Origin of the sequence: Sphingomonas sp. RB1R13, assembly GCF_036663775.1 — a bacterium.
In the GTDB taxonomy this organism is placed as follows: domain Bacteria; phylum Pseudomonadota; class Alphaproteobacteria; order Sphingomonadales; family Sphingomonadaceae; genus Sphingomicrobium.
Window position 1 is genome coordinate 454570 of the sequence record NZ_JAXOJM010000002.1, and the last position, 56552, is coordinate 511121.

The 56552-nt window shown below is 62.5% G+C and carries 60 protein-coding genes and 2 pseudogenes (2 of these 62 only partly in view); 30 read left to right on the forward strand and 32 right to left on the reverse strand.

All coding sequences use genetic code 11. The annotated features are described in order from the left end of the window. On the reverse strand, positions 1-1328 hold the 5' portion of the coding sequence (gene guaB / locus U1700_RS08400) for an IMP dehydrogenase (RefSeq protein ID WP_332751870.1). It extends 148 nt beyond the left edge of the window; 1328 of the gene's 1476 nt are visible here — the first part of the coding sequence; its start codon is at positions 1326-1328; its stop codon lies off the left edge, out of view. A gap of 94 nt (positions 1329-1422) precedes the next feature. Then, entirely contained in the window at positions 1423-2214 is a 792-nt protein-coding gene (locus U1700_RS08405; RefSeq protein WP_443025920.1) for an HpcH/HpaI aldolase/citrate lyase family protein, read from the reverse strand. 87 nt (positions 2215-2301) lie between these two features. Between U1700_RS08405 and U1700_RS08410 the strand changes: the two genes are divergently transcribed. Together U1700_RS08410 and U1700_RS08415 are read left to right on the forward strand one after the other, a co-directional pair. After that, positions 2302-3300 (forward strand): SPFH domain-containing protein, encoded by a 999-nt coding sequence (locus tag U1700_RS08410; protein WP_332751874.1) that lies wholly within the window; start codon positions 2302-2304, stop codon positions 3298-3300. Further along, a complete protein-coding gene (locus U1700_RS08415) occupies positions 3300-3749 on the forward strand; it encodes an NfeD family protein (protein ID WP_332751876.1) in 450 nt (149 codons plus the stop codon). The genes U1700_RS08410 and U1700_RS08415 overlap by 1 nt, the downstream gene beginning before the upstream one ends. A 54-nt stretch (positions 3750-3803) precedes the next feature. Here U1700_RS08415 and U1700_RS08420 read toward each other — a convergent pair whose 3' ends face one another. Beyond that, entirely contained in the window at positions 3804-4370 is a 567-nt protein-coding gene (locus U1700_RS08420; protein WP_332751877.1) for a DUF937 domain-containing protein, read from the reverse strand. A gap of 118 nt (positions 4371-4488) precedes the next feature. Further along, positions 4489-6090 (reverse strand): phosphoenolpyruvate carboxykinase, encoded by a 1602-nt coding sequence (locus tag U1700_RS08425; RefSeq protein WP_332751878.1) that lies wholly within the window; start codon positions 6088-6090, stop codon positions 4489-4491. Between the two features lie 186 nt (positions 6091-6276). Between U1700_RS08425 and U1700_RS08430 the strand changes: the two genes are divergently transcribed. The 8 genes from U1700_RS08430 (at position 6277) to U1700_RS08465 (ending at position 11908) form a co-directional block, all read left to right on the forward strand. After that, the gene (locus U1700_RS08430; protein ID WP_332751879.1) at positions 6277-6996 is read left to right on the forward strand and encodes a response regulator transcription factor; all 720 of its coding nucleotides are present in this window, start codon (positions 6277-6279) and stop codon (positions 6994-6996) included. After that, complete coding sequence (locus tag U1700_RS08435; protein WP_332751881.1) at positions 6968-8542, forward strand: HAMP domain-containing sensor histidine kinase; 1575 nt, start codon at positions 6968-6970, stop codon at positions 8540-8542. The genes U1700_RS08430 and U1700_RS08435 overlap by 29 nt, the downstream gene beginning before the upstream one ends. A 28-nt stretch (positions 8543-8570) precedes the next feature. Continuing rightward, complete coding sequence (locus U1700_RS08440) at positions 8571-9008, forward strand: HPr kinase/phosphorylase (protein WP_332751883.1); 438 nt, start codon at positions 8571-8573, stop codon at positions 9006-9008. Between the two features lie 2 nt (positions 9009-9010). Continuing rightward, the gene (gene rapZ, locus U1700_RS08445; RefSeq protein WP_332751885.1) at positions 9011-9964 is read left to right on the forward strand and encodes an RNase adapter RapZ; all 954 of its coding nucleotides are present in this window, start codon (positions 9011-9013) and stop codon (positions 9962-9964) included. A gap of 4 nt (positions 9965-9968) precedes the next feature. Next, positions 9969-10376 carry a PTS sugar transporter subunit IIA gene (locus U1700_RS08450; protein WP_332751886.1) on the forward strand — a complete coding sequence of 136 codons (408 nt, stop codon included), beginning with the start codon at positions 9969-9971 and terminating at the stop codon, positions 10374-10376. Then, on the forward strand, positions 10376-10642 hold the full coding sequence (locus tag U1700_RS08455; RefSeq protein ID WP_332751887.1) for an HPr family phosphocarrier protein: 267 nt from the start codon (positions 10376-10378) through the stop codon (positions 10640-10642). The genes U1700_RS08450 and U1700_RS08455 overlap by 1 nt, the downstream gene beginning before the upstream one ends. Positions 10643-10733: 91 nt before the next feature. Further along, entirely contained in the window at positions 10734-11531 is a 798-nt protein-coding gene (locus U1700_RS08460) for a TrmH family RNA methyltransferase (protein ID WP_332751889.1), read from the forward strand. Between the two features lie 23 nt (positions 11532-11554). Continuing rightward, positions 11555-11908, forward strand: coding sequence for a COG3650 family protein (locus U1700_RS08465; protein ID WP_332751890.1), 354 nt, complete (start codon positions 11555-11557; stop codon positions 11906-11908). On the opposite strand, the gene U1700_RS08470 is transcribed toward U1700_RS08465, so the two are convergent. Further along, on the reverse strand, positions 11905-13302 hold the full coding sequence (locus U1700_RS08470; RefSeq protein ID WP_443025909.1) for a DNA recombination protein RmuC: 1398 nt from the start codon (positions 13300-13302) through the stop codon (positions 11905-11907). The two genes, U1700_RS08465 and U1700_RS08470, sit on opposite strands and share 4 nt — an antisense overlap. A 163-nt stretch (positions 13303-13465) precedes the next feature. On the opposite strand from U1700_RS08470, the gene U1700_RS08475 reads away from it, so the two are divergent. Beyond that, positions 13466-13849, forward strand: coding sequence for a four-helix bundle copper-binding protein (locus U1700_RS08475; protein ID WP_332751893.1), 384 nt, complete (start codon positions 13466-13468; stop codon positions 13847-13849). Here the strand turns inward: U1700_RS08475 and U1700_RS08480 are convergent. The 9 genes from U1700_RS08480 to U1700_RS08520 form a co-directional block, all read right to left on the reverse strand. Next, positions 13846-16215 (reverse strand): putative bifunctional diguanylate cyclase/phosphodiesterase, encoded by a 2370-nt coding sequence (locus U1700_RS08480; RefSeq protein WP_332751895.1) that lies wholly within the window; start codon positions 16213-16215, stop codon positions 13846-13848. The genes U1700_RS08475 and U1700_RS08480 overlap by 4 nt on opposite strands. Before the next feature lie 121 nt (positions 16216-16336). After that, on the reverse strand, positions 16337-17227 hold the full coding sequence (locus tag U1700_RS08485) for a branched-chain amino acid aminotransferase (protein ID WP_332751896.1): 891 nt from the start codon (positions 17225-17227) through the stop codon (positions 16337-16339). Positions 17228-17275: 48 nt separating this feature from the next. Further along, on the reverse strand, positions 17276-18082 hold the full coding sequence (locus tag U1700_RS08490) for a pyrroline-5-carboxylate reductase family protein (RefSeq protein ID WP_332751897.1): 807 nt from the start codon (positions 18080-18082) through the stop codon (positions 17276-17278). Between the two features lie 4 nt (positions 18083-18086). Then, positions 18087-18590, reverse strand: coding sequence for a YbjN domain-containing protein (locus U1700_RS08495; protein WP_332752286.1), 504 nt, complete (start codon positions 18588-18590; stop codon positions 18087-18089). Continuing rightward, a complete protein-coding gene (locus U1700_RS08500) occupies positions 18587-18880 on the reverse strand; it encodes an accessory factor UbiK family protein (protein WP_332751899.1) in 294 nt (97 codons plus the stop codon). The genes U1700_RS08495 and U1700_RS08500 overlap by 4 nt, the downstream gene beginning before the upstream one ends. Further along, positions 18880-19422, reverse strand: coding sequence for a TspO/MBR family protein (locus tag U1700_RS08505; protein WP_443025910.1), 543 nt, complete (start codon positions 19420-19422; stop codon positions 18880-18882). Before U1700_RS08505 ends, U1700_RS08500 begins: the two co-directional genes overlap by 1 nt. Continuing rightward, a complete protein-coding gene (locus tag U1700_RS08510; RefSeq protein WP_332751900.1) occupies positions 19409-20170 on the reverse strand; it encodes a TlyA family RNA methyltransferase in 762 nt (253 codons plus the stop codon). Before U1700_RS08510 ends, U1700_RS08505 begins: the two co-directional genes overlap by 14 nt. Next, positions 20155-20637 carry a DUF1465 family protein gene (locus tag U1700_RS08515; RefSeq protein WP_332751901.1) on the reverse strand — a complete coding sequence of 161 codons (483 nt, stop codon included), beginning with the start codon at positions 20635-20637 and terminating at the stop codon, positions 20155-20157. The genes U1700_RS08510 and U1700_RS08515 overlap by 16 nt, the downstream gene beginning before the upstream one ends. A 96-nt stretch (positions 20638-20733) precedes the next feature. Continuing rightward, positions 20734-20931, reverse strand: a complete 198-nt coding sequence (locus U1700_RS08520) for a YdcH family protein (RefSeq protein WP_332751903.1) — start codon at positions 20929-20931, stop codon at positions 20734-20736. Positions 20932-21086: 155 nt separating this feature from the next. Between U1700_RS08520 and U1700_RS08525 the strand changes: the two genes are divergently transcribed. Then, positions 21087-21254 (forward strand): YdcH family protein, encoded by a 168-nt coding sequence (locus tag U1700_RS08525; protein WP_332751904.1) that lies wholly within the window; start codon positions 21087-21089, stop codon positions 21252-21254. A gap of 112 nt (positions 21255-21366) precedes the next feature. Here the strand turns inward: U1700_RS08525 and dksA are convergent, their stop codons facing one another. Beyond that, positions 21367-21831, reverse strand: coding sequence for an RNA polymerase-binding protein DksA (gene dksA / locus U1700_RS08530; protein WP_332751906.1), 465 nt, complete (start codon positions 21829-21831; stop codon positions 21367-21369). Between the two features lie 255 nt (positions 21832-22086). On the opposite strand from dksA, the gene surE reads away from it, so the two are divergent. From surE to U1700_RS08550, 4 genes are all read left to right on the forward strand, one after another. Continuing rightward, positions 22087-22857, forward strand: a complete 771-nt coding sequence (surE, locus tag U1700_RS08535) for a 5'/3'-nucleotidase SurE (RefSeq protein ID WP_332751908.1) — start codon at positions 22087-22089, stop codon at positions 22855-22857. 787 nt (positions 22858-23644) lie between these two features. Continuing rightward, entirely contained in the window at positions 23645-24964 is a 1320-nt protein-coding gene (locus U1700_RS08540; protein WP_332751910.1) for a site-specific DNA-methyltransferase, read from the forward strand. Continuing rightward, positions 24961-25680 carry a DUF5681 domain-containing protein gene (locus U1700_RS08545; RefSeq protein WP_332751912.1) on the forward strand — a complete coding sequence of 240 codons (720 nt, stop codon included), beginning with the start codon at positions 24961-24963 and terminating at the stop codon, positions 25678-25680. The genes U1700_RS08540 and U1700_RS08545 overlap by 4 nt, the downstream gene beginning before the upstream one ends. Before the next feature lie 367 nt (positions 25681-26047). Continuing rightward, positions 26048-26473, forward strand: coding sequence for a fasciclin domain-containing protein (locus U1700_RS08550; protein ID WP_332751913.1), 426 nt, complete (start codon positions 26048-26050; stop codon positions 26471-26473). A 101-nt stretch (positions 26474-26574) separates the two neighbouring features. Here the strand turns inward: U1700_RS08550 and U1700_RS08555 are convergent, their stop codons facing one another. Next, positions 26575-27195 carry a PAS domain-containing protein gene (locus U1700_RS08555; protein ID WP_332751914.1) on the reverse strand — a complete coding sequence of 207 codons (621 nt, stop codon included), beginning with the start codon at positions 27193-27195 and terminating at the stop codon, positions 26575-26577. Positions 27196-27350: 155 nt separating this feature from the next. Between U1700_RS08555 and U1700_RS08560 the strand changes: the two genes are divergently transcribed. Then, a complete protein-coding gene (locus tag U1700_RS08560) occupies positions 27351-28604 on the forward strand; it encodes a DUF3422 domain-containing protein (RefSeq protein ID WP_332751916.1) in 1254 nt (417 codons plus the stop codon). Between the two features lie 89 nt (positions 28605-28693). Here the strand turns inward: U1700_RS08560 and U1700_RS08565 are convergent, their stop codons facing one another. The 8 genes from U1700_RS08565 to U1700_RS08600 all read right to left on the reverse strand — a co-directional run bounded on the left by U1700_RS08565 (position 28694) and on the right by U1700_RS08600 (position 36665). Further along, complete coding sequence (locus U1700_RS08565) at positions 28694-29761, reverse strand: lipocalin-like domain-containing protein (protein WP_332751918.1); 1068 nt, start codon at positions 29759-29761, stop codon at positions 28694-28696. Next, positions 29761-32289, reverse strand: a complete 2529-nt coding sequence (locus tag U1700_RS08570; RefSeq protein WP_332751920.1) for an ABC transporter permease — start codon at positions 32287-32289, stop codon at positions 29761-29763. Before U1700_RS08570 ends, U1700_RS08565 begins: the two co-directional genes overlap by 1 nt. Beyond that, on the reverse strand, positions 32279-32965 hold the full coding sequence (locus tag U1700_RS08575) for an ABC transporter ATP-binding protein (protein ID WP_332751922.1): 687 nt from the start codon (positions 32963-32965) through the stop codon (positions 32279-32281). Before U1700_RS08575 ends, U1700_RS08570 begins: the two co-directional genes overlap by 11 nt. A 59-nt stretch (positions 32966-33024) precedes the next feature. Next, positions 33025-33828, reverse strand: coding sequence for a class I SAM-dependent methyltransferase (locus U1700_RS08580; RefSeq protein WP_332751924.1), 804 nt, complete (start codon positions 33826-33828; stop codon positions 33025-33027). 68 nt (positions 33829-33896) lie between these two features. After that, a complete protein-coding gene (locus tag U1700_RS08585; RefSeq protein WP_332751926.1) occupies positions 33897-34367 on the reverse strand; it encodes a DUF3429 domain-containing protein in 471 nt (156 codons plus the stop codon). Positions 34368-34716: 349 nt separating this feature from the next. Beyond that, positions 34717-35043, reverse strand: coding sequence for a DUF968 domain-containing protein (locus U1700_RS08590; RefSeq protein ID WP_332751928.1), 327 nt, complete (start codon positions 35041-35043; stop codon positions 34717-34719). After that, positions 35044-35799: an ERF family protein gene (locus tag U1700_RS08595; protein WP_332751929.1), complete on the reverse strand. Its 756-nt coding sequence runs from the start codon at positions 35797-35799 to the stop codon at positions 35044-35046. Next, positions 35796-36665, reverse strand: a complete 870-nt coding sequence (locus U1700_RS08600) for a YqaJ viral recombinase family protein (RefSeq protein WP_332751931.1) — start codon at positions 36663-36665, stop codon at positions 35796-35798. Before U1700_RS08600 ends, U1700_RS08595 begins: the two co-directional genes overlap by 4 nt. A gap of 607 nt (positions 36666-37272) precedes the next feature. On the opposite strand from U1700_RS08600, the gene U1700_RS08605 reads away from it, so the two are divergent. Beyond that, positions 37273-37770 (forward strand): YkgJ family cysteine cluster protein, encoded by a 498-nt coding sequence (locus U1700_RS08605; protein ID WP_332751933.1) that lies wholly within the window; start codon positions 37273-37275, stop codon positions 37768-37770. A 161-nt stretch (positions 37771-37931) separates the two neighbouring features. After that, positions 37932-38270, forward strand: coding sequence for a hypothetical protein (locus U1700_RS08610; RefSeq protein WP_332751934.1), 339 nt, complete (start codon positions 37932-37934; stop codon positions 38268-38270). Here U1700_RS08610 and U1700_RS08615 read toward each other — a convergent pair. Together U1700_RS08615 and U1700_RS08620 are read right to left on the reverse strand one after the other, a co-directional pair. Further along, positions 38239-39204: a J domain-containing protein gene (locus U1700_RS08615; protein WP_332751935.1), complete on the reverse strand. Its 966-nt coding sequence runs from the start codon at positions 39202-39204 to the stop codon at positions 38239-38241. The two genes, U1700_RS08610 and U1700_RS08615, sit on opposite strands and share 32 nt — an antisense overlap. A gap of 47 nt (positions 39205-39251) precedes the next feature. Continuing rightward, a complete protein-coding gene (locus tag U1700_RS08620; RefSeq protein ID WP_332751937.1) occupies positions 39252-40787 on the reverse strand; it encodes a tetratricopeptide repeat protein in 1536 nt (511 codons plus the stop codon). Positions 40788-41091: 304 nt separating this feature from the next. Between U1700_RS08620 and U1700_RS08625 the strand changes: the two genes are divergently transcribed. Further along, positions 41092-41268, forward strand: coding sequence for a hypothetical protein (locus U1700_RS08625; RefSeq protein ID WP_332751939.1), 177 nt, complete (start codon positions 41092-41094; stop codon positions 41266-41268). A gap of 88 nt (positions 41269-41356) precedes the next feature. Beyond that, positions 41357-42031 carry a hypothetical protein gene (locus U1700_RS08630; protein ID WP_332751941.1) on the forward strand — a complete coding sequence of 225 codons (675 nt, stop codon included), beginning with the start codon at positions 41357-41359 and terminating at the stop codon, positions 42029-42031. Positions 42032-42036: 5 nt separating this feature from the next. Here U1700_RS08630 and U1700_RS15595 read toward each other — a convergent pair. Continuing rightward, positions 42037-42150 (reverse strand): annotated as a pseudogene (locus U1700_RS15595) (hypothetical protein); the annotation flags it as partial. Between the two features lie 598 nt (positions 42151-42748). On the opposite strand from U1700_RS15595, the gene U1700_RS08635 reads away from it, so the two are divergent. After that, positions 42749-43828 (forward strand): hypothetical protein, encoded by a 1080-nt coding sequence (locus U1700_RS08635; RefSeq protein WP_332751943.1) that lies wholly within the window; start codon positions 42749-42751, stop codon positions 43826-43828. Here U1700_RS08635 and U1700_RS15600 read toward each other — a convergent pair. After that, entirely contained in the window at positions 43825-44205 is a 381-nt protein-coding gene (locus U1700_RS15600) for a helix-turn-helix domain-containing protein (protein WP_443025911.1), read from the reverse strand. The two genes, U1700_RS08635 and U1700_RS15600, sit on opposite strands and share 4 nt — an antisense overlap. Before the next feature lie 146 nt (positions 44206-44351). Between U1700_RS15600 and U1700_RS08640 the strand changes: the two genes are divergently transcribed. The 3 genes from U1700_RS08640 (at position 44352) to U1700_RS15605 (ending at position 46616) form a co-directional block, all read left to right on the forward strand. Then, on the forward strand, positions 44352-45335 hold the full coding sequence (locus U1700_RS08640) for a YqaJ viral recombinase family protein (protein ID WP_332751945.1): 984 nt from the start codon (positions 44352-44354) through the stop codon (positions 45333-45335). Continuing rightward, positions 45332-46087 carry an ERF family protein gene (locus tag U1700_RS08645; RefSeq protein WP_332751947.1) on the forward strand — a complete coding sequence of 252 codons (756 nt, stop codon included), beginning with the start codon at positions 45332-45334 and terminating at the stop codon, positions 46085-46087. The genes U1700_RS08640 and U1700_RS08645 overlap by 4 nt, the downstream gene beginning before the upstream one ends. Positions 46088-46304: 217 nt before the next feature. Then, positions 46305-46616 (forward strand): DUF968 domain-containing protein, encoded by a 312-nt coding sequence (locus tag U1700_RS15605; RefSeq protein ID WP_443025912.1) that lies wholly within the window; start codon positions 46305-46307, stop codon positions 46614-46616. Between the two features lie 87 nt (positions 46617-46703). Here U1700_RS15605 and asnB read toward each other — a convergent pair whose 3' ends face one another. Beyond that, entirely contained in the window at positions 46704-48671 is a 1968-nt protein-coding gene (gene asnB, locus U1700_RS08650; RefSeq protein WP_332751949.1) for an asparagine synthase (glutamine-hydrolyzing), read from the reverse strand. Between the two features lie 139 nt (positions 48672-48810). Between asnB and U1700_RS08655 the strand changes: the two genes are divergently transcribed. The 5 genes from U1700_RS08655 to U1700_RS08675 all read left to right on the forward strand — a co-directional run bounded on the left by U1700_RS08655 (position 48811) and on the right by U1700_RS08675 (position 53648). Next, positions 48811-49230: a sugar 3,4-ketoisomerase gene (locus tag U1700_RS08655; RefSeq protein WP_332751951.1), complete on the forward strand. Its 420-nt coding sequence runs from the start codon at positions 48811-48813 to the stop codon at positions 49228-49230. Continuing rightward, a complete protein-coding gene (locus U1700_RS08660; RefSeq protein ID WP_332751953.1) occupies positions 49227-50324 on the forward strand; it encodes a DegT/DnrJ/EryC1/StrS family aminotransferase in 1098 nt (365 codons plus the stop codon). Before U1700_RS08655 ends, U1700_RS08660 begins: the two co-directional genes overlap by 4 nt. Next, positions 50321-50794, forward strand: a complete 474-nt coding sequence (locus tag U1700_RS08665; protein ID WP_332751955.1) for an acyltransferase — start codon at positions 50321-50323, stop codon at positions 50792-50794. Before U1700_RS08660 ends, U1700_RS08665 begins: the two co-directional genes overlap by 4 nt. A 54-nt stretch (positions 50795-50848) precedes the next feature. Beyond that, positions 50849-51586, forward strand: coding sequence for a class I SAM-dependent methyltransferase (locus U1700_RS08670; RefSeq protein ID WP_332751956.1), 738 nt, complete (start codon positions 50849-50851; stop codon positions 51584-51586). Positions 51587-52514: 928 nt separating this feature from the next. Further along, complete coding sequence (locus U1700_RS08675) at positions 52515-53648, forward strand: acyltransferase family protein (RefSeq protein WP_332751958.1); 1134 nt, start codon at positions 52515-52517, stop codon at positions 53646-53648. Positions 53649-53973: 325 nt separating this feature from the next. Here the strand turns inward: U1700_RS08675 and U1700_RS08680 are convergent. From U1700_RS08680 to U1700_RS08690, 3 genes and pseudogenes are all read right to left on the reverse strand, one after another. Next, a pseudogene (locus U1700_RS08680) lies at positions 53974-54730 on the reverse strand (IS5 family transposase). A gap of 334 nt (positions 54731-55064) precedes the next feature. Further along, the gene (locus tag U1700_RS08685) at positions 55065-56060 is read right to left on the reverse strand and encodes a glycosyltransferase family 61 protein (RefSeq protein ID WP_332751960.1); all 996 of its coding nucleotides are present in this window, start codon (positions 56058-56060) and stop codon (positions 55065-55067) included. 137 nt (positions 56061-56197) lie between these two features. Continuing rightward, positions 56198-56552, reverse strand: partial view of an ABC transporter ATP-binding protein gene (locus U1700_RS08690; protein ID WP_332751962.1) — the end only. 1403 nt of this gene lie beyond the right edge of the window; only the last 355 of its 1758 coding nucleotides appear in the window; its start codon lies beyond the right edge, outside the window; the stop codon is at positions 56198-56200.

Genomic DNA, 56552 nt, shown 5'->3' on the forward strand with positions numbered 1-56552 from the left:
TTCACGCCGCCGACAAGCTGGTGGACGATATCGCGCACCGGGCCCTTGAAGGCGACCTGGCCTTCGATGCCCTCGGGAACGAGCTTCAGCTGGTCCTTGATGTCCTGCTGGAAGTAGCGGTCGGCCGATCCGCGGGCCATTGCCCCGACGCTGCCCATGCCGCGATATGCCTTGTAGGCGCGGCCCTGGTAGAGGAAGGTTTCGCCCGGAGCCTCGGCGGTTCCCGCGAGGAGCGAGCCAACCATCGCGGTGGAAGCGCCGGCCGCGAGTGCTTTCGCGATATCGCCCGACGTGCGGATGCCGCCATCGGCGATGACGGGGATGCCCATTTTGGCGGCGGCGTGGGCGGCGTTCATGATCGCCGTCAGCTGGGGAACGCCAACGCCCGCGACGATCCGCGTGGTGCAGATCGACCCCGGGCCGATGCCGACCTTGATCGCGTCGGCGCCGGCGTCGGCCAGCGCCTTGGCAGCGTCGGCGGTGGCGACATTGCCGGCCACGACCTGCGCCGTGTTGGACAGTTTCTTGACCCGCTCGACCGCGCGGGCGACGTCGATATTATGGCCGTGGGCGGTGTCGATGACGATGCAATCGCAGCCTGCATCGATCAGCGCCTCGGAACGGGCGAAGCCGGCGTCGCCGACGGTGGTGGCGGCGGCAACGCGCAGCCGGCCTTCGGCGTCCTTGGTGGCGTTGGGCGAAGCGACGGCCTTCTCGATATCCTTGACGGTGATCAGCCCGACGCAGTGATTGGCGTCGTCGACGACAAGCAGTTTCTCGATCCGGCGCTGATGGAGGATGCGGCGCGCGGCTTCCTGCCCGGTGCCGAGCGGGACGGTGGCGAGGTCGTCGCGGGTCATCAGTTCGGAGACGGGCTGGCGCGGGTTTTCGGCGAAGCGGACGTCGCGGTTGGTGAGGATGCCGACCAGCTTGCCCGATTTCTCGACCACTGGAATGCCCGAGATGCGGTGCATCTTCATCAGCTCCAGCGCGTCGGCCAGCGTCTGGTCGGGGGTCATGGTGATCGGGTTGACGACCATTCCGCTTTCGAACCGCTTGACTGCGCGGACGGCGGCGGCCTGCGCCTCGACGTCGAGGTTGCGGTGGAGGACGCCGATCCCGCCGAGCTGGGCCAGCGCGATCGCCATGTCGGTCTCGGTCACCGTGTCCATCGCCGCCGAGACGAGCGGGATCGCCAGCGGGATCTCGCGGGTCAGGAAGGTGCGCGTGTCGGCGGCGCTGGGCAGCACGCTCGACGCGAGCGGCTGGAGCAGGACATCGTCGAAGGTCAGTCCGAGCGGGATTTCGGGAAAGGGAAAGTCGGCCATGTGGGCCCATGGCAGGGGCGGCGCGATTCGCCAAGGGGGAGACGCTCGGACACGGTATCGACGGCGGCTTGGGCGATCAGATCATTGAAGTATTTCAGAGTCGGGAGAGGAGCAATTTGGCCGATTCCACGTGCATGGTTTCGATCATTTCGTCTTCGAAACGTTCTGCGCCTCCTGAGGCCGCAGCGACGAGGCGTTGGGCGCGGGTGATTTCGGCCTCTGACGGGGCGAAAGCCGCGAAGCACGGGGCGATCTGGTCGGGGTGGATGAGGGTCTTGCCGTCGAACCCAAGGCGGCGCGCCTCGGCGCATTCGGCGGCAAATCCGTCCGGATCGTCGAGCCGGTTGAACACGCCGTCGAACACCGCGATCCTTGCAGCACGCGCCGCGAGGATGACAGACTGGAGCGCGACCATCATCGAAGTGCGGGCAGACCCAGCGGGCAGGCGAAGGTCGGCGGCGAGGTCGTTGAGGCCAAGGAACAGCGCGGCCGAAACTCGCGCGATGGCCGGCGCGGCGAGGACCCCGGCGGCGCTTTCGATCATCGCGATGACGGGCTTGGCGCTATCCTCGCGGATCGCATTGACCTGTGACGGGTTAGTGACCATCGGCGCGACCGCCAGGTCAGCCTTGCTAAGCGCCAGAGCGGCAACATCCTGGGCGAACCAGCGGGTCCCGAGGGCATTGATGCGGATGGCGACCGGCATCGGCCATGGATCGGCCAGTGCGGCGACCGCCGCCTCCCGCGCGGTGTCCTTGTCCGCGTCCTTCACTGCATCCTCAAGGTCGAGGATGACGAGGTCGGCGGCGCTGCCCCGGGCCTTTGCGATGGCGCGCGGATTGGAGGCCGGGAGGAACAGCAGCGCGCGGCGGCCCGACAAGTCGATGGTCATGCCGATTTCCCTTCCGCTTGCGGCCCGCCCGTCGCATCATGGCGCAAACCGGAGGGGCCAGTGGGGCCGGAGGGGATCGTCATGCTGAGTATCTTTCTGATTTTTGTGGCCGTTCTGATGCTGTTCTTCGTGATGTCGAGCATTAAGGTCGTCCATCAGGGCTATAATTACACCATCGAGCATTTCGGGCGGTTCATCGCGATCGCCCAGCCCGGATTTAATTTCTACCCGGCCTTTTTCTATCGCGTCGGGCGCAAGGTCAACGTGATGGAGCAGGTGCTCGACATTCCGGGGCAGGAAATCATCACCAAGGACAATGCGATGGTCGCGGTCGACGGGGTGGTGTTCTTCCAAGTGCTCGACGCGGCCAAGGCGGCTTATGAAGTCAGCGACATGTACCTCGCAATCCTCAACCTCGCGACGACCAACCTGCGCACCGTGATGGGTTCGATGGACCTCGACGAACTATTGTCGCGGCGCGACGAGATCAACGGTCGGTTGCTGGCAGTGGTCGACAATGCGACCGAAAGCTGGGGGATCAAGATCACCCGCGTCGAACTGAAAGACATCCGCCCGCCGGCCGACATCGTCAACGCCATGACCCGGCAGATGAAGGCCGAGCGCGAGAAGCGTGCGACGATCCTGGAATCGGAGGCCGCGCGGCAGAATGAGATCAACCGCGCTGAGGGGCTGAAGCAGGCGCAGATATTGGAGGCCGAGGGGCGCAAGGAAGCCGCCTTCCGGGACGCCGAGGCGCGCGAGCGGTCGGCGCTGGCCGAGGCCAATGCGACCAAGCTGGTGTCGGACGCGATCGAGGGCGGATCGACCCAGGCGATCAATTATTTCATCGCGCAGAAATATGTCGAGGCGATCGGCATGTTCGCGACCTCGCCCAACGCCAAGACGATCCTGTTCCCGGTTGAGGCCACGCAATTGATGGGCACGCTGGGCGGGATTGGCGAGCTGACGCGCGGGATCATGGGTGATCATGGCGGGTTGCCCGCACCGACGCCCCCTGCCCCGCGTCCTGGCCGCCCGACGGCGCAGGCCGGGGTGCCGACGACGCAGGGTGAACGCTGATGGGGATCGACTATGCCGGCGGGTGGGCGCTCGCCATCCTTGGCGTCGGCTTGCTGATCGCCGAGGTGATTGCGCCGGGGTTCTACCTGATCTTCATCGGCGCGGGCGCGGTGCTGGCGGGGCTGGCGGGGGCGCTGTTCGGGCTGTCGATCAACCTGCAGCTGGTGCTGTTCGTGATCCTGTCGGCGGTGATCGTCGCCGCCGGTCGAAAGCTTTATGCACGGCCGGGACGAGCTGGCGAGCACCAGCTCAACCAGCGATCGGCGAAGCTGGTCGGCAAGCAGGTGACCGTGACGCAGGCGGTTACGGCAGACGCAGGCCGGGTGCGGCTGGCCGACGGCGAATGGAGCGCTCGGGGCGGGCCGGCTGCGGTCGGGGCGAGTGTGGTGATTTTGCGGGTCGAGGGGAATTGCTTGATCGTCGAGGCGGTGGCAGCCGTCGCTGGTTAGGAGGCGAGGCGTGGCGGGCGTTTCCGCTCCACCACGCCTCCGACAATAACTGACCTAGCGCCCGCCGAGGATGGAGCCGAGGATTCCACCGCCACCGGCGTCGGCATCAGCGGGAGCTGCGCCGCCCTGGCCGCGGCGAGTCATGTAATGCATCGCCACGGCGCCGGCGACGATCGGCAGCAGCTTCTTGAGCACCGACGTGTCGACCCCGCTTTGCTGCGAAGCCTGCGTGGCGACATCGCGGCTGACGTCTTTCGAGCCGAAGATGTGGCCGAGGATTTCATTGCCGACCCCGCCGCTGACGAGGCTCCCGAGGATGCCGCCTCCACCGCCGCCGCCCGCCGCCGCTCCGCCGCCGCCCATCAGCCCGCCGAGCAGGCCGCCAAGACCACCGCCACCGAGCATGCCGCCGAGCGCATCGCCAAGACCGCTGTCCTGGGGGTCGGGCGCAGACGAGGCTTCGCCTTCGACTGCGCCGGGCAGGCCCTGCTGCTGAATGCCGTTTTCGACGTGGGGAAGCAACGCGCCGACGCCGCTTTCGACGGTAGACTCATCGACGCCGAGCTGGCGCGCGATGGCGCCGACGCCGCCGGCCTGGGCAAGAATCGAACCGATATCCATGTCATGCTCCTCAAGTGAACTGGCGCATCAATGCCTGGCGATGCGGCCGCGTTCCTGTGTCAGCGATATTCCCTCCGGGGCAAGGGCGCCGGGCGGGAAATGCAGGAACGCGATCGGGTCAGGCAGCGACCCGCGGGGCCGCTTCGCGGACGCCCTGATCGACATGATTGGCGAATTGCGCGAAATTGTCGACGAACAGGTCGACCAGCTTGGCCGCGGTGGCATCATAGGCCTGCTTGTCGGGCCAGGTCTGGCGCGGGTCGAGGATATTGGCGTCGACTCCAGCGACCGAGACGGGGACTTCGAAGCCGAAGTTGGGGTCCTTGCGGAATTCCCCGGCCTTGAGGCTGCCGTCGAGCGCGGCGTTGAGCAGGGCGCGGGTCGCCTTGATCGGCATGCGGTGGCCAGTGCCATATTTGCCCCCGGTCCAGCCGGTGTTGACCAGCCAGCAATCGACGCTGCCTTCGGCGATGCGCTGCTTCAGGAGGTTGCCATAGACCGACGGGTGACGCGGCATGAAGGCGGCGCCAAAGCAGGTCGAGAAGGTCGCCTCGGGCTCGGTCACGCCGATCTCGGTGCCAGCGACCTTGGCGGTGTAGCCCGACAGGAAATAATACATCGCCTGATCAGCGGTCAGCCGCGCGATGGGGGGCAGAACGCCGAACGCGTCGGCGGTCAGCATGATGGCGTTCGACGGGGCGGGTCCGAGGTTCTTCTCCGACACGTTCGGGATGAATTCGATCGGATAGGCACCGCGGGTATTTTCAGTCTTGCTGGCGTCGGTGAAATCCAGTTCACGGGTCACCTCGTCCATCGCGACATTCTCGAGGATCGTGCCGAACATTTTGGTGGTGGCGTAGATCTCCGGCTCACCCTCGGCCGACAGGTTGATCATCTTGGCGTAGCAGCCGCCTTCGAAATTGAACACCGCCTGGTCTGACCAGCCATGTTCGTCGTCGCCGATCAGGGTGCGGCTGGCATCGGCCGACAGGGTGGTCTTGCCAGTGCCCGACAGGCCGAAGAAGATCGCGCTCTTGCCGTCGGCGCCGATGTTGGCCGAGCAGTGCATCGGCATCACGCCCTGCGCGGGGAGCAGGAAGTTGAGGAGGCCGAAGACGCCCTTCTTCATCTCGCCGGAATATTCGGTATTTCCGATCAGGATCAGCTTCTCGCTGAAATTGACCGCGATCACCGTGTCGCTGCGGCAACCGTGCCGCACCGGGTCGGCCTTGAAGCTGGGCAGGTTGATGATCGTGTACTCGGGAACGAAGCCGGGCAGTTCATCGGCCGTCGGGCGGACCAGCAGGGTGCGGATGAACAGATTGTGCCACGCCATCTGGTTGATAACCCGGACATTCACGCGATATTCGGGCTGCGAACCGCCGAACAGATCGGCGACAAAGAGCTCGCCCTGCTCGCCCAGCGCGGCCATGAAGTCGGCTTTCAAATGGGTCCAATGCTCGCCGGCCATCGGCTGGTTGATTGGGCCCCAGTTGATCGTGTCTTCGGTGACGGCGTCGCGGACGATAAATTTGTCCTTGACGCTTCGGCCGGTGAATTTGCCGGTATCGACCAGCAGCGCGCCGTGACAGGTCAGCTTGCCTTCACCGCGGGAGATCGCGGTTTCGACCAGCGGCGCGGTGGTCATGTTCCAGTGGAGCGTGGCTCCGGTGCGGATGCCCTGGGCGTCGAGCCCGTGCGAAGGAACGCGGTTGACCACAATATTCTCCTTGAACTTCAAAGCAGCCGCCTACTCCTACGCCGGGACCGCATACGTATTCGCTGGAGCCTATAGTCAGCGCTTCGCCCGAGTCAAAGTGACGAACGGTCACGATTGGCGCCGCGCTTGCCGGGCGGTCGGGGGAGCAGTATCGCCGGGTTGCCCCATCGCGGGGCCGGAGCTGCCATGTCCCCCGTGATCGCGCTCGTCGACGACGACCGCAACATTTTGACCTCGGTGTCGATCGCGCTCCAGGCCGAAGGATTCGTCACGCGGGTCTATACCGATGGCGCTGCGGCGCTGAAGGCGTTCGGCGAATCCGAGCCTGACCTCGGCGTCTTCGACATCAAGATGCCGCAGATGGATGGAATGGAGCTGCTCCGCCGATTGCGCGAGAAGGGCGGCACGCTGGGCGCCATGCCGGTGATCTTCCTGACTTCGAAGGACGACGAGCTAGACGAGGCGCTGGGGCTAGCGATGGGCGCCGACGATTATATCGCCAAGCCCTTCTCGCAGCGGCTGCTGATCGCCCGGATCCGCGCAATCCTTCGCCGCCAGGAATTTGCGAGGGGCGCGATCGCCGATGACGGCGATGCCCCCGAGCCCGAGCGGATCGAGCGCGGCCGGCTGGCGATGGATCCGGCGCGGCACAAGGTCACGTGGGATGCGCAGCCGGTGACGCTGACGGTGACCGAATTCATCATTCTGGAAGCGCTTGCCCAGCGGCCCGGGGTGGTCAAATCGCGCAACCAGCTGCTCGACATCGCCTATGCCGATGACACCTATGTCGATGATCGCACGATCGACAGCCATATCAAGCGCGTGCGGCGCAAGTTCCGCACCGTCGACCCCGCCTTTGATTCAATCGAGACCCTGTATGGCGTCGGTTACCGATTCGAGGGGTGAGTGCGACGAGACGCGCCTGCCGTTCCGCGGCCGGCACACGCTCGCCACGCGGCTCCTCGCGACCAATTTGCTGACACTCGCGCTGGTCGCGTCGGGGATCTTCACCCTCGACCAGTTTCGCGACCTGCTGCTGCGCGAGCGCGCCGACCGGGTCGAAGCTCAAGCGACCTTTGCCGCCGAAGCGCTGATCGACGACTCGCCGGTCGAAAAGATCAAGACGATGGCGCGGATCGGCCATGTGACCGGCAACCGGCTGAGGCTCTATGCCCCCGATGGCCACCTGCAGATCGATAGCTGGACGACGACCGGCCCAACCTATGTACTTCGCGATCCCAAGTCGCAGCCATGGACCAAGGACGTGGCGCGATTGCTCGATCGGGGTTTCAACGCGCTTACCCGCGATGGCTATCAGCCGCCCTATGTCGAACCCGCATCCGATATTCGCGACAATTGGCCTGAGGCGAGCGCGGCTTTTGCCCACATGCCGTCGCAGCCACTGGTTCGCGAAGCGCCCGACCTGACCCCGGTGCTGTCGAGCGCGGCCGTCCTGCCCGACGGATCGGTCGTGACGGTGATGGGCAATGATCGCGCCTTTACCCGGCTGATCCGCGCCGAGCGCAGTTCGCTGGGGATCGTGATGGCGCTGGCGACCTTGCTGTCGATCGGCCTGTCGTTGTTCCTGGCGCGGACCATCGTCAGCCCGCTGCGCCAGATCGCCCGCGCGGCGCACCGCGTCAGGCTGGGCCGCTCTCGCGAAGTAAGGGTCCCCCGCCTGCCCGCCCGGCGCGACGAGATTGGCATGCTGGCGCGAGCGGTCAGCGACATGAGCCAGTCGCTGCGCACCCGGATCGACAATATTGAGGCGTTCGCCGCCGACGTCACCCATGAGCTGAAAAACCCGCTCGCTTCGCTGCGCAGCGCGGTCGACAGTCTCGACCGGGTCGACGATCCGAGGCTTCGTTCGCAATTGCTCGACGTGGTGCGGGACGACGTGCTGCGCCTTGACCGGCTGATCGGCGATATTTCCGAAGCCGCCAGGACCGACGCCGAACTGGCCCGGGCGCGGTTCGAGCGGGTCGACCTGGGCCCGCTGATCGAGCAGCTGATCGCAGCGTGGGAAGAGCGGCGATCGACCGGCGACGTCCGCATTGCCTTCGCTCGCCCGCGCCGCGACAGCAGCGTGGTCATGGGCGACCCGACCCGACTGGCCCGCGCAATCGACAATCTTGTCGACAATGCGATCAGCTTCTCGCCTCCTGGCGGGCTGGTCGAAGTGGTCGCGGCGCGAGTCGGGAATGACGTGCGCATCAGGATCGACGACGAAGGCCCCGGCGTACCGCCCGAGCAGCGCGAAGCGATTTTTAACCGCTTTCATTCAGTAAGGCCTGAGGCGGAGCAATTTGGCCGCCATAGTGGACTTGGCCTTGCGATCGCGCGTGCGATCGTCGAAGGCCATGACGGGGAGATTGATGTGGCTGATCGGGACGACGCGCCATCGGGTGCACGCTTTACCATTCGCCTGCCAGCAGCGGACCGGGTCCTTTGAACGCGCTCCGTCAAGCGGAGCGCTCGCTGTGAGCATCCGCCTCTCCTCCGAGACGCTCCACGCCAGCTGCGTCGCGCTCGACGGCCGTGCGGTGCTGATCACCGGCATCTCGGGATCGGGCAAGTCCGATCTTTCGCTGCGACTGCTCGATCGCGGGTTCGTGCTGGTCGCCGACGACCAGACCATCGTGCGAAAGCAGGGGGAACGGCTGATCGCCACCGCTCCGACCACAATCGCCGGCAAGCTGGAGATTCGCGGAGTCGGGATCGTCGACATGGAGACTGTTGCCGACGTGCCCGTCGCGCTGCTGGTCGAGCTGACCAGCAGTATCCAGCGAATGCCCGACGACTTGCGGTCGCGGCCCGTGCTCGGCGTTTCGCTGCCGCTGATCAGCGTCGATGCGCTGACCGCGTCGGCAGCGTCGAAAGTGTCGCTGGCGCTCGATCGGCTCGGGCTCAAGGTCTGAGCGTGGCGACGCGCGGCCCATCCTCCGCGCGTGTCCCCCACCTGTCGCGCCTGCTGCTAGTCACCGGCATGTCGGGAGCGGGCAAGTCGAGCGTCCTCGACGCGCTGGAGGACATGGGCTGGGACTGTGTCGACAACCTCCCCGCCACTTTGCTCCAGGCGTTCGTCACGGGTGAGCGCGACGCCCGCCAGACGATGCCGATCGCGGTCGGCATGGATGTCCGAAGCCGCGGCTTCGACGTCGCAACGCTGTCGGGCCTGCTCAAGAGCATCGACGGCGTTTTGCCGGAAATCCTCTACCTCGACTGTGGCGGAACCGAGCTCATCCGCCGCTATGGCGAGACCCGCCGCCGCCACCCGCTCGCTCCCGATCGCCCGGCCGAGGACGGCATTGCCCGCGAACGCGAGATGACCGCGCCATTGCGACTCGCCGCCGACGCGGTGATCGACACCACCGACCTGAAGCCCGCCGATCTGCGCGACGAGCTTCGCCGGCGATACGGTAGTGACCGCGACGAGCCGGTGCTGACGATCGCATCGTTCGGCTTTGCCCGCGGCGTGTCGCGCACCGCCGACCTGGTGTTCGACATGCGCTTCATCGACAATCCCCACTGGGTGGAGGCGCTGCGCCCGCTGACCGGGATGGACCAGTCTGTTCAGGACTATGTCAGCGCCGACCCTGCATGGGGGGCGACGATGGATCGACTGGAAGCCCTTCTCGCCGACCTCATTCCCCGCTATTGGGCCGCCGGCAAATCCTATCTGACAGTCGCGTTCGGCTGTACTGGGGGACGCCATCGTTCGGTCGCGGCGGCGGTCGAGATGACGGAGCGGTTGCGGGCGCGCGGCTTTTCGCCGATGGTCCGACACCGAGACCTCGCCACGCCGCCGAGCGACACGATCGAGGAGCCCGGGCCGTCACGCGGACCGGCAATTAGTAAAGTAGCAGGCGGGTGAGGGAATGATTGGTTTGGTGCTGGTGACCCACGGCCGTCTGGCGGCCGAGTTCATCACGGCAATGGAACATGTCGTCGGCCCGCAAGAGGCGATCGCCGGCATTTGCATCGATGCCGACGACGATATGGAAGCACGCCGCAGCGATATCGCCGCCGCGATCACCAAGGTCGACAGCGGCAATGGTGTCATCATCCTGACCGACCTGTTCGGGGGGACGCCGTCCAACCTGGCGATCAGCCTGATGAAAAACGACCAGATCGAGGTCATCGCCGGGGTCAATCTGCCGATGCTGATCCGGCTTGAGGGTGCCCGCAAGGCGATGGGGGTCCGGGCTGCGGTCGCCGCCGCGCGCGAGGCGGGGCGCAAATATATTTCGGTGGCGAGCGAAATTCTCGGCGAGGCCGCAGCCTGATGCCGTCGCGAACCGTCGCCATGGCCAACCGTCGCGGGCTCCACGCCCGTGCATCGGCCAAATTCGTCACGCTGGCGAGCGAACTGACCGCCACCACCGAGGTCGAGAAGGACGGCAACAAGGTTGTCGGCACCTCGATCATGGGGCTGATGATGCTGGGCGCCGCGATAGGCGACGAGATCCTCATCACGACCGAGGGCCCCGGCGCCGACGAGGCACTGGAGCGATTGGTGGCGCTGGTCGAGGGCCGCTTTGGCGAGGATTGAGAGCTTCGGTCGTCATTGCGAGGAGCGTAGCGACGAAGCAACCCAGCGGGCGAGATGTGGGTTGCTTCGCTTCGCTCGCAATGACGCCTGAATGCCCCGCACCATCACCTCCTTCGGCAATGACACGGTCAAGCTGATCCGATCGCTTCGTGACCGCAAGGCGCGGCGCGAAACGGGGCTGTTCCTGGCCGAGGGACTGCGAATCCTGACCGAGGCGCGCGACAGCGGGCTGCTACCCGAAATCATCGCCTTTGCACCGGCCGGGGCGGCGCATCCGCTGGCCGCCGAGATCATCGCCGCGACCGAGGCGGCAGGCGGCGACGCGATCGAGACGACGCCCGACATTCTCGCCAAGATGAGCGGCAAGGACAACCCCGGGCTGATCCTTGGCGCCTACCGCCAGCCCGCGACCGACCTTGCCGCGATCGACCGCAGTGCCGCCCCGCTGTGGATCGTGGCGCAGGCGCTGCGCGATCCCGGCAATCTGGGCACGATCCTGCGCACCGGCGATGCGACCGGGGCGGGCGGATTGATCCTGATCGACGATTGCGCCGATCCTTACTCGGTCGAGGCAGTGCGAGCGTCGATGGGCGCAGTGTTCACGCAAGCGGTGGGGACCGCGACGTGGGACGAGTTTGTCGCGTGGTTGCGCGCCGGGCCCGGGCAGCTGGTGGGGACGAGCTTGCGCACCGACAGCGACTATCTCGACGCGACCTATGAGGCTCCCTGTTTCCTATTGATCGGCAATGAAAGCCGGGGCTTGCCCGCCGACTATGAGAATGAGTGCGATCTGCGGGTCAAGATGCCGATGCTGGGGCGGGCCGACAGCCTGAACGCCGCCGTCGCCGCTGCGGTCATCGCCTTTCAGGTCAGGGCAAGCTGGCGCTGACCAAGCTGCAGGCAAGGAGCATGATGTTAGCCAGATTTGCAACGATCCTGATCGCGAACACGGCGCTTGCCGGCTGCGCGACCGTGCCCCCTGCGGCCGACCGCTCCGCCTATCACGCGCTGGGCACCGAGCCGGGATGGAGCCTGACGATCGGGGCGCGCACGATGCTCTTTTCCGGTCCCTATGGCGTAGGCCCGGTCAGCGAGGCGACGCCGCGCGTGATCCACGGCTTTGCCGGCGAGATTTACCAAGGCAAGCGGATCCGCGTGAACATCGTCCACGGCAAGTGCAGCGACGGGATGAGCGACCGCGTCTATCCCGACAGCGTGCAGCTGGGGGTCGACGGAAAATCCTATCGCGGTTGCGGGGGGATCTAGGCCGCGGCGTCGTCTTCGTTGGCGACGGGGGGCAGCGCGGGGCGTTCGTCGCTGTAGCGGGCGAGGGCCTCGACCGGGGTCACGAGCTCGATGTCGCGCCCGGCGGTGTCGATGTTCAGGTCGCGAAACTTGCGCGCGCTGACCAGTGACCGACTCTCAAATGACGAGACGAAGCTGTTGTAATTATTGACCGCGCTGGTCAGGCCGACCCCGACCTTGCGGAGATCGCCGGCAGCTTTTGCAAGGCGTTCGTAAAGCTCCTTGCCGAGTTCGCCGATGGCGCGGGCTTCCTTGGCGAGCTTTTCCTGCCGCCACACCGCCGCCACGGTGCGGGCGATGGCGATGAGGTTGGTCGGGGTCGCGAGGAGGACGCGCTTGTCGAACGCATAGTCCCACAGCGTGGCATCCTGTTCGAGCGCGGCGGACAGGAAATGCTCGCCGGGAATGAACATCACGACATAGTCGGGGGCGTCGGCGAATTGCGCCCAATAGGCTTTGTTGCCGAGCGCATTGACGTGGGCCTTGATCGCGGTGGCGTGGCTCGCGAGGTGGAGCGCGCGATCGGCCTCATCGATCGCGCCGAACGCGTCCTGATAGGCGTTGAGGCTGACCTTGGCGTCGATGACAAGGCTTTGCCCGCCGGGGATGCGGACGACGACGTCGGGGCGGAGGCGCGCGCCGTCTTCCTGCGCGACGCTGACTTCGGTGGCGAAATCGGCATGTTCGCTGAGGCCGCAGCTTTCGAGCACGTTGCGCAATTGCTGCTCGCCCCAGCGGCCGCGCGCCTTTGGGGCATTGCGAAGCGCGTTGACCAGCTTGGCGGCCTCGGCCGAGACGCGCTCGGTGCCCGACTTCATCGCCTCGATATGGCCCGAGAGCAGCCCGAAGGCATCCTTGCGCTCGCTTTCGACCTTGGTGACGGTCTCCTCATATTTCTGCAACCGGTCGTGAACTGGTTTGAGTAAGGCCTTGAGTTCATTGCCAGAAGTTGCTTCGGATTGCTTGAAGCGCTGATCGGCACGTTCGAGAAATTGTTTCTGGGCATGATCGAGCAGCTTGCCCCCGACCTCGGCAAACTGGGCGCCCAATGCCTCGCGCGCGACGACGAGTTCGGCAAGCTGGCGTTCGAACCCGCGGGTGCGCTCGTCTTGCGCGGCGACGGCGGCGGCGTGGCGCGAGGCGAGATCGCCATGTTCGCGGCTCAGTGCGTCAAAGCGGGTCGAATGATGGTCCCGCTCCTCGCGAACGCCATCGAGCTGGATGCGGAGGGACTCGGCAATCCCCTGCCCCGCCGCGATCCCGCGCGAACCAAGCAGCCACCCGACTAGCGCGCCGACGGCGACCGCGACGAGGATCAGGATGGTCACCAGGGTTGCGCTCAACTTGCCCTCCATTACGCGGAACGAACGGAGAACTTACGCGGGATTAAGTGTCGGCTCAAGGGGGGTAGCGAGTGAATTTGGTGACAAGCAGGGGGATTGCCCTTCCCTCCCCTTTCGTGTTCGTGGCGAGGCAACGCTCAGCCCCGGCGATCGTTCGGGAACAACAGGAGAAACCATGTCCATTCGCAAGATGATTTCGCTCCATCCGACCGCCAAGGACAATGTGACGCTGGCCGATGCCGCGCATCATTTGATGTATTGCGCCAAGATGGCGGCGTCGTGCGCGGACGCCTGCATGGCCGAGCAGATGGACATGACGCAGTGCATCCGCATGTGCCTCGACTGCTCGGACGTGTGCGAGGCGACCGGGCGGCTGGCGGTGCGGCGGACGGGCAATGACCAGCCGATGCTGCGCGAACTGCTCGAGCTGTGTGCCCGCATGTGCGAGGCGTGCGCGGTTGAATGTGAGAAGCATGGCCATGACCATTGCAAGCTGTGCGCGCAGATTTGTCGTGAGTGCGCCGAAGATTGCCGGAATGCCGCAGTCAGTCTCGCCTAGGCTCTCTTAACCCCCAGCGACGGGGCGCTCTCGATCTCGCTCGAGGGGACGGGGCGGCCGAAGTAGAAGCCTTGAAGCTGGCCGCAGCCGAGCTGGTGCATGACCTCGGCCTGAGCCCTGGTTTCGACGCCTTCCGCAGTAGTTTCCACGCCGAGGCCGCGGGCCAGAGCGAGGATGGCAGTGACGATGGCGCGGGCGTCCTGGTCGCCGTCGGCGGCGTCGCGGACGAACTGCTGGTCGATCTTGATCTTGGCGAACTTGGCGCGGCTCAAATAGCCGAAGCTTGAATAGCCCTTGCCGAAATCGTCGAGGACGAGGCGGACGCCGAGCGAGCGGAGGCGGGCAAGCGAACTCAGCGTGGCGGGGTCGTCGCCGATGAACACGCTTTCGGTGACTTCAAGCTCGAGGAGGTTGGGGTGGAGGCCGCTTGAAGCAAGTGCGCCGATGACGGTCTGGGCAAGCCCGGCGCCGCCGAGTTGCGCCGCCGAGACATTGACCGCGACGCGCATCGGTTCGGCCCAGCCAGCCGCCTCGCGGCAGGCTTCGCGGATGACCCAGCCGCCGATCTGGTGGATCAGTCCGGCGTCCTCGATGATCGGGATAAACACGTCGGGCGCGATCGAGCCGCGGGTCGGGTGACGCCAGCGCAGCAGCGCCTCGCGGCCGACGATAGTGCCCGTCCCGGCCTGGACGATCGGCTGATAGGCAAGGGTGAAATTGCCGCCTTCGAGCGCCGAGCGGACGTCGTTTTCGAGCAGGCGATGATCCTCCGCTTCCTCGAACATATGGCGTTCGAAGAAGGCAAAGCCCCCGCGCCCGGCCTGCTTGGCGCGATAGAGGGCAAGGTCGGCCGAGCGCATCAGTGCCTCGGTCCGGGCGCCGTCGCCGGGGCCGCAGGCGATGCCGATGGTCGCGCCGATGTGGACGTTGGCGACGCCCAGCATGTAGCCGCGCGAGACCGCATCGATGATCGACTGGGCGAAATCGCCGAGCCGGTCGCGGCTGCCCCCGTCGCGCCAGATGACGGCAAATTCGTCGCCGCCTAGGCGCCCGACCTTGCCGCTGTCGCCGACCGCCTCCTCAAGCCGGCGTGCAACTTCTATCAGCAGCTGGTCGCCGACGGCATGGCCGAGCGTGTCGTTGACCAGCTTAAAGCGGTCGAGATCCACCAGCAAAAGTGAACAGTCGCCCTGCCCCTGCCACTGGCGAAGCAGCGCCTCCTCGATCATTTCGCGGACGAGCAGGCGGTTGGCGAGGCCGGTCATCGGATCGCGCCGCGCTCCGCGCGTGCTGTCGTCTCCGCGCAGGCGCGTGTCCGTGATGTCCGAGCCGACTCCGCGCCAGCCCACGACATTACCCTTGTCGTCGATCATCCGCTTGGCTGACAGCGACCACCAGCGGGTGCCGCCCATGGTTGGGATCGCCATGTCGCGAAAATCCCGGCCCTCGCGGAAATGATCCATTACCGACTGCATGCCCGACGAGACTTCGGCGATCTTGCGGGTTGGATCGAGCAATGTGAACACGCTCACTCCGAGCAAGCGGTCGAGGGGATAGCCGATGACGTCTGCCATCGCGGTCGACATGTAGCGCAGCTTCAGGGCGGGATCGAGTTCCCACAGCCAGTCGCTGCCGCTCGCCTCGAACTCGCGCAGAAGGCGGACCAGCTGGCCCTGCTCCTCAAGTTCGAGCCGGGCGCGTAAATGGCTGACGAACTGGCGCGCGCTCCACAGCGAGGAAAAGCACAGGGTGCCGGCGAAAACGATGACCAGCAACGAGATCAAAGGCTCGTGCATCTGGGCAGTGGCGCCGAGCGTGGCCAGCGCGAGAACGCCGATGTAGGTAAAGGCGGCAGGGGGAATGCTGGCCATGGTGACACTGCCACCGCTCATCATGCCGGTGATGAGCACCGCCATCAGCAGCCGTTGGGGCTCGTTACCGTGGGGATACCACAGCATCAGCGGGACCGCCCAGAACAGCGCGAGGAGACCGACTCCGGACATGACCGTGCGGACGCTGGTGGGGTGGCGCAGGCTGTAGCCAGGGTCGCTGACGAGACGTCGCGCGCGCAGCCAGCGGGCTGCGCACAATATCGTCATGCCCGAATACCAACCGATAAGGTGAAGGTGCGGGACAAGGTCCCAGAAGGCGATCACGACCAGCGCGGCATTGAACAGATTGACCAGTACGGTGAACGGCACCAGCCGGATCAGCGCGTAGAGCTGGGCCAGGCGGATGGTTACGGTTGCGCTGTCGTTGGGGGGCGAGAAGTGACAGATATCGCGCAGCGAGACCGCTGCCAGCCGGTCCGCGACAAGGCGGGCCGGAAACAGTGGTTCGTCCTGCCCTATCGTCAATCGATCCACTGAACCGCCCGAGCCGCTTAGATGAGGATGCACCCTAGCCCCGGCGCATTGCCAAAGGATGAAAGAAGTGATTGCCGCAGGTTAAAGTCGGTGGATTCCCAGCGCTTGGGGCGGACATGCTTCAGCGGTTGATGGCGCGCCCGTTGACGAGGTTGTCATAGTCGCTCGCCAGCTGGCGCGAGAGGTCGCCGACTTCGAAATTCCATGGGCCGGCCGAGCCGACATGGGTGACTTCGGCGGCCGATCCGGTGAGGAACATCTGCTGGAATGTCTCGAGTTCCTCGGGCCAGATAGTGCGTTGGACGACGTCGATGCCACGCTTCTGGGCAAGGTCAATGACCGTGCGGCGAGTGATGCCATCGAGGAAGCAGTCGGGGGTCGGGGTATGGATAACCCCGTCGCGGATGAAGAAGGCGTTGGCGCCGGTCGCTTCGGCGACTTGCCCACGCCAGTCGAACATCAGCGCGTCGTTGTAGCCGCGGTCCTCGGCGCGATGCTTCGACATGGTCGCGATCATGTAGAGCCCGCTGGCCTTTGACGCGGTCGGCGCGGTGTAGGGCGCAGGACGGCGCCATTCGGCGATGTCGAGGCGGATGCCGCGCGCGGCAAGGTCAGGATCGAAATATTTGCCCCACACCCAGGCGGCGACGGCGAGGTGCGGCTTCGTCTTTTGCGCCGAGACCCCCATCTGCTCGGACCCGCGCCACGCAATCGGGCGGACATAGGCGTCGGTCAGGCCATTGGCGGCGAGAGTCTCGTTGCAGGCAGCGTCGATCTCGGCGACGCTCCATGGCAGGTCGTAGCCGAGGATTGCGGCGCTGTTGCGGAGGCGGGCGCTATGCTCGGACAACTTGAAGATGGTGCCATCGTAGGCGCGCTGGCCTTCGAACACCGCCGAGGCGTAATGCATGGCGTGGGTCAGGATGTGGACGTTGGCCTCGCGCCACGGCACGAGCTTGCCGTCGAACCAGATAAATCCGTCGCGATCGTCGAAAGTGCGCTCGTCAACCATGTCTGCCCCTTTTGCTGCGGCTGCGATTAGGCGAGGAGGCGCGCGGGATCAACCGCGCCTGGCAGCGGCGGCAAGTATGTGGCCGCGGGCGATCGCGGCGGCGAGCATGCGGGCGAGGAGCGGTGCGAGGCCATCGGGAGCGTCGAGCACGGCGAGGCCGGCCTCGGTCGTGCCGTTGGGGCTGGCGACGCGGCGGGCGAGTTCGGTCATGTCGATCGGGTCGGCGGCGATCATCGCGGCAGTGCCGAGCAGGGTTTCGGTGGCGATCAGGCGGGCGAGGTCGGCGTCGAGGCCAATCCCCTCCCCGCCCGCGGCCAGCGCGGCGACGAAGCGCGCGACATAGGCCGGGCCCGATCCGGCGACCGCGCCAATGGCGGAGAAATGGTCTTCAGTGGCGACGCGCGGGGCGACGCCGAGGAGCGTCATGAGGGCTTCGACCTCGGCTAACGCTTTGTCGCCGTCGGCCGAATAGAGCGCAGTCACGCCGCGGCGCTGGGCGACGGGCAGGTTGGGCATGGCGCGGACGATGGCGCGGGCGGTGGGGAAGCGCTGGCGCAGGGTAGCGGCCTCGACCCCGGCGAGGAGCGACACGACCAGCGTGGAGTCGGTGATGCGCGGGGCAAGACTTGGGGCGACCTCGTCAAGTTTCTGGGGCTTGAAGCCGAGCATGACGAACGCCGGCGGCGGGCCGTCGGGGAGCATGGCAACGGTGCGGACGCCCTCGACCGGGGTGGCGCTGGGACGGATCGCGGTTACGGACGACAGGTCGACCCCGGCCTTGTGCCAGCCCGCGACCATGGCGCCGGCCATATTGCCGCAGCCAACGAGCCAAGTGGGGTCAGGAAATGACGTCATGGCGTCACGCCTCGCCGGCCGTATCTATCAGTGCGGCCGAAATCGCCTCGGCGGGGGATTTTCCGCCCCAAAGCACGAACTGGAAGACGGGGTAGAAGCGCTCGCATTCCTCCATCGCGGCCTCGGCGATGGCTTCGGCCTGTTCGAAAGTCAGCCCGTCGCTCTCACTGACCAGCGCGGCGTGGCGGAAGACGATCAGGCCTGACCCCGACCACAGCTCGAAGTGGCCGAGCCACAGCTGCTCGTTAATCAGTCCGAGGGTCTCGTAGATTTCGGCGCGCTTTTCGGGGCCGACCTTGACGTCGGGGAACGCGAGGAACTGAAGCACCTGGTCGTCCTGGCGCCAGACGCCGCGAAGTTCATACTGCGCCCAGCTGCCATTGGCCGAGGCGACGATCTCGCCGTCCCCGGTCCGCTCGCAGGCCCAGCCGCGCGCATCGAAATATTGTTCGAGCACTTCGATCGGCGCGCCATCCTCGCCGTCGTCACTGATTACCGCTTCGGTCAGATCGTGCCTCCGTCGACCGGACCGCCCGATTTGGGGCCGGCCTTTGCCTTGGCCTTGGCTTCGAGCGCGGCGATGCGGGCTTCCAGGGCCTGGTTATGATCGCGCGCGGCGGCGGCCATGGCTTTCACCGCGTCAAACTCGTCACGCGACACGAAGTCGGCGCCGCCCATGGCTTCGCGAAACTTCTCACGCATCGAGGCTTCGGCCTCGCGGCCCATGCCGGCGATCGTCCCGGCGGCGCCGTTCATCATCTTGACGAAATCTTCGAACAGGCGATTTTCCGATTGCATCACATTCCTCCTGTCAGTCCGAGCGGATGGCTGTCCGCTTGCGGGTTGAGGCGGCCGGTCTCATAATTGAGCGCGGTCGCCAGGCACAACCATGCCAGATAGGGAAGCAGGAGCGCCCCCGCCAGTGGGCGAACGCGCCAGAAGCGCATGATCGTGACGATGACCAGCACGGTGGTCGCGGTGATCAGGATCAGCGCGGCGTCGATTGCGTGCGCGCCGAAGAACAGCGGCGACCAAAGGAAATTCCCGAGGAGCTGGATGGCAAACAGGGTCAACGCGGCCGATCGCTGCGCTGATCGAGGCGCGTCGAGCACGACCGCGAGTGCGATCCCCATCATTGTGTAGAGCGTCGTCCACACAACCCCGAAAGCCCAGCCAGGGGGCTGGAAGCTGGGGGTGGCAAGATTGGCGTACCAGCCATTGGCAAAGCCGCTGTTGGAAACGATGCCCATGAGGAAGCCGACGATGACGATTGCTGGGACGGTGATCGCCGCCTTTTTCCACACGCCGCGGTCGTCGCGATTAGCGTCATTCATCTCCATCGCCAGATCCTTTTGTCGCGCCGAGCAGGAATTCGACATTGCCTTCGGGCCCGGTAATCGGGCTCGTCTCGACGCCAACAACCGACCAGCCCTGCGATGTGACCCACGCTGCGGCTTCGTCGCATACTCTTTGATGGATCAGGGGATCGCGCACCACCCCGCCCTTGCCGACCTCGCCGCGCCCCGCCTCGAACTGCGGCTTGACCAGCGCGATCAGTTTTGCGCCTTTTTCAGCGAGTCCGAGTGCCGGGCCCAACACCTTGGAAAGCCCTATAAAACTGGCGTCGCATACGACGATATTGACCGTGTCCGGCACTGTCGCCTTCGACAGCGTCTTGGCATTGGTCTGCTCCATCACGACGACGCGGTCGTCCTGCCGCAGTTTCCACGCCAGCTGGTTGGTGCCGACATCGACCGAGAAGACTTTGGTCGCGCCGCGGCTGAGCAGCACGTCGGTGAAGCCCCCGGTCGACGAGCCGATGTCGAGCCCGGTCGCGCCGGTGACATCAAAGCCGAAATGGTCGAGGCCGTGGGCAAGCTTGATGCCGCCACGCGAGACCCACGGGTGGTCGCGGCCCTTGACCCGAAGCGCGGCCTCTTCGGCGATGAGTTCGCCAGCCTTGGCGACGCGCTTGTCCCCGGCGAAGACATTGCCAGCGAGAATGAGCGCCTGCGCGCGAGTTCGGCTTTCGGCGAGCCCCTGCGCCACCAGCAACTGGTCGGCGCGTATTTTCAGTGCTTGATCCACACCAGGTCGCGCTCGAGCCGGCCCATCAGCGCGCGGGCGGGGCTGGTGGCGGGTTCGTCGGCCAGCTGCTGCTCGTCGATCCGTGCGACGCGGGCGTAAAGATCGCTGCTGGCAGCGATGAGGCGCCGGGCAGCGGCAGGAAGCAGCGCGACGATCGCCTCGTCGCTCGTCCCGGCGTGGCCGAGGCGGCGTTCGGGGCGGCGGCCGTCGGTGCCGGTGATCTCACCGCTTTCGACCGCGCGCTGGGTCAGCAGCCAGGCGACGATGTGCATGATGCGGGTCGTCACTTTGAGCGATTCGCAGGCGAAGCCGACGCGAGCGAAGGGATCAAGCGTCATTCGCTCGTCACGCCCGGCCTCGTCGAAATAGCCCCGCGCCTCGTCGGCGAGCAGCATCGCCTCGGTGTAAAGCGAGTCGATCAGGCGCGGCGTGATGCGGGCGCCAATGCGCGGGTCGGTTGGCTCCATTGGTCCTTCTTGCCATGGACTGGACGGGGAGGAAACGCCCGAACGAGCAATGATGCACCAGAACAGGACGATTTCGTCCCGTCGCGGGATCGTCGATCAGGCCAATATGTCGGGGACGAGGCGGTCGGAGAGCGACTGGATCTCGTCCTTGAGGCCAAGCTTGCGCTTTTTCATCCGCGCCAGTTCGAGCGGGTCGCAATTCCCCGCACCGCGCATGATGTCGATCTCGGCGTCGAGGCGACGATGCTCGGCCTTGAGCATGTTGAGGATCTCGGGAAGGTCGTCGTCGTTCATTGCTGGCTGCCCATAGCGCGTGGCGGGGGCCGCGTCACTCGGCAAGGACGGGGCGCGCGGAGGATGGGACGAGCGGATCGATCTGCGCGCGACAGGTCGCCGAAACTGTGGTTTATTGGGCAACCCAAGCGAACATCGGAAAGGGACCATCACCTATGGACAAGGCCCAAATCGACACGCACATCCAGGCGCTCAACGTGAAGCATGCCGCGATTCAGGCCCGGATCGACGATGAAGAACACCGCCCTCACCCCGATGACACAAGGCTCCACGAGCTGAAAAAGGCCAAGCTTCGCGTGAAGGACGTGATGCTGGGCATTTAGGTTTCTTGCACAAACCCGTCTTTGCGAGCGATGCGAAGCAATCCACCCCTAAGCCGCTGGATTGCTTCGTCGCTGCGCTTCTCGCAAGGACGACTAATCCCAATTGCCAAAGCTAATCGTCGCGGCTGACGCGTTCGATCCGTTCGTGCTTTTCCTGGGCTTCGAGGCTCATCGTCGCGATGGGGCGGGCTTCAAGGCGGGCGAGGCTGATAGGTTCGCCGGTCACTTCGCAATAGCCAAATTCATCGTCGAACAGGCGGCGGACGGCGCTGTCGATCTTGGCGATCAGCTTGCGCTGGCGGTCGCGAGTGCGAAGCTCGATCGACCAGTCGGTCTCGCTCGATGCGCGATCGGCAAGGTCGGGCTCGCGCAGGCTGTCGACCTGGAGCTGCGCCATGGTCGCGCGGGATTCTTCGACGATCGATTCTTTCCAGGCGCGAAGCTTGCGCAGGAAATAGGCTTTCTGGTTTGGGTTCATGAAGTCTTCGCTGTCCGACGGCGCGTAGCCATCGTCCAGCATGAGGGCATCGAACCGGTCCGGGCCAGCTTCGAAAATGTCTACGAGCGCGGTCGCCATGCTTCTCTCCCCACTCAACGCCCACCTTGCCAACGTCGGGCCAACCCGCTCGCTGCAACGTGAATTCACTGGCTTTCTCGAGGTTTACCTCGACGGCCGGTGGTCCCCGCCTGCGCCTATAATATCGCCTTTCAAGCTTAACAAGCGCTGAGCGACATCTGGCCGGGTCATGGCGAGAGAATAACCGAGGTTGTTGCGTTTTGGTCGCAGGCGCAACTTGTTGCGATGTGGCGCCGGGCAGGCCAAAGGCGGTGCATGCGCATCTTGCTTACCAACGACGACGGAGTCGCCGCCCCTGGGCTCATCCTGCTGGCCGAGATCGCCGCGGCGCTGAGCGACGATGTGTGGGTCGTTGCCCCCGCCGAGGACCAGTCGGGGGCGGGTCATTCGCTGACATTGTCGCGTCCGCTGCGGCTGCGCAAGGTCGGCGAGCGGCGCTTTGCCGTGACGGGTACGCCGACCGATGCGGTGCTGATGGCGCTGGGCGAACTGATGAAGGAGCACAAGCCGGACCTGATCCTGTCGGGGATCAACCGCGGCGCCAACCTGGCCGAGGACGTAACCTATTCGGGCACGGTGTCGGCAGCGATGGAGAGCGCGCTGGCGGGAATCCCGGCGATCGCACTGAGCCAGGCGACGAGCCGCGACGATATGGGCAATGCGGTACCGTTCGATACGGCGCGGGCGTGGGCCAGCCGAGTGCTGGCGCCGTTGATCGAGACGCGGATGGCGGCGGGAACGCTGGTCAACGTCAACTTCCCCGCCTGCCCTGCCGATGCGGTCAAGGGCGTGCGAATCTGCCGCCAGGGCCGCCGCGACTATGGCCGCGCCGAAGTGGTCAAGAGGACCGATCCGCGCGGGTTCAACTATTACTGGTTCGGGCTGGGCCCGGCGCAGGCCAGCCCGGCGCACGACAGCGACCTGGAGGCGATCGCCGACGGCTTTGTCAGCGTGACCCCGCTCCACCTCGACATGACCCACGAGGCATCTCTCGCCAATTTACGCCGTCATTTCGACCAAGCTTAGCTCTTAGCGCCCCGCGATGAGCAATCCTCACGCAAGTGGCTGCACATGTAAGTTTGATGATCGGATGATTTTGAGCGTTGCCACTTAGGGATAGCTTCTGAGCTCCTCGGGCGGTTCGACCCAGCTGCGATTCGTCACATATTTCCCTGCGGCCATAGGTTAGCAGGGAATATTTTTGCATACGCAACGCGGGTTCGGCCGTCCCCCGACCAAATCACGCAACCAAAAACGCGGATTTTCGGCTTTCCTGAGGGCGTTGCGCTTAGGATTGCGTATGACCAATGAGCGGGGTCGGAAATCAGCAGGGAATTTTGCGAACGCCAGCAGCGAAATCGCTATGGGCGCCAGGGAATGTTGCAAAGACCGGCAGGGACTGCGCGCGGATTGCCCGAAATCGAGGGCGCTGGGTGAGGCACGATTTTTGACTACGCCAAGTCGCGCCGCTGCATGGTCTAGTCAGAGGTGATCCTGCAGGGCGTCTGGCGCTTGAGTTCAAGCTAAGCCTTCACGCGCGTCCGTCGCGATTTCGAGAGTCTTCTCTTGGGCTACGAAACGCTCTCCTCCTCGTGCGGCAAGGCTTGCCACTACTGAGAAGAGCCCCTGCTCGCCCGATACGACTAGCGATGCTAGCGCCCAAGGCGAGGTCTAAATAGATTTTATAGAAACCACTACGGGTCGGATAGCGGCGGAGTTATGACGTCGCTATTTGCCGATCTGCTCTTGCAAATCGTGGGCTATTATTCATGTTAACCTTTCAGCGCGATCGGGGACCGGGGAGCGTGATCGTATGAAACAGGAATTGATTGAAATCGACGTCGCTGCGCTGAGACCATATGATAACAATGCACGGACACACTCGAAAAAGCAGATCAAGCAGATCGCCGAGAGCATTCGTCGGTTCGGCTTTACCAATCCGGTGCTGGTATCAGACGCCGGCGAGATCATCGCGGGCAATGGGCGGTTTGAGGCCGCAAAGCTACTCGGAATGGCCACGGTCCCAACCCTCGCTTTATCACATCTTTCCAGTGCCGAGCGGCGCGCTTATGTCCTTGCGGACAACAAGCTTGCGCTCAATGCGGGTTGGGACCGGGAGATCCTGGCGATCGAGCTCCAGGGATTGATCGACTTGGACTTCGACCTTGAACTGACCGGGTTCAGTCTAGCCGAAATTGATTTGGTGCTTGACGAGGCTGGCGACAGCGATCCTTCAGGACAGGATGCGCCTGAGGATGCGGTACCGGCTGTGACCGGTCCGGCTGTCACCAGGAGGGGCGACGTCTGGCAGCTAGGGCGTCACAAGCTGATCTGCGGCGATGCCCGCAGTCCGAGCGATTACGCTGCGCTGCTTGGCGACGAGCGCGCCGATCTCGTGTTCACCGATCCCCCGTACAATGTTGCTATCGACGGGCATGTGTCGGGGCTGGGCAAAGTCAGGCATCGCGAGTTCGCGTTTGCCAGCGGCGAAATGAGCCAATCGCAGTTTACCGCATTCTTGATCGAATCGCTGTCGGCGACTTCAGCGGTAATGTGTGATGGCGCGATTGCGTTCGTGTGCATGGACTGGCGCCACATGGGCGAGCTGCTCGAAGCGGGACATACGGCGTTTACCGAGCTCAAGAATCTTGTCGTATGGAACAAGACCAACGGAGGGATGGGATCTTTCTACCGCTCGAAGCACGAACTTATCTTTGTGTTCAAGGCCGGGACCGCGGAGCATACCAATAGCTTCGGGCTTGGCGAGACCGGACGATATCGCACGAATGTCTGGGACTATGCTGGCATATCGAGCATGTCGGCGTCGCGCGACACAGAGCTTGCCATGCATCCGACCGTCAAGCCGGTTGCGATGATTGCTGATGCAATCCGCGACTGCTCGAAGCGCGGCCAGATCGTGCTTGACGGGTTCGGCGGCTCGGGCAGTACGCTCATTGCCGCCGACAAGACCGGGCGGATTGCGCGTCTTATAGAATATGACCCGCTTTATTGTGACACCATCGTGCGGCGATGGGAGACGCTCACCGGCAAGCGAGCCGTTCTTTTATCATCAGGTGCCACGTTCGAGGACGAAGCCGAGGAGCGGTTAGTGGGGCGGGAGGTAGAGATATGAGCGAGGATGGTGACCCTGAGCCCGGCAGCCAAAGCGATGATGAGCCCGCCGGCGAGCGCGTCGGCTACAAGTGTGCGCCGGTCCAGCACCGGTTCGCGCCGGGGCAGTCGGGCAATCCGAAAGGCTCGTCGAGGCGTCGCCGCGATGCGGTTGCCGCGGGACGCTATCTTTCGAACCCTTCGCAGGCCGCCCTCCTTGAGGAGGCCGATCGCGTGGTGACGGTCAGGGAAAATGGGCGTGAAATAAAACTGACCATGCGCGAAGTGCACACACGTCGCTTAATGCTTGATGCTAGCAAGGGCGGAGCTACGGCAATGCGTTTGGTAAGCCAGCTTCTAGGTTCCGCCGAAGCTGCCAAGCGCAAGGAAGTCGAAGAGAGCGTCAAGTTCTTCATGTACTTGAAGATGGATGGAGAGGCGGCATTGAAGCGGGCAAAGGAAGCGGGGAGAGAGCCGCCGCTGCTCATTCCGCACCCTGATGACATCGAGATCGATCCCCCTACGCTCGAAATTTCTATTATTGGTCCAATGGACCAAGAGTCGTATGATCTGTGCAATAATATCGCGAAACGTCGGGACAAAATGCTTGACGAAATTGTTAGTCTGAGGGCTTTGAAGCGCAAAAACGCCGTTCAGAAGCAACGCCTTGCATTTTTACCAGATACTGTGGCGCTACTCGAAGCTAAGCTCCCTCCCAGCATGAAAATGAAGAAGTAAAAGCGGAGCCGAGGATCCGGCAAACCCGGTGTGGTGCAAGTCAACTCAACGTCGGCCTGTACCGCTACAGAACGGGACTAAACACCTAAACACCTGGGTGCCTTACGCACCGCCGGCAGCCTTGCGCTGTTGGACGGAAGTGCCGCGCCGTGTGTGTGTCGATAGTTTTGGGCTACGCCGCTGTACAGGCCTTTCTGCTTGGGGTCGTGTAGGCCTTGTCCAGCACAAGGTAGTCTAAAGCTCGTATTGATCGCCATGCTATCAAGTGCCACCCCGTTGCGGGCGGCTAACGCCGCGGCGGCCCGGCAATTTTGCCGAACCAGAGTGTTTGTAAGCTCCCGAAACGTACCCTGAACAAGGATGAAATATGGCCGTTCCTTTTCATGACATCATCGATACGATCGTTGCTGACGGCTCTTTCACTACACTTGTTGCCGCAGCAACGAAAGCCGGTCTTGTCGAAACGCTGAAAAGCGAGGGTCCTTTTACCGTATTTGCTCCGTCCGACGACGCTTTCGCCGGGCTTCCGCCGGGCACTGTCAATGAGCTAATCAGACCCGAGAACAAGGCGAAGCTGATCGCGATCCTACTGCTTCACGTCATCCCGGGAAAAGTCATGACTGTGGACGTTATCGGCCAAGTGATGGACCCGGCTACGGCTGGCGGCATCACCATTCACGTCGATGGCACCGACGGCATAACGGTCGACGGCGCCAAGGTAGTGACTGGCGATATAGCTTGTTCGAACGGCGTCATTCACGCGATTGACGCGGTGTTGCTACCCAAAGTCTGATACAAGAATAGCGCGGCCGAGGGCAGCAATACCCTCGTCTTTTGCTTCATCTCGGCCAGCAAAAACGCGATGCGAGCGCGCCGAGCTATACGCCGCAGGGCCTAAAATCCGGCATCGACGGCGAGACGAATGAGGTCAGCAGTCGTATGAAGCCCCAGCCGTTTGATGAGTATGGTGCGGTGCATCTTGACAGTCGATTCGGCCAGGCCGAGTTCGGCCGCGATCTGCTTGTTCAGCAGGCCATTGGCGACCAGCTGGAACACTTGCACTTGGCGCTGCGAAAGCGACTTAAGCATTTTTGCGGCGCGGATCCGTCGCATGCTCAACTGAGAGGATGCATTCGCATCGATTTCGACCAGCGTACCCAAGAAATGCAGCAGTTCTTCATGCTCATCGTAAATGGGCGCGACCAAAACTGCGTTTCGAAACGGTTGGCCGTTTCGCTTGTAGTTGAGGATCTCGACGAGCACCGGGCGATGCTCGTGCACCCCCCGACGAATTTTCTCGGTAAGCCACGGTTCAGTCGCCGGGCCCGACAGGAATCGACAGTTTCGCCCGATTACTTCCGCGGTGGAGTATCCCGTCAGATCGCAAAATGCGGCATTGCATGCGACGATCGGATTATCGGGCAACCGCGGATCGCTGATTATCGACGGGACAGGGTTATCAGTCACAAGATTAATGTGGCGATCGTCGCGAGGAAAGAGGTCGGGCCTCGGCATTCGGTCAGCTGCCTGTCCTGTCCATGGTATCCAGCATACCGCCGTTCGCACAATCTTAAACCAGATATTGTGTGTCGTTTCGGATGGCAGGATCGGGCTGATTTGTCTCTCAAGCGTGGCTGGGGCCTTTCCGTCAGGGCGACGGACAGACCCGTATGATCGTTCGCAACCATCCCTTGCGCGCCGCGCTATCGGAGGAAATGCACCTTAGAAGGTTGCCAAGCTTTACCGCGCCCTACCGAATGGTTCAGATTGTCACGGTTCTGGGCGAAGCGGAGATGGTCGACGCGCGGTCCCATATCGACAAGCTTTCTCGATCGGGACGCGAGCTTGTCCCGATTTCGGCGAAATATGGTGTAATCGAGATCGGCAAGTTCGTGCTGGTATGGGAACGGCACACCGAATTTGCAACCTACACGCTGCTTTGTCCGGGCGACGCCGAGGCATCGTTCGATCCCGAACTGTTCGAGCCGGTCATCTCGACCCTACTGGCAGAGATGCCGGGCGAGACCGTTCGCGCTACCCAGGTTGCGCTGGTTCCCGATCCCTCGCCAAATCGAATTCCGGAAGCTCTCGAGCGTTGGTTCGCACCCGACGCAATTGTCGCTTGCGACGTGGCCGATGGACTGGCGCGGATCATTTCCGATTTTCGACTCAATCCCGACGGGTTCGGACGTTTGCTTGTTCTCGATCGCGGTCTCGAGCGCGACGAGCCGGCGCAGCTTGTCTTGCGGCTGCAGGAGCTGGGCAATTATCGCAACATGGCTCTGCTCGGGTTACCGCTCGCGCAGCGTTTGACGCCTTCGGTCACCAAACTCGAATCACGGCTGGCCGGGCTGACTCATGACGTGTCCGAACGGACGTCGGAAGACGATCAACTGCTCGATGAACTTACTTTTCTTTCGGCGGAGCTGGCGCGGCTCGCGGCCGAGACCCGTTATCGGATGAGTGCGACGCGCGCTTACGCGCAGCTGAGCAAGGACCGGCTCGACAGCCTTCGCATCGTCCCGATCCGCGGCTTCCAGAGCCTAGCCGACTTTACCGAGCGACGGCTGATGCCGGCAGTTCGAACCTGCGATTCCTTCTCGGCGCGGATCGAGGATCTGCTGCAGCGGGCGGCGTGGACCAGTGAGCTGCTGCGGACGCGGATCGACATCGCGCTGGCCAAGCAGAACCGCGATCTGCTGACCTCGATGGACGGCCGCACTGACTTGCAGCTGAGGCTGCAACAGACGGTTGAGGGCCTCTCGGTCGTCGCGATTAGCTATTATATGGTCGCGCTTGTCAGCTACGTGCTGGCGGCTGTACCGGGACTCCAACATAATATCGCCGTAGCGGTTTCGGTACCAATCGTGCTGACCATCGTGGGGATGGCGCTGTGGTTTTTGCGTCGCCGCATGCACGATTAGCGTATTCTCCCGCTGCCTTCGAACCCTTCGCAGGCGTGGGTCAAGATCGATTGGTGATATTTAGTTTCAATAAGGGGGCAAGCGTCGGGTTACATCTTAAGTGCCCGGTCGTAGCCTGTCAGTTCAAGATAGCCACGACCGCCGCGCGTGCTGACCGCGCCTTCCCAATAGACTGGTAATCCACTTCGCCGCGAATCGAGTTCCTGCGCGGCAAACAGCGGCTTCAGGGTCCAGCTTGCCAGGCGGCCGTCGATGCGGATGCCGAGTTGCTGCTTGACGGGATAAACCGCACCGGTATCCGGACTTCGCCAATTAGCGAGCGTGCGAAAGCTGACATCGCCGGGTCCGAGCACCGCGACCGTGCCGTCCGGCCGGCGATAGGTGCCGCCAGCCCAGATCGTGCCACCAGTCTTACGGCGGATCCGGAACGCCATCAGCGCCGATCCGTCGTCGAAATTTATCCCGGTCCAGTCCCAGCCCTGGGCGTCGGGGGCAAGGTAGTTGGACGACCACTCCCGGTCGAGCCAGGCCTCGCCGGTCACGGCTTCGAGATGGTTACCGCGACGGACGCGGCCGCTGACCCGCAAATGGGGGATCGAGTAATAATAGCTGGCCTGCTTTGGGTCCGGCCCCTTGCGACTATAGCCGTCTTGGCCCTGAAGCAGCGGTGGCTGAATTGGCTGGAAGTCGAGCGCCAGCCCGAAACCATCAACGTTCACTCGCGTCGCCCAGCGCCCGTCCGGCGAACGCTGCAACCGCCAGTCACGGATCTTGACGTCTGCATCGCCGGTGCGCGCGCCGGCGAGTCCGAAGCCTGCCCGCGCCGCGCGTTGGCCGTGCATTAGCCGGCCGGTGACGGCATCAGACAACGCCGCGTGCGCGAACATCAGCTGCTGCGCGGTGAAGCGACTGGGGTTGCCCTCACTGCCTTGGGGCCGGGTACGGAAGAAGGTGACCTGGAAACCGATATCACGGCCCGACGTGGTGCGCAGCCAACCGGTGACGTACCACCATTCGGTGCGGAATTGCGGGTGCGCGCCGTGATCCGCGGGGAAGCGCAGCACGACGCCGGGCCGCACTACCGGGTAGGGCGTGGCCGCCGGCGCCGCGATGGCGATCGCCGCGAGCCAGCCGACGAGGATCCGCAGACGGTTCATCACCAATCCTCCCGCACCGACTGAATTGCGCTGTTCGCGGTCGCACGCCGCCCGGCTAAGACGGCAGTCGCTGCTGCCGCGCCGGTCAGCGCTGCCGCGACCCCGGCCAGCGTGCCAATCGGGATGCGCGTCGCCATCGTCCAGTTGAACGACTGCGGGTTGATGACGTGGATGAGCACCTGGGCAAGCGCCAGCCCGAGGCCGATGCCGGCAAGTGCGCCGGTCAGACCGACAATCGCGCCCTCGGTCGCCAGCATTGTGGTCAACTGGCCGCGAGTCAGTCCCAGATGACGCAACATGCCGAACTCCCGCTCGCGCGCGATGGTCTGCGCTGACATCGTCGCGGCGACTCCGGCAAGCCCGACGAGGATCGCGACTGCTTCTAGCAGGTAAGTGACCGCGAAGCTGCGGTCGAACAGCGTAAGCGCAAGCCGCCGGAGTGTCGCGGGTTGTGTGACCTCGACCTGATCGCGAAGCAGGGCGGGAAGACGCGCCGTCATCTCGCGCGCTACCAGCGCGGGTTGCCGGCCGGGCTCGATCATTGCCGAAATCTCGTCGCGCCCGTCGTCGCCGGTCATGCGCTGATAATCGCCTTCATCGATTAGGACGGCCCCGCTTTGGCGCCCATAGTCGCGCCACACGCCGGCGACCACAAAGCTGGTCCGGCCCGCGATCGGCAGCACGATGCGCTCTCCCGGATCCCAGCCGTAGAGGCGCTGCGCCGGCTCCGAGACCCATATCGGTAACGTGCCGGGGGCCAGGGTCGGCGCGCGCCCGATCAGAACTCGCAGGGGATCGCGACCACCGCGCTCGGGCCGCGCAATCAGGATGAGTGGCGGGCGATCGGCGGCGATGGTGAGCGGGATTTGGCGGCTAAACGCGAGGGAGGCGATCCCAGGGGTCGTTGCCAGCCGGCGTCGCGTAGCGGGGTCAAAACTCGCGCCTGTGGTTGTACGCATGTACAGGTCCGCGCCCAGCACCTGGCCGAGCCAGTCGTCGACTGCGCCACGAAAGCTGGTGACCATCGTCGCCATTGCAATCATCAGCGCGGTTGAGGCGACGATCCCGCACAGCGCCGTCGCTGCTTCGCCGGGGGCGCCATGGAGATGGCGGATCGCGAGCATCCCGGGCACGCTGCCGTGCGACCGCCGTGCAAGCGGCGACAGCAGCGTCCGCGCAAACCAAGGTACGCCCGCGACGCCTCCTGCAAGCATCAGCGCCATGCCCGCGTACCCGAACAGCGGCAGGCCGTTGATCGCGGGAAGCAGTGAGGAAGCTGCGCCGGTAACCAGCAGCGTCGCCGACGGCCACCAGGCGACCGGCTGGCGTGGGTCGATCACGTCGCCGGCGTTCTTTAAAGAGGCAGCGGGCGCCGCCCGTGCAGCGACGCGCGCGGGAAGGAAGCTGCCAAGAATAGCTGCGACCAGACCGAGCGCGAAGAAGCCCGCCGCCGCTGCGCGCTGGAAAACGATGTGCACGGTACCGTCGCTGAAATAGCCCGCGCCGAGATCGCCCCCGAACCAGTGCAGCGCCGCCCACGCCATCGCGTAGCCGGCCGCGAGTCCGACCGATGCGCCGACCAGTCCGATCGCCAGCCCTTCGACGACAATCGCGGCGATGACGGTGCCCCGCGGCATTCCCAGCGTCCGGAGCAGTGCAAAGGTGCGCTGGCGGCGAACGACTGACAGCGATTGGGCCGAATAGACCAGAAAGCCGCCAGTCAGGAGAGCAATGAGAGCGAGCATATCGAGATTTACTCGATAGGCACGTGACAGCGACTCGCCCTGCGCGCCTTGTGCCTCTGCGGTTGAGAGAAGCGCGTCGGACGGCAGCAACGCCCTGAGCGCCGCCGCTGCCGTGGCATGGTCTAAAAGCAGCAGGTCGAGCCGGTCAATGCGACCCAAGCGCCCGAACCGCCACTGCGCTGCGGCGATGTCGATCACCCCGATCGCCGCCGTACCGCCCGCAGCCGGCAGCGTTCCGGCAACGCGCAGCGGCACCGAGCGACCGTTGGCCACGACCACGACTTGCGCGCCAATCGCAACCCGCAATCGCGTCAGAGCGGCGCGCGAAAGAAATAACGCGCGCTCGTCAAATGTCGCATTGTCGGCGGCGTCCGGCTCGCGTGGCGCGATGCCGACTAGCGACGGAGTCACCGCAGCAGCGCGAACGACGTCGACCCCCAGCAGCGTCAGCCGGACGGAGCCGATGCGTGCATCGAGCCGGACGACCGGACTGGCGTCGGCAACGCCCGCCGCAAGGGCCACGCGCGGGTAGAGGTTTTCATCCATCCCGAGCGGGCTGGTCGCGCGGACCGTCAGCTCGGCAGCGCCATTAACCTCGCGCATCGCCCCGTCGAACGAGGCTAGCGCCGATCCGTTGACGAGATGGACCGCGAAGCCGAGCGCCACGCCGACCGCGATTGCGATTGCCGTCATGATGAAACGGGCTGGGTGAAAGCGCCACTCGCCGCCAATCAGCCAGCCGAGTGCGAGCCGCCCCGACCATAGGCTATCGTCAGCGGCCACGTCGTTCGACCAGTCCGTCCAGACCTAGCGTCAGCACCCGGTCGGCGATCGCCGCACTCGCTGCCGAATGGGTCACCATCACGCCCGCCGCGCCCTGTTCCCGAATCGCATCCGCGAACAGCGACAGCACCCGCGCCGCCGTTTCGGGATCGAGATTGCCGGTCGGTTCGTCGGCGAGAATCAGGGCCGGGCGATGAACCAGCGCGCGCGCGATCGCGACCCGCTGCAGCTCGCCGCCCGACAGGTCGCGCGCATAGCCGTCGCTTCGTCCGTCCAGTCCAACCGCTTTTAGCATCGCCTGCGCGCGGGCGTGCGCGACGCCAGTGTCGGGCGAGACCAATACCAGCGGCAGCGCTACATTCTGTACGAGCGTCAGATAGGGCAGAATATGGAAGGCTTGGAAGACAAAGCCGATCTTCTCTCGACGAAGGCGGGTGCGCGCGCTCTCGTCAAGGGCGCCAAGTTCGATACCGTCGATCACGACGCGGCCCGCGTCGGCTTCGTCGAGCCCGGCCAGGATGTTGAGCAGGGTCGACTTGCCGACCCCCGACTCGCCGATGATCGCGACCAATTCGCCCGGCGCGACGTCGAGGTCGAGCGTGCGAAACAGTAGTCGCGGTCCCGGAACCGACTTGCCGAGATCCTTGACTGCGAGGAGCATGGGATTATCCGCCATCGCGGATCAGTGAAGGGCTAGGGCACAGGCCGCAATACGTTCCTTCGGCTCGCCGGTGCTCAGCGCGGCTTGATGAATTTCAGAGTCATGCGGTCGCTTTCACCGATCGCAAGATAGTGGGCGCGGTTCTTTTCGCCCTCGGTCAGCGTCGGCGGGAGCGTCCAGACCCCGTTCGGGTAATCGGCCTTGTCCTTCGGGTTCGCGTTGATCTGCGATTCTGCGACGAGACGGAATCCCGCCGCAGTCGCCAGCTTCAAGACAGTAGATCGCTTAAGATAGCCGCTCGACTGCTCCAGCGCGCTGTCCCGGCTCTCGGGCAGGCGATGATCGACGACACCGAGCGTCCCGCCCGGCTTCAACATGGTGAAGAAAGCCGCGAACACGCGCGGCGCGGTTTGCGGTCCGACGAAGATCAGGTTGTGGACGTTGCGAAAGGTCAGCACGACATCAGCGGTACCCGGCGCGACGTTGCTTTTGCCCGTAGCGAAGTCGATCGATGCGGCAGTGGCCCCAGTATAGCGGGTGCCGCCCCCGGTCAGGATCTTGGTCAGGTTGGCCTGCGCCTTTGGCGTATCGCCGTCGAGCCCGATATAATGCCCCCGCTGATGAAGCAACGGGGCAAGGATCTCGGTGTACCAGCCGCCGCCAGGCGAATATTCAACCAGCGTCTGCTCAGACTTTACGCCAAAAAAACTGAGCGTTTCGACTGGATGGCGGTACTTATCCCGCAATCGGTTTGCTTCGGTCCGGTGCGGATCGGCGACGGCGGCGACGATCGCAGGGTTGGAAGCGGCCAAGCGCGCCGCGAGTGGCGAAGCGCACAGCAGAATGAGCGTGGAAGCGGCAAGGGTCGAACGGATCATTTTGGTCTCCGGCACGAAAAGGCGGCCAGTCAGCACGATTGCGCTGCGGTGGCTGCGGTTGTCAGACACTACGACAAGATTGCGATGAGGATAGTAAGGCCGCCGAGACCGAGCGACAACGGAACTCTCAAGCGAAGCCAGCCAGGCGGGCTCACTCCGCTGCCGGCCAGTTTGTAATCGACGCCGAGCGATGCGATCAGGGATGTACCCGTAAACAATAAACCCACTTTGCACGGCAGGCCAATTGCTATGGTACCAATGGATGCAAATGCAATTAGCGAAGGTATGACCGCAATAAGCCAGATAGCCCGATGGACGTTGGTCGGTGGGCGGGACGCGAGGCCCCACCACGCTCCTCCGATGAAACTCAAAATCGTGCCAGAATAAACGAGCGCAGCGCTCTGCGCACCAGGTCCAAAGCTAGCAGGGTTCGCAATTGCGATTGCCGCTAGCAATATCTGCGGAGCCAATCCCGCAAAGCCAAGCCATTGCGCCAAAGAAGGAAGGGTCGGTGGCCTAGGCGAAAGCTCGCGGTCCATTGTCTTTCCCTTAAAGTTAAAGCTAGCGAATGCCCGTCGGCCGCGGATTTTGCTTATGTCAGCGATAGCGCCGTGAGCGAGATGGCCACTAGCCCAAAATTGCTATTTGTCCGTCGTCAGAACGTTTGGCGCAACGCGCGGCGTAGATGTGCGGAGGATCGGCCTCGTCCCGGCTGGCTCGAAACCTACTTTGAAATTCCTTTCAAGGCGCTGCTGGAGCGGCGGGTCAGCTTCGCAACTTAAAAGCCATCTTTAAACTCGCTTTAGATTAAAGCGCCAAAACACACAGGCCAATTGGGCAATCGCCCTCGCTGTCTAAGGCGGACCGGGTAATCCGCCTGAATCATCGTCACAATCGCTGCCGATGCGGCGAATGGAGGGCGAACGACGTGGCAAGTTCTCGCAGGTTCAGCCCATGCCGAGCTTCGAACCGCCGTTCTCCGATCCTGTGTTGCTCGGCATGGTGCGCGGTACACAAGCTCACCGTCCAACGGTCAGACGGCTTCAACCCGACCCCGCCGTCGGTTCCGCGGCGAATGTGGGCACATTCGATCGGGATGTTGAGACAGCCGGCGACGCAACAGTGATGGCGGCGGACCCAAGCCCGATGCGCGGGGCATTCGCGCTCGGTGGTGGTGGACCTGCGTGCCTGTTTGAGCCGATTGGGCAGGCGCATCTACGCATCCACCAGCACGAAGTTCGTCACCTGATCGTTACTGATGATCGCCTTGTTGCGGCGGACGTAGGGCTTGCGCATCTTCTTAGGTGGACATGCCGGAGCGAGGAGCAACTCCCGCTGCTGGGCAAAGCATTCGCCCAACGCACTGTATAAGTCGGGACGCTCGCGGCTGATCGCTCTGAGCTGCGGGCGCTTGCCCGACTGGACCCGATCGACCGCGGCGATGCTTTCGCAGATGCCAAGGGTCTCCATAACTTCCTTCGCCCACTGGTCCCAGCCTTCAACCGGCTCCCCGCTCTGGAAGGATGGCGGTGTGACGCGCCTGCTCGTACTGGCATCTGCATCCTCGGTTCCGGCAACGGGGATGCAGAAGGCCTGAAGCATCACCGCCTTATAGGCCGCCGACATCGCCTTGGCCGTGCCCTTGTCGCCATCGTCCAGTGCCTCGCCATAGGCTTCGACTGTGTGAACCGAGCCATCCTCGACGCTGACCAGGTCGAAGGCGACCCGCAACAACACGTTGACCCGCATCGGCGTAGCGGGGTTTTGCCGGTCGGTGATTATCCGCTCAAGCACCCGAGGCAGAATGCACAGCCGGTGTTCGGCGATCAGCGGGGCAAGGCGATTGAGCACATCGTCGATAGAGCGATATTGATATAGCTCAATGGCATTGGTCCGAGACTTGGCGATACCCTCACCAGCAAGCGCTGCGGTAACCGCGTTAATCGCGCGATAGACGTCGGGCGGCCTCACTGGCCCAGCTCCCGGATCGACAGGGCGCCAGACTTGCTTCGCCTGGCTTCGATCCCGTGTCCGAAGGCCCGCGCGACATCGGTCTCGACAAGGGCCTTGATCGTCCCGCACGCTGCTGCGTGCCGCTTGGCCGCCTCGCGATCCTCGAGCCAGTCAATGGCGGCCGACGCCCAGCTATTATTGCCTTCGAGGCAGACTTCCCGGACACCGACAGGCTTAGGCGGAAGCGGGACCGGCGGCGCCACTGGCGCCCTTCCCGTCTGGACGCAGTCCCAAAACTCCTCCTCGGCCTCGAGGAGCTCTAGCTGATAGAGCCAGTCGGCGGCAATTTCGAAGATCTCATATTTGTGATTGCCGAAGATGACCGACAAAACTGCCGTCTCGCAATCCGCCACCGCCATATTGTGCTGGAGCTGGGGCATGTACCGCTCGAGCACTTCTTCCGACTTGACGAACGCCCCGGTGTGCTTCGCCTCGAATACTGCGTTGGTGTTTTCGACGATGCCGTCGAGCAGGCAGCGCCGCCAAGAATGCTTCTTGCACGTTACCGAAAGTCCCGCATCGACGATCGACTGGCCGCTGATCTTCTCGTACCACTGGCGGTTGAACGGCTCGGTCCACGACCCAAGTGCTACCTGCAGTCGGTCCGACAGATCCTCCTCGGGGATCTCCTGGCGCTTGAGCTGCCACAGCCGCAGGATCCTGTCGGCATCGCCGGAGAGGAGGGTGTTGGCGTCGCTCCCGCCAAGCCCGCACAGGCGCATCTTGCGATCTTCCAGGCTTAATTGGGTTGCACCTAAAGTTGGCCAGACAGTTTTTGCCTCGTACGAACGCACGTCCAATGGATTATCAAGTAACAAGCTCATCATCACTCTCCCAATTGTCGAGTCGATCTGAGCTTTGCTCTACAGTACGCCAAGAGTGTAGTCCGAATACACCAAACAATAGAATACTACTGATGCTCTTGGTCAGTGATATGCGGGAGTATCGGGGATAACTCGACCGAGATGCGGGCCTTTTTCACGAAAAGAGGCATGTGGACAGTAACGGCGATATTTTATTTCGAGCCTGACACATAATCATTCGCAGTGATACGCTTCGATGCTGCCTGTGGTAGGTGAGTGGATCGACGCAGAATCAATCCATGCGGTGGCGTTTTCGACGGTTCGTTCGAAGTCCTTGGCGGAGCGCGATTGCGTCTCAGCCAAGCATCGACGGTTACTCCAGCCCGTCGACAGTGTCCCACTTAAAGAAGCCAAAGAACGCTAATATGACATGCTGGACGACGCCACCATGGTCGCGTAAGTTTAACCAAACGGCATTCGGCGATCACGGAGTGGTTCAAAGCTCAAAAGCGCGGTCGCAGAAGTGGTCGAGCGCGAGGTGTGTATCTAATGCTTCAAATTCCAGATCGGGGCAGGGAGTTGGGGAGGTGTGTTGGCATGTTGCTCGAGCGAAGCTGGGGTATCGCTGGTGTCATATAGTTTGTGTATGAAATGTGGTTTGTGCTGCGCCGGCGCCCTGTTCGATTACGGTGAACTTGATGAGGACGAAGTGGGTGCTGCGCGGGCAGTGGGGCTCGACGTTTTTGAGCGCAGTACTGGATCGGCGTTCCGGATTGCGTGCTCGCGATTGGAGGGCAGCTGCTGCTCCATTTATGGCGCGCGACCACGGACCTGCCGAAAATTTCGCTGCAAACTTCTGCGCAATGTCGAGGCAGGTGAGGTCACTATCGATGCGGCGTCCGAAAAGGTAGCTGAGGTCTGGGTCTTAATCGACAAAATTATCTTAGCACTCACCGACGGCGAAACGTTGAATGACGCCCGTTGGCGCTGGAGACAATCCACGCCCGGACGGTGGACAGGTAACCCTGCCGCTGCGCAATTCCATCTCGACATGACTTTGCTAAACCTAGTGCTCGATCGGTACTTTCGATTAAAGGAACATTGGGTCATGATTAACGACGCGTAACCTCTGAGCAAAAGAGGACCCGACAGCGTATATACGAATTGCAAAATTCTCCCGGATGATCGGGCACGGCTCGGCGCACTTGGGGGCAAAGTTGAACGCGCCTGCGCTGTGCCATGGGGTCGCAGTTTCATTTTCTCGCCGGTTATTCGAGGACGTTTCCAATGCAGCCCATCAAATGGCTTTTGCTCACGCTAACGACAACGTTCGGGCTGACCGGATGCGTGGCGAGCATGGCGGCGAGCGCTGTCGGTGCGGCGGTGAGCGCATCACGCGGGCAGCCGGTCAGCAACGAAGGCGCGCGCGACACGGCGGTCAGCCAGTGCAGCGCGCTGGCCGCCCCTTATGGCGCGGTCCATGTGATCGACGTCGAGCAGCGGTCGGTCGAGCGGATGGTCGTTTGGGGAACGACCGAAGGGCGCGGCGGGCGGCAGTCGTTCGAATGTGCATTCGGGACGAAAGTCGTCGGCTTTAAGATCCACCCAATCGCGGCCGCTCGCTAGAATCGCTGGCAACGTCAGTGATCATTGGCAGCACCGCGCGACGGATCGTCAAGAGTCGCGCTCGCGCCCCATAGGCTGGCATTCCGACGAGGCGGTAAAGCTGTTCGGCCTGTTTGCTGCGCGCGGCGAAATAGGGGTCGCGCGGATTGTGAGTGGTGCTCGCGACATCAGCATCGACATATGCGGCGGTGAAATCGAACGCGGCGCAGCGATCAGCATCGCGGAGCGCGCGTGATTTGCCGACGCGTTGTTCGCATTGCTGGCTGTAGCGGCGAGCGCCGTCGAGCCCGGTGGCGAGCGATACTTTCGCAAAGGCACCGGCGCCGGCGGCAATGTCAGCGGGCAAGGGCGCGACCAGTTCGGCCTGCGCGGTGGCGTTGGTCGGGCCCGGGACAGGGTCGCTGACGTCGATAGGACTGGGCACCGACGGGGGCACATCGTCGACCACGAACCGCTCGATCAGCTCGTCTATCCGTTTGTCCTGAGAGCGTAATGGTTGGGGCATTTTGGCATTGGCGATGGTCATGGTCGCGGGGTCGAATAGGCCGCTGGCGATCGACGCACCGAATGCCCCCGCCGCAACGGTGACGAACGCGACGAAGGGGACCCACGACTGGCGCCGGCGCTTGCCCCGCGCGTCGATATATTGGAGCTGTCGACGAATTGGCGGGCGGCGGGCGGCCGGCGCGCGGCCGGGAGTTGCCGAGGAACGCGGACGGCCTACTCGACTCTCGTCATAGCGGGCGCGGGCGGCGGAATCGGCAAGGATTCGATAGGCTTCGTTGACTGCGCGCGCGGTGGCGGCGGCGTCATCGCCCTTGTTGAGGTCGGGGTGTACCGCACGCATGCGCTCGCGGTAGGCGTGCCGCAGCGCGGCGGGGGTCGCATCGCTGCCGACTCCCAAGGTGCGATAATGATCGCCTGTGCAGTCCATTGCCCTTCCGTAGGTGGGTGCGACCGCTCGTCAAGCGGCAGCTCGCCTCAGCGCGGCACGATGGACGTGGCTCGAGCCTTCATCGCCAGCGCCACTGGGTCGCGCGGGCGATTGCGAAGCGAGGTGTCGAGATCGCGCAGTGCGCCGGCAGTGTCGCCCATCGCGAGGCGCGCGTCGGCGGCGTCGCGGCGAACGGGGTACCACCATGCTGGGGGATCGCTCGCATCAGCCATGACGTGCCCTTCCTCGATCCGGGCGGCGGCGGTGAAGGCATCAAGCGCACGGCGCGGATCATGCTCGAGCATCGCCGCGCGTCCCACCAGGACGAGCCGGGCAATGGCTAGCATAGAGGTAGCGGCTTCAGCACCGGCGGCGCCGGAGACGCGCTGCGGGATGGCCGCAGCCTCGGCGCGGATAGCTGCGATATTGCCTCGTCGAGCGAACGCCTCGCCGCGTGCATAGTGATAATAGCCCTTGAGGAACGGCAGGACGGGCTCTGGTAGGGCGAACATTTCCGCCGGATCAGCGAAGTGGCTGATCGCGAAATAACCTTGTGCGCTGATCATCTGGCGGAACACCGGGGCGTCGCGCGCGATTTGCGCCCGGGCGATCAAGGGGCGGCCTAGCGCCAAGGCGGTGCGCGCGTCACCGGCCATCAGCGCCGCGCCGATGCCAAAGGTAACATTATGCTCGTGGTATGGAAGCCCCCAGATACCGTCCGGCTCTGGAAGGCCGAGGCGTTTGGCATTGGCGATGCCCAGCGCAACGGCGCGCATGTTGGCGTCGGCAGCATCCTGGTAACGGCCGACCCAATACCAGGTGTGCGAGGGCATGTGGACGAGATGGCTCGCGCTGGCCGCAAGCGCGGTCAGCCGGTCGGCATAAGGCTCGGCGCGCGCGGGCTGGCCGGCGATCTCGGTCGCGTGAATGTAGAAATGGATCGCGGGCGTGAAGTTGGGATCGCGCGCCAGGATGGTTTCGAGCAGCGCCATCGAGCGCCACGAATTTGGGGTCCGCGCGCCAGGGGGACGCGGAGCAATAAGCCAGGCGTCGGCGGCAATCGTGCCGATCTCACTGTCGGCCGGGTAGGTGGTGACGAGCCGGTCCATCGCCTGGGCAAAGGCAAGGTCGCCGTTGTTGCCGCGGTAGCGCAACTGGAGGGCGGCGATGAGGTCGCGTTCGCGCTGGGTCACGCGGGGCCCGGTCGAGGGGTTGGCGAGTTTGGCGGCGGTGTCGGCGATGGTGGCGAGGGCGGAGATCTCGGCCGCGTCCTTGTCATAGTTGATCGTCGGGCCGGACGACCAGGCTTCCCCCCAAGCGCACATCGCGCAAGTGGGATCGAGCCGCCGTGCCTCGGCGAACGCGGCAATCGCGGCCTTGTGGGCGAAGGCATGGGCCAGCTGCATGCCATTGTCGAAAAAGGCCTGCGCGGCGGGCGAGGCCGTGGTGATGGGGAAACCGCCTTGACCATAGCCGGTGAGCAGGGTCGGGACCTTGGGGACCATATTGTCGTCGTGGCCCGCGTGGCCGGGCATTGCCCCCATTGCGGGCGTTGGCGGCGAGGGCGCGGCGACCTGTGCCATGGCGGACGAACCACTAAGGATGGAGAGAGCGAGAGCTACCTTTCCACTCAGGCTGAACTTCGAAACGGACACGCGCTATCCCCTGCAATGCTTCCATAATTTACGACTGGAACGAAAATGGACCATCAAATGTTCGTTCCATTAATAATAGGCTGAACTGCCGTCTGTCGCGCACGAGAGCATGGCATCGGCGGGTCAGTCGGCCAAGCCCCCCAGGGGATCATGTTGCGCGTTCAGGGAGAATGAACATGAAGATTGCTTTTGGATTGCTGAGCGGGACTTTCTTGTTGGCGGGTTGCGCCACTTGCCCGCCGATCGTGCCCCCCCCGCCCCCGCCGCCGCCAGCAGAATATGTGCCTCCGCCGCCGCCGCCGCCGCCCGCGACGATGACATGCCCCGATGGCGCGGTCATTGCGGCGGACGCGATGTGTCCGACGCCGCCGCCGCCGCCACCCCCGGCCCCGCCGGCGCCGATGGGTGAACGCGGTTAAGCGATCCGATCTCAAGGAGCCCTCGCCAGTAATGGCGGGGGCTTTTTGGCGGGTGCAGCGATACTTACGGCGACGTTCATGACATCAGTCATCACTCAACGCGCGGTGACCGCCGCCTTGCTGGGCCTGACGGTCATTGGCCAGAGTGCCGACGCCCGAGTTCGTCGTCGATCGCCCGCCCCTGCCCTGTCGCCCGCGGCGTGGCTGATCGGGCCGATCGTCGATGGCGAAAATGCGTCGCGCGGCGTCCCGCTCCACCCGACGAAAAGTGCCGGCGGCGGCTGGTATATCGACCTGCCCTCGGCGCCGGGCAGCGTAAATTATGTGACTTTTCACCATGGCTCGCTGGCCCGGGCGCGCCGGATCGTCATGCGTTACCGGATCGAGGCCAACCCCGGCGTGCGGATCGAGCCGACCACCGGGCCGGGAATGCCGTCGATCATCACGCTTTATTTCCAGCGGCGGGGCGATGACTGGAGCGGCTGGGACGAGTTTGAGACCTATCGCTGGTATGCGACCTTTGCCAGCCAGATGCCGATCACGCCAGGCGAACATGTGATCGTCGCGCCGCTCACCGGCAATTGGACTGCGCTGCAGTCGTCATCTGCGCGGACTCATCCCGCGGCGTTTCGTGCCGCGCTGGACGAGGCGGACGAGGTCGGCTTCGTGTTGGGCGGCGGGACCGGTTATGGGCATGGTGTATATGCCACCGGGCGAGCGCGGATCACAGTGACGGGGTTCAGCGTGCAGTAGCGGGTTCAGGCGCGGTCGAGCCATGCCTGGAACATCAGGATCGACCATAAGGCCGCGGTGGAGTCGCTTCTTTGCGCGAGGTGATCTTCCCAGCGGCGACGGACCGCGCGCGGATCGAACTTCCCCCGCTGCCGTCATTTCTATGCCGACGGGATTTGCGCAGCGACTACCTGTCAAATTTGACCGCGCGATCCTCTAGGCGGATGTCCAGAACATATTAGTCAGTTTAGCGGGCTTGGCGCTAATAGTGCCGCTAGCCCAGTTAAATGCCGGTTGGTGAGGAATATTCTCATCGTATTGACGAACTTTTGTTGGTGAGCCGACACTTTTCCGTCCTCTAACGCACGCAGCGACAGGTCTAATAATCTTCTAGCGAGGGGCAAGAATGCAAGCATACCGTGGCCTTATAGTATTCCTCGTTTAAACATTGAAGCGACGGCTTCACTCATGCCTGGGCGGCGCTTTTATCCGGTGGTACTTCCCCGGCCTTCCAACCGCAGTCCACCTTGAGTACGTCGCTCCGCCGCCGGCAAAGGTCACCCGCTCGGACCGCACCGTCATTCATATCTGAGCGGGGCCCTTCGCACGCGCTGCTCCCAAAGGCTGATCAGGCGCTTAGCTAGCCACGCAATTTTCCAAGTTGATTCTAAAGCAAAATAAAGGCCCACTGGGGTTATATACCCATCCAGCCTTAGCGGCTTACCGCGAGTCATCGCCATGCTCCTGCCGCGTAAACTTCAGACCCATCCCCGGCTTTCGATGAAAGCCCTTCGGGCCGAGCAATGCTTTGACGTGGCGGCAGAATTTACATTCAGCTTCCAAAATCACGCCGTTGGAATCATGTTTTTCGCTGACACGGGAAAACTTCGAATCGAGACGATTATTCGAGAACAAGCCTTCGTAGAACAAGTCGAGATCACTTCTTGTAAGCTGAAATTCGGCTGGAGACGGTACTTCGTGTGCCCGCGTACTCGAAGGGCATGCGACGAACTTCATTTTACTGGAACGCGCTGGGTGTCACGGCAATCAGCCCGGGAGATTATAGGATCCAAGAACGGATCGCTCAGCGAGCGCCATTTCGAGCGGATCAATGCTGCGGCGGAACGTCTAAAGGGGACGGTTTACCGTGGTCCGGCGCGAGGAAAAACGCGAGAGAGGCTCGCGGAGATTATTCTGAAGGAGTTTCCTCGAGTTGATCCCGCCCATAAAATAGGTGAAACCTTAGCCGAAGTCTGGCGGAAGAAGGAAGCCCAGGTCAAATCCAGCGGCCGCTCGAACTCGCGCACCGGCGAACTTTCGACCGCCTCCGCAATCCTAAAGGGCGACCGTCTGCCTCTGGCTTCTGATATCAGACAGTGGATCCGGAGCGACAACCGAATCGACCACGTGGCCTATCCCCCGCCCCCTTTGCTCCCTGCGAACCGAGCGATCGGGATTTTGGAGCATCACGCCAAACTGGACATGAGAACGCTGGCTCTCATCGTTCCGAAGTGTCCGGGGCGAGGTGGCGCTAACTTGCAGTGGCCCGACGAAATCATGGAAGGGGCTCAAATTGAGCTGATTATTGAGATGAACCTTGCTGCCGGGGCCAAGGTTGTCGTCCGGCGCCGTTCGCCAAGCGGCTTGATGTCCATTTACTCTCTTCAGCTTGTGAGAGCGAAGTCTCATCCCCGGCTTCTCCTTAGGTGTCCATACAGAGGGACGGACCACGACGTACTTTTTTTGAGAGACGGCGTGTTCGCTTCGGCGAAGGCCCATCGCCTCGTCCACGCTTCGCAACGACGCCAAGCCGACTAGCGGAATACCGTCGTCTGGAATCTTGCTCGCCGAAGCGCGCTGAATTCATCCTCTTTCATTGGTAGCGGCCTTCCGCGATATCGTTTCGCGCCCGAAAGCCAGTCAAGCCACAAAATGCATGACGGAACGTGATGTTCAAAAACGGCGCGTCGGAACACAGTGGCAACAACGGCGCCATTCATCCGCTCAAGGTTCGCTAGGATTTCAAGTTGCGCAATCTGCGCCCCGTGGGGAATCGAGGGATTGGCCTTCAGCCATCTTCTAACGGTGGCAGGCGAGACATCAACTAAATGAGCAGCCCGGCTTGTACTACCGCCTGCGGTCTTCAGTGCCTGAATCAGCTGATCCTCCGTGATCTCTATCTTTCGGTAAGCCAATCATTTTTCTCTCGTCGCGGTGGATTACGAGATAATATGCAATAAACAATGCTATTTCAAGTAGTAGTCATATTCTTTTCTGTTGCTGTTGTGTGGAATGGGAGCAAACTCGTGGGACAAAGACTCGCTAAAAGAGGGTATTACCTATGAGTATTTTCGGCTTACCTGAAGAAATTGCGCCTCCCACTGTTGTTTCTTCGCGTAGCGGAACGGAGCAAGCCGGCGCAGTATCCACGTCGTCAGCACGGACCGCGGAAAGGCAGTCAGTGGGAAGCAAGCGGAAAACCTCGGGTAGTGGTAAGGCCGCGACCTTGACATGGCCGCTCTTGGAACAGCTCGGATTAACTGAGCAGGAGCGACGTGCGAGGTGTTCAGGCATCGGCGGCAGCGACGCGAATGTTATCCTGTCAGGAAACCCAGACAAAGTTCTGGAACTATGGCGAGAGAAGCGTGGAGAAGGAAATCCAAAATGCCTTGAGGACATTCTGCCGGTCATGCTTGGATCATGGACCGAGCCCTTTAATCGGCAATGGTTCGAGAAGGTCAGCGGCGAGAAGGTTTTCGGTGTCGGACGGTCTCAGACCTGCAACATTCACCCTTGGAGGCGGTGTACGCTTGACGGCCTCGTCCACGATGGGCGAGCCGTCTTCGAGGCGAAACATACGAGCGCGTTTAAAAAACCGGAGGATGTGCTCGAGCGCTATATGCCCCAGCTCCAGCACAACATGGCCGTGGCCAATTGCGAGACGGCAGTTTTGTCCGTCATCTTCGGCAACCACAAGTATGAGATCTTCGAAATTGCCGCCGACTGGCTCTACCAGCTAGAGCTCCTCGAGGCCGAGGAGGAGTTTTGGGACTGCGTCCAGACGGGAAGGGCGCCAGTGGCGCCGCCGGTCCCGCTTCCGCCTAAGCCGGTCGGTGTCCGGGAAGTTTGCCTCGAAGGCAATAATAGCTGGGCGTCGGCCGCTGTTGACTGGCTTCAGGATCGCGATGCGGCCAAGCGGCACTCAGCGGCCTGCGGGACGATCAAGGCCTTGGTCGAGCCCGATGTCGCCCGGGCCTTCGGGCACGGGATCGAAGCCAGGAGAAGCAAGTCTGGCGCCCTGTCGATCAGGGAGCTGGGCCAATGAGGCCGCCCGAAGTCTATCGCGCGATCAACGCGGTTACCGCAGCACTTGCTGGCGATGGTATCGCCAAGTCACGGACCAATGCCATTGAGCTGTACCAGTATCGCTCGATTGACGATGTGCTCAATCGCCTTGCCCCGCTGATCGCCGAACACCGGCTATGCATCCTGCCGCGGGTGCTGGAGCGGATCATCACTGACCGGCCAAGCCCCGCCACGCCGATGCGCGTCAACGTGCTGTTGCGGGTCGCGTTCGACCTGGTCAGCGTCGAGGATGGATCGGTTCATACCGTCGAAGCCTATGGCGAGGCACTCGACGAGGGCGACAAGGGCACGGCCAAGGCGATGTCGGCGGCCTATAAGGCGGTGATGCTTCAGGCCTTCTGCATCCCCGTTGCCGGAACCGAGGATGCAGATTCCAGTGCAACGAAGCTTGGCACGCGGCCGTCGGTCCAGACCGGCCAGCCGGTCGAGGGGTGGGAGCAATGGGCGAGCGACGTCATGGCCACGCTTGGCATCTGCGAAAGCATCGCAGCCGTCGATCGGGTTCAATCGGGCAAGCGGCCGCAATTGAGAGCCATCAGCCGTGAGCGGCCTGATCTCTATGCCGCACTGGGAGAGTGCTTCTCACAGCGGCGGCAGGCGCTGCTTGCACCAGTGTGTCCACCCAAGAAGGCGCGTAAGCCCTATGGTCGCCGCGACAGAGCGGTCGTTAGCAATGATCGGGAGACGAACTTCGTCCTGGTGAAGGCATAGACCATGCGGCTTCCCAACCGAGTGCAGAAGGAACGCAAGCAGGCCGCTCAAATCGGCGAATGTTTCCCGAAACAAAGTTGCTTCGTGGCTATGCCACCGGCTCCCAACGCTAAGATGCCCCCTGTCCTTGTACGAAGTAAGTCGAAGCAAGTGCCCCTTACTCCTAAGGTCAATAACACTGGGATGGCGGAAGCCTGAAATGCGGTTGCCCCAACGAATGCGAAAAGACCGGCAATTGCGAGTCGAGCGGGAATGCCCAGCGCATCGAGCGTGGGTCCGAAGCCACTACTGCAGTATCCCGGGATGCATGAGCAGGTCGATTGAATGCGCTCACGTGCGGAGGGGAACTGACGGCGGCATGGCACTAAAGCCGTCCGACGTTTGGACAATCAGTTTATGTTCCAATCACCACGAGGAACAGCACCGTCTTGGAGAACATCGATTCGAAAGGAAGTACGGTCTCGATCTGCGCGAGTTGGCACTCAATTTCGCGAAGCGTTCGCCACACAGATGGCGCTGGCAACTTTAGCGAATCATCGGGCGAGACCGCGATATGACGCGCTTGTCGCTGAAATCGGTCGTTTATGGACTGCCCGAACGCATCCAGGCCGGCGCCTCAACCACCGTGATCGAGCCACGCCTGGAACATCAAGATGGACCAAAGAGCGGCCGTCGCGTCGCTTTGTCCAGAGAGATGGCGTTCCCACTGGCCGCGAACCTTGTGCGGGTCGAACCAGCCCTCGCTCGTGAGACGCCGCTCGTCGAGCAATTCTTCCGCCCATTGGCGAAGCGGGCCGCGCAGCCAGGCGCCGATGGGAACCGCGAAACCCGCCTTCGGTCGGTCGAACAAGGCCTTGGGAACATGGCGGTAAAGCAGGCTGCGAAGGATCTGCTTGCCCCCGCCGCCGTTGATTTTCAAATCGACCGGGATTCTCGCGGCCACAGCGGCAACCCGGTGATCGAGGAACGGGACGCGGGTTTCGAGGCTGACCGCCATTGAGGCGCGGTCGACCTTGCACAAAATATCATCAGGCAGATAGGAGGTCGCGTCGCAGGTCATGATGCGGACGGCGTCGGGGCTGCCATCGTCGGGCGAAAGTGACCAGGGCGCGGTTGCGGACCCAGCCCCGATGACCGGAGACCCCTGCACCGACCATTCGTCGAGGAAGCGGTTGTAGAGGTCGCCAAGGTCGTTGGCGCTCCCAGCGATGCCGAGGCCTTTGTGTATCTTCCCGCCAACATGCGGCTGGTGCGTGCCGGGGAGCAAATCGACCGCGCGGGACCATAAGGCGGGGGGCAGTCGACCGAGCAATTGCCCGCCGATCGCGCGCAGCGGTGCGGGGATGCGAGCCAGCTGGCGCCACAGGCGTGGGGCGTCGCGATGACGGTTGTAGCCACCGAACAGCTCGTCCCCGCCATCGCCGGAAATGGCGACGGTGACCTTGCTGCGGGCAAAGTGGCTGACGAGGCAGGTCGGGATTTGCGAACTGTCGGCGAAGGGTTCGTCATAAATTTGCGGGAGCGAGGGGATCACATCGCGAGCGTCGCGGGCGGTTACAATCTGTTCGTGGTGGACCGTGCCGAGGTGGGCCGCAACGGCGCGGGCGTAAGCGGATTCGTCATAACCCTTCTCTTCGAACCCGATCGAGAAACTGTGGACGGGGGTTGCGCTATGTCGCTGGTACAGTGAGACAATCGTCGAACTGTCGATTCCGCCCGAAAGGAAAGCGCCGACCGGGACATCGGCCACCGCCTGGCCGGCGACGGCGGCGGCGAGCGATTCGTCTAGGGCGTCGAGCGCAGCCGAGCGGTCGGTGATTGGATCGTCGAGCCCTGCGCGGACGATGGCGGGGTAGGACCAGTAGCGGGTCAACGAGAGCGATCCCGTCGTTCCTTCTTGCGGAGGCTGCGCGCGCGGTTCGCCGGCGGCGGCGAGGTTTAGCGAGACGATGCAGCCGGGCGGCAATTTGAAGGTGCCCCGGTGGATCGACCAAGGCGCAGGGACGTAGTTGCGCTGCGCGAAGAGGCCGAGCACGCCGCGGTCGATCGACGTGTCGAAATCAGGGTGGCAACGGAGCGCCTTGAGCTCTGACCCGAACACGAAATCGCGTCCCGCCCACCCATAATAGAGCGGCTTTTCGCCGAAGCGGTCGCGGGCCAGCGTCAGGCGGCGATCGGCGCGGTCCCACAGCGCGATCGCGAACATTCCGACCGCGCGATCGAGCGTGGCGGCGAGGCCCCAGGTGGCGATTGCCTCGACCAGCGTCTCGGTATCCGAATGGCCGCGCCAGCCGCCGGGCGGGGCCTTGCATGCCGCCTCAATCCCTGCGCGCAGGTCGAGGTGGTTATAGACTTCGCCATTGTAGCTGAGCACCCAGCGGCCATCAACGCTGACCATCGGCTGGGCGCCCCCGGGCGACAGGTCGACGATCGACAGGCGGCGGTGGGCAAGCCCGATCCCGGCGTCGGCGTCATACCAGGTGCCGCGATCGTCGGGCCCGCGGTGGACTAGCACGTCGGCCATCGCGTCAAGCAGATCGGGGCTGATCCCGCGCGCGGAAAATAGTCCGGCAATCCCGCACATAGGCTTGTGAAGCTCCAACTGACCGTGGCGACATAGCGAGCTAAGCGCCCGGGGACACTGTATTCTTTGTGGCGCCACAAGCGCGCCGACAGGACGTTGTTTGCTTGCCATCAAGATCAGGGCCGGTATGAGCGCGGCTATGACCAAACATGGGCTGGAAGCATGCGAGTTGGTATCGCTGGCAGTCCGCGGCGACAATCGTGGTAGCCTGATCGCGCTTGAGGGGGACAGCGCTCAAGTCCCGTTTGACATTGCGCGGGTCTATTATGTTTTCGCGACGGCGCCGGGGGTCGAGCGCGGCTTTCATGCGCATTATGCGCTTACCCAGTTCGCGATCGCGGTCTCGGGAGGTTGCACGATACATTTCGATGACGGCCGCGAAAAACGAGCGGTGCGGCTCGAACGGCCCGATGTCGCGGTCACCATCCCGCCGATGGTCTGGCACGAAATGCACGACTTCAGCGCCGATTGCGTGCTGATGGTGCTGGCCGACGCACCTTATGACGAGCCGGATTATATCCGCGATTATGCAACCTTCACCGAATTGACGTCCCGGTGAAAGTCCCGTTTCTCGACCTGGGCGCTGCCACCCGCGAACTGCGTAGCCAGATTGGTGCGGCGGGGCAGCGTGTCATCGATAGTGGATGGTATGTCGGGGGGCCCGAACTTGAAGCGTTTGAGCAGGACTATGCCGCTTACTGCCAAGTCGATCACTGCGTCGGCGTCGGAAACGGGCTCGACGCGCTGACTCTGGCATTGCGGGCGATGGACGTCGGTCCCGGGGACGAGGTGATCGTTGCCTCCAACGGCTATATTGCGACCCTGCTTGCGGTCAGCATGACAGGCGCAACCCCGGTGCCGGTCGATCCCGACCCGGCGACCCACAACCTCGATCCGACGCGGGTCGAGGCGGCGATTTCGCCGCGCACGCGGGTGATCCTACCGACACATTTATATGGCCAGCCAGCCGATCTCGATGCGTTGCTTGCCATCGCCCGGGCTCATGAGTTGAGGCTGCTGGAAGATGGCGCGCAGGCACATGGTGCAAGCTACAAGGGCCGGCGCGTCGGCGCGCACGGCGATGCGGTCACGTGGAGCTTCTACCCAAGCAAGAATCTGGGTGCGCTAGGCGATGGCGGAGCGGTCACCACCAATGACGCGGCGTTGGCCAAGCGCATCCGGACGCTGGGCAATTACGGGTCGGCGACGCGCTATGTGAATGACGAACGGGGGGTGAATTCCAGGCTCGACCCGCTCCACGCGGCGGTGCTTCGCGCCAAGCTGCCCCATCTCGATGAATGGAATAACCGTCGACGAGGGATTGCCGGGCGATATCTGGCGGCCTTTACCGGAATGGGTATCGGGTTGCCCCAGGTGCCTGAATGGGCAGGGCCGGCGTGGCATTTGTTCGTGGTGACGCTGACCGATCGCGACGCGGTCCAGGCGCGATTGCGCGCTGCGGGTGTCGAGACGCTGATCCACTATCCGATCCCGCCTCACCGCCAGAAGGCCTATGCCCACCTTGGCCTTCCCGCAGGCAGTTTCCCGATCGCCGAGCAGCTGGCTAGCCAAGTGCTGAGCTTACCGATCGGACCGCAGATGAGCGACGCGCAGGCGGAGTGGGTGATCGCCGCGGTCAGGGAGGCGGTATGACGGATGAAGCGCCGCGAATTCATCCGCTCGCCTGCGTCGATCCTGGCGCGCAGATAGGAGCTCGGACACAAGTTTGGCAATTCGTCGTCATCCTCGACGGCGCGGTTATTGGCGAGGATTGTAACCTTAATGCCCACGTCCTGGTCGAAGGCGGAGCCTTTGTTGGCGATCGCGTGACACTGAAAAGCGGTGTGTTCGTCTGGGATGGCGTGACCCTTGGGGATGATGTCTTTGTCGGACCGAATGCAGTGTTCACCAATGACAAGACGCCGCGCTCGCGTAAACGGCCGGCTACTTGGCAAGGGATCGTTGTTGGTAGGGGAGCGAGCATAGGCGGCGGGGCGATAATCCTGCCTGGCATCACCATCGGTGAAGGCGCTATGATCGGCGGGGGCGCGGTCGTCACGCGCGATGTGCCGACGGGCGAGACGTGGATCGGCAATCCTGCACGGCGGCTTTGGCAACCGTGAAAGTTCTCTTCGTCCTGCCATTCTACACTTAAACGCATAGTGAGAGGTCGATTCGTGGCGATACCGCTAATCTTAATTCGCGTTGGCAATGCGTTAGGCAAACCGTTCGGTGTTAACCCTTTCCCCCGGGCGTTCGTCAATGCCAACGCACCAGATGGTCGAGAGGCGGCATTCGATGCGATTTATCAGAACAATGGTTGGAACTCGACGGAAAGTCTGAGCGGCCCCGGGTCGGAGGTGGAACGGACTAAGGCGTATCGCCGCGAATTAGAACAATGCCTCAATTGCCTCGACACCAAGACACTGTTCGACGCGCCTTGCGGCGACCTTAACTGGATCCTTCCGGTGGTTGGAGAGCGAGCTTATATCGGTGGAGACATCGCGTCATCGCTCATTGCCGACCTTCAGAAGACCCATCCAGATTTGGACTTGCGAGTATTCGACATTTGCACTGACGAATTTCCCGCCTGTGATGTCTGGCATTGCCGCGATTGCCTGTTCCATTTGCCCTTCGACGACATTTGGAAAGCGCTGCAAAATTATATCGATTCGGGCATCCCCTACGCGCTGCTAACGACCCATAGGAGCAGAGCGCTGCATCGAAACGTCGACGTGCGCGCTGGCGGGTGGCGCTACCTCGACCTCGAAATGGCCCCTTTTTCCCTCGTACGTCCTCGTGCCTACCTGCGTGACTTTCGCCCCCTATTCGACTTTCCCCGGTACGTCGGCCTGTGGAGCCGAGAGCAGATTGGACGGGCTCTTACCCAGCGTATGGAAACGAAACATCGCTAGCAATCACGTGGCGTATCCACATCAGAATATTCGCGCACAGTGACATTGACTAGCCGAACAGGGTCGCCACAGCTACGATCAACCACTCCAACACAACTCACGACACTTGCGCGGTCTGATCGTCCCACGAATTGATGGAAGCGCGGTCCGAGCTTCATTGCTGACAATCGAAAGCGCTTCGTAACGGTACAGGATTTTGCAAAAAAGATTATTGCAATTCACTGCGACCAGCTCATAATCGTAAGCCTCAAAGCGAGTTGCGGGGCCAAGATCCTCCCGCCCTTCTTACGTCGAATTCTTTGCCGTTAGTTTTCACAAGAATGGGCGTCGGCTGGTATCCGTTAGATTAATCAATCGCTGGACCGCCTCGCCGTGACTTTCGGCATCAACTTTCAGAAGATTAAAATTGTTCGGTATCACGAAATTACCTAGAACATCTTTTAGCGCCCGCTTGCGGTCTTCTCGACGCACTTAAGCCGACAATGATCGTCATTGTCATAAAAGCTGAATTTCCTAAAATACTGCTGAGACGAGAATGCATCGCGTCCTTGGTAATCCGTATTCAAGCCCAGTAAGTTTTAAGAGCCTTGTCCTTAACGATTGCCCAAATTCGGTCCGTAGTCAGACAAAGACAAACCAAAACAATTTGCTGGGCTGCGTTCAGTTCAGTCACATCGGTCATGCATTTATTTTATGAAAAGGCTGTCGCATTGGTATCGCCAGGTCGAGCCCAGTGACAACCCAATTAGAGCGGGCTTCAACGATCGCAATGCGCGGGTGCCGCTGGAACATCGCTAGTGGCAATAAACTCGCGCTATTAGCGGTTGGTAAAAAAGTTTCTGGCCGCTAAGGAGCGCGTAATGGCGTTGACTTGCAAAATTTTTGCCATCGCGGGTCCAGCCGGGAGATAAAGGCAACGTGGGGCATTATGGATGAGCAACTGCCGCTTTGGCGGGAAACCGATGAAGCATTTGAACGCCAGCAGCTAAGTAGCAAAGCAGCAAGCAAGGTAGCCCGATTCTATTCGCCCCAGCTCGACGGCCTTCGCTTCATTGCCGCCATGCTCGTGTTTCTTCATCACGCGCCGAAGCTGCCCTACATCGCGACTTTGCAGAAGTTCGGATGGGTGGGGGTCGACCTATTTTTGGCGATTAGTGCTTTCCTAATCACTAAGCTGGTCCTGATTGAGCACCAGCGGACCGGCCAGTTTTCCGTCCGCGCGTTCTTCATCCGGCGAGCCTTGCGCATCTGGCCTCTCTATCTCGGCTATGCGACACTTGCCTGCATAGTTAGTGCACTGTTCCATGTAGTGACCACGAAGGAGGCCCTACTCTGGTGGGCAAGCCATCTGACCTTCACTAACAACCTCCGAACGGCGGCCGAGGGGTTTTCCCGCGTTTCATTCTCGGCGCACTTGTGGACAATCTCTTTGGAGGAACAGGCCTACATTGCAATGGCATTTTTGCTTGCATTGTTCACGTCGAGACAGGCCAGTAAGAGTAGTGCCCTGTGGTTCTGCCTTACGGGAACCGCGCTAGCCTTGCTGATTCGTGTTGTGATGGCCCTTAACCTATCTGTTGAGGCTACAATCTGGACCTTGCCGATCAGAGCCGACGCGTTCCTGCTAGGTGCTCTTGCGGCGATTCTCGACCTGCGGGGAAAACCGTGGATAAGCGTGGTGGGGATCGCGTTAGTTGCGACAGTGTATTTCAGCCCGGATGGAGAGCCGTTGGGCCTGTATAATGCGATCGACTACTCAGTGATTGCTGCTGGTTTGGTGATACTAGTGATTACCGCTCAGACCAAGGCCTTCCTTAAACCACTTGGGAATCCGGTCGCTCGTTACTTAGGCAAAGTGTCGTTCGGCTTTTATGTGTTTCACGGCTTCACACTTTGGGCCGCATCCCGACTTGGCATGAGGCTCGGCTACAGTCCGATGGTCGAAACTATGGCGGCATTTGTTACAACCGTCGTAATTTCGGCGTTGTCTTACCGCCTGTTTGAGACCCCGTTCTTAGTGATTAAGGAGAGGTTTGCCAGGGTCGAGTCGCGCCCGATCTGACCGGATTAACTGATCAGCCCTTGCGCCACTAGCTTGGCCTTGAGGTCATTGAGCAACGTCAAGGGCGCGGTGATGTCCGCAGCGGTGCTGGTCTGTACTGCGGCAATTAAGTTGTCTCCTACGTTCGTCTTGACGTTCCGCACGGATACATCAGCAGATGGGCGCCATAACCCGCAATGGGACCTAGAAATTTTACGGCGTCATTGGCAGACTGGTCTTTCGGCATTTCGGCGATGCAACCCTCTTCCTCACGGAGAATGTCGTCGAGATTGCGGAAAGCCAGCTCAATCAATCATAGCGATGCCCTAGGGTCAGGACTCGTTAATCAGAGCCAGAAGATGACGGTGGCGGCGAGGGCGATGACGGAGAGGAAGACGGTCGGGCGTCGATCGTAGCGAGTGGCGACCCGGCGCCAGTCCTTGAGGCGGCCGAACATTATCTCGATGCGGCTGCGGCTTTTGTATTGGCGCTTGTCATATTTGATGGGCATGATCCGGGATTTCCGTCCCGGAATGGAGGGTGTGATGCCCGTTGTCTGAAGGGCGTCCCTGTACCAGACTGCGTCGTAGCCGCGGTCGGCCAGCATCCACTGCGCCTTTGGCAGATCATCGAGCAGCGCCGCAGCGCCGGTGTAGTCGCTGACCTGGCCAGCGGTCATGAGAAGCTGATTGGGCGGCCGTTCGCGTCGGTAACGGCGTGAAGCTTTGTGTTCATGCCTCCTTTGGTACGACCGATGAGCCGCCCGATACCCCCTTTTTTACCCGCAGGCTTGATGCCGTGCGGTGTGCCTTGAGGTAGGTCGCGTCGATCATGATCGTCTTCGGCGTGGCGCTCGCAGCCGCCAGTCCTTCCAGCATGCGAAGGAAAATGCCCCTCTCGCCCCACCGCTTCCAGCGGTTGTACAGCGTCTTGTGTGGACCGTACTCCTTTGGTGCGTCGCACCAGCGCAACCCGTTGCGGTTCACAAAAACGATGCCGCTCAACACCCGCCGATCGTCAACCTGCGGCCTGCCGTGACTCTTCGGAAAATACGGCTCAAGCCGCGCCATCTGCTCGTCCGTCAGCCAGTACAGGTTGCTCATGCTCAGTCTCCTTGCGGAGCCTGAATCAGATCGCGCCTCTCAAATCAATGGGTCCTGACCCTAAGCGGCGGCACTGTCAATTTTTAACGATTGCACTCGATCCTGAGAAATCTTCGGTCTGCACGGGATGAGAATCATGAAGCGTTTGAAGAATGTCTGAGGCTAATTCTTGAACTTCCCAATAGCGCGCTCCCGCCCGAACAAGACCACTCCCTAACAGCAGGCGAGTAACCTCTTCGGTTGGAAAGTCGGTAAAGTGTCGGCCTGTCGAGGGTGGAATATAGTTCAAAACGCCCCGCTAAGTAAAGTATATAATTGCCCGCTTAGCGGGCGACTAAATCGCAACCAAGCTTTTTATTTGTGTAGCAAACGCCTGTGGATCGATTGAATAGTTCCAGTTGATGTCCAAAGCGCTGCCCGCAATCATATCATGATATTGTATCCCAAGAATATTCGTCATCCAAAAGAAATGAGGGTTCAGAAACGCTTTACTGTTTAATTCAAGCAATCTGGTATTCGGCAGATCGCAAAATAACAAATTCGTGAGCCCCGCGCCGTGAAGGCCGACAATGTGACTTGTTTGAGCAAAAAGCGCTGCCTGCTCAAGATAGGATAGATCCTCGGCGAAGACGGTCTCGAAGCCGTGCTCGGCAAGGACTTGTCCGATCTCGTCCATGTTAATCAGTCGGCGCTGGACCGCCGGTCGGCGATCAAGAAACACGCGTCGATGAGGTTGCTTGTCGACCATCGTCGCCAGTTCATCGTAGGTCCGGCTGAACTGGGCAAACGAGGCTTGGCCCTTGATTAGTCGCTTGGTGGCGACAAATTCGCCAGCTTCCTGAACTTTCCAGTTCACTCCCTCGAAGCAAGGCAGTTTAAGCAATTCTCGGACGTAGGCGCGATCATAAACTAGCCGATTAATCAGCATGGGCTGGGTAAAGTCGATCAGCCCCGAAGCCCTCATCATCAAGAACGGATTCATCGCATCCATCATAAAATGGAAAAGATTGGTGCCGAGAAAGCCGTCAAAGTGGATAACCGTCGGCAAATGACAATCGGAACGAGTGGCACCGTGCAATTTCATCGATATTGGCGGCGTCATGATCTCGTGAGCACCGCCACGCGTTGGTTCGATGAAGTATTTGCGGTCGATAACCGCTAGCGAGCGTCGAGGCTCAACCAAAATTGCACCCGTGAAATCGTAGATTACGTCTGGATGACAAGCTGACCACTTTTTAGTATTGTCAACAACATACCTTCGCGCGACGTCGTCGTTAATGTCATCGAATTGGAACCCATCGAAGTCGGGCTCGGCGTTGCGATAGCGCACCGTCTGGCCGCTCCCCTTCGTCGCGAGCGGCCATAATTTATTTCGAAACCAACCGTGAGCTTTTGTATTATAGAAATATTTTACTTTGGCTCGGTACGCGATGTGACGCCATTCTATGAAACGCGTACTCCAACTCTTCATCCGAGCAGTCCTGTATTCATTGCATCGCCGCGCTCGGCGATGCGCTCGATACGTCCTCCTTCCAGATGGATCACCCGGTCGCAATCCTTGAGCGTAGTCAGCCGGTGGGCAATCATCACGATTGTTATGTCACCGCCCAAAGCCGCGATCGAGGCCATTACGCCTTCCTCTGTGCGCGTGTCGAGTGCGCTAGTCGCCTCGTCGAACACCAGCACGCGGGCGTTCTTGTACATTGCCCGGGCAATCCCGATTCGCTGCCGCTGACCGCCTGACAGGCGCACACCGCGCTCGCCGGTCCGGGTTGCATAGCCCTCGGGCAAGCCTTCGATATACTCGGCGATGCCCGCCGAC

Coding starts and splice junctions, on each gene's coding strand:
- U1700_RS08565 (WP_332751918.1), bottom strand. CDS start 29,761: ATGAACCGTCTGCGGATCCTCGTCGGCTGGCTCGCGGCGATCGCCATC.
- U1700_RS08515 (WP_332751901.1), bottom strand. CDS start 20,637: ATGGAGCCAACCGACCCGCGCATTGGCGCCCGCATCACGCCGCGCCTG.
- dksA (WP_332751906.1), bottom strand. CDS start 21,831: ATGGCGACCGCGCTCGTAGACATTTTCGAAGCTGGCCCGGACCGGTTC.
- U1700_RS08540 (WP_332751910.1), top strand. CDS start 23,645: ATGAAACAGGAATTGATTGAAATCGACGTCGCTGCGCTGAGACCATAT.
- U1700_RS08500 (WP_332751899.1), bottom strand. CDS start 18,880: ATGCAATCGGAAAATCGCCTGTTCGAAGATTTCGTCAAGATGATGAAC.
- U1700_RS08460 (WP_332751889.1), top strand. CDS start 10,734: ATGCCCCGCACCATCACCTCCTTCGGCAATGACACGGTCAAGCTGATC.
- U1700_RS08525 (WP_332751904.1), top strand. CDS start 21,087: ATGGACAAGGCCCAAATCGACACGCACATCCAGGCGCTCAACGTGAAG.
- U1700_RS08580 (WP_332751924.1), bottom strand. CDS start 33,828: ATGATCCGTTCGACCCTTGCCGCTTCCACGCTCATTCTGCTGTGCGCT.
- U1700_RS08455 (WP_332751887.1), top strand. CDS start 10,376: ATGCCGTCGCGAACCGTCGCCATGGCCAACCGTCGCGGGCTCCACGCC.
- U1700_RS08485 (WP_332751896.1), bottom strand. CDS start 17,227: ATGGTTGACGAGCGCACTTTCGACGATCGCGACGGATTTATCTGGTTC.
- U1700_RS08600 (WP_332751931.1), bottom strand. CDS start 36,665: ATGAGCTTGTTACTTGATAATCCATTGGACGTGCGTTCGTACGAGGCA.
- U1700_RS08635 (WP_332751943.1), top strand. CDS start 42,749: ATGCTCCTGCCGCGTAAACTTCAGACCCATCCCCGGCTTTCGATGAAA.
- U1700_RS08505 (WP_443025910.1), bottom strand. CDS start 19,422: ATGGAGATGAATGACGCTAATCGCGACGACCGCGGCGTGTGGAAAAAG.
- U1700_RS08645 (WP_332751947.1), top strand. CDS start 45,332: ATGAGGCCGCCCGAAGTCTATCGCGCGATCAACGCGGTTACCGCAGCA.
- U1700_RS08620 (WP_332751937.1), bottom strand. CDS start 40,787: ATGGCACAGGTCGCCGCGCCCTCGCCGCCAACGCCCGCAATGGGGGCA.
- U1700_RS08420 (WP_332751877.1), bottom strand. CDS start 4,370: ATGGATATCGGTTCGATTCTTGCCCAGGCCGGCGGCGTCGGCGCCATC.
- U1700_RS08665 (WP_332751955.1), top strand. CDS start 50,321: ATGACGGATGAAGCGCCGCGAATTCATCCGCTCGCCTGCGTCGATCCT.
- U1700_RS08575 (WP_332751922.1), bottom strand. CDS start 32,965: ATGGCGGATAATCCCATGCTCCTCGCAGTCAAGGATCTCGGCAAGTCG.
- U1700_RS08655 (WP_332751951.1), top strand. CDS start 48,811: ATGACCAAACATGGGCTGGAAGCATGCGAGTTGGTATCGCTGGCAGTC.
- U1700_RS08415 (WP_332751876.1), top strand. CDS start 3,300: ATGGGGATCGACTATGCCGGCGGGTGGGCGCTCGCCATCCTTGGCGTC.
- asnB (WP_332751949.1), bottom strand. CDS start 48,671: ATGTGCGGGATTGCCGGACTATTTTCCGCGCGCGGGATCAGCCCCGAT.
- U1700_RS08585 (WP_332751926.1), bottom strand. CDS start 34,367: ATGGACCGCGAGCTTTCGCCTAGGCCACCGACCCTTCCTTCTTTGGCG.
- U1700_RS08550 (WP_332751913.1), top strand. CDS start 26,048: ATGGCCGTTCCTTTTCATGACATCATCGATACGATCGTTGCTGACGGC.
- U1700_RS08640 (WP_332751945.1), top strand. CDS start 44,352: ATGAGTATTTTCGGCTTACCTGAAGAAATTGCGCCTCCCACTGTTGTT.
- U1700_RS08410 (WP_332751874.1), top strand. CDS start 2,302: ATGCTGAGTATCTTTCTGATTTTTGTGGCCGTTCTGATGCTGTTCTTC.
- U1700_RS08430 (WP_332751879.1), top strand. CDS start 6,277: ATGTCCCCCGTGATCGCGCTCGTCGACGACGACCGCAACATTTTGACC.
- U1700_RS08520 (WP_332751903.1), bottom strand. CDS start 20,931: ATGAACGACGACGACCTTCCCGAGATCCTCAACATGCTCAAGGCCGAG.
- U1700_RS08545 (WP_332751912.1), top strand. CDS start 24,961: ATGAGCGAGGATGGTGACCCTGAGCCCGGCAGCCAAAGCGATGATGAG.
- U1700_RS08435 (WP_332751881.1), top strand. CDS start 6,968: ATGGCGTCGGTTACCGATTCGAGGGGTGAGTGCGACGAGACGCGCCTG.
- U1700_RS08590 (WP_332751928.1), bottom strand. CDS start 35,043: ATGCGCCTGCCCAATCGGCTCAAACAGGCACGCAGGTCCACCACCACC.
- U1700_RS08630 (WP_332751941.1), top strand. CDS start 41,357: ATGACATCAGTCATCACTCAACGCGCGGTGACCGCCGCCTTGCTGGGC.
- U1700_RS08450 (WP_332751886.1), top strand. CDS start 9,969: ATGATTGGTTTGGTGCTGGTGACCCACGGCCGTCTGGCGGCCGAGTTC.
- U1700_RS08555 (WP_332751914.1), bottom strand. CDS start 27,195: ATGCCGAGGCCCGACCTCTTTCCTCGCGACGATCGCCACATTAATCTT.
- U1700_RS08615 (WP_332751935.1), bottom strand. CDS start 39,204: ATGGACTGCACAGGCGATCATTATCGCACCTTGGGAGTCGGCAGCGAT.
- U1700_RS08560 (WP_332751916.1), top strand. CDS start 27,351: ATGATCGTTCGCAACCATCCCTTGCGCGCCGCGCTATCGGAGGAAATG.
- U1700_RS08465 (WP_332751890.1), top strand. CDS start 11,555: ATGTTAGCCAGATTTGCAACGATCCTGATCGCGAACACGGCGCTTGCC.
- U1700_RS15605 (WP_443025912.1), top strand. CDS start 46,305: ATGCGAAAAGACCGGCAATTGCGAGTCGAGCGGGAATGCCCAGCGCAT.
- U1700_RS08675 (WP_332751958.1), top strand. CDS start 52,515: ATGGATGAGCAACTGCCGCTTTGGCGGGAAACCGATGAAGCATTTGAA.
- U1700_RS08490 (WP_332751897.1), bottom strand. CDS start 18,082: ATGACGTCATTTCCTGACCCCACTTGGCTCGTTGGCTGCGGCAATATG.
- surE (WP_332751908.1), top strand. CDS start 22,087: ATGCGCATCTTGCTTACCAACGACGACGGAGTCGCCGCCCCTGGGCTC.
- U1700_RS08610 (WP_332751934.1), top strand. CDS start 37,932: ATGCAGCCCATCAAATGGCTTTTGCTCACGCTAACGACAACGTTCGGG.
- U1700_RS08475 (WP_332751893.1), top strand. CDS start 13,466: ATGTCCATTCGCAAGATGATTTCGCTCCATCCGACCGCCAAGGACAAT.
- U1700_RS08470 (WP_443025909.1), bottom strand. CDS start 13,302: ATGGAGGGCAAGTTGAGCGCAACCCTGGTGACCATCCTGATCCTCGTC.